Genomic DNA, 57,671 nt, shown 5'->3' with positions numbered 1-57,671 from the left:
CGCTGCGCGAAGATCTCGCGCCGGAGTTGCGGGCCGAATGGGTTCCGATCCGGCCGGGGACGGACACCGCCATGATGCTGGCGATGGCTCATCACCTGGCTTCGACGGGCCTGGAGGACCGCGACTTTCTCGACCGCTGCTGCGTCGGGTACGAGCGCTTCCGTTCGTATGTCCTCGGCGAGCAGGACGGAGTGCCGAAGAGCCCGGAATGGGCCGAAGACATCACCGGCGTTCCGGCCCGGACCGTCCGGGAACTCGCCGAGGCCAGTGCCGGCCGGCGCACGGTGATTTCGCTGACCTGGTCGATCCAGCGCGCGCACTACGGCGAGCAGCCCTATTGGGCCGGTGCCACCCTGGCGGCCATGACCGGCTCGATGGGCCGCCCCGGCGGCGGATTCGCGGCGGGCTTGAGTTTGAGCCACGGCATCGGCCTGCACCGGGGTTCGCTGGGGGCGGCGAGCCTGCCCCAGGGCCGCAACCCGGTCGACGACTTCATTCCGGTCGCGCGCGTCTCCGACATGCTCCTGAACCCGGGCGCGACGGTGCAGTACGACGGAGAAGCGCTCACGTATCCGGACATCCGCCTGGTGTATTGGGCCGGCGGAAACCCCTTCCACCACCAGCAGGACATCAACAAGCTGCTCCGCGCCTGGAACATGCCCGAGACCGTCGTGGTGCACGATTCCTGGTGGACTCCCGTCGCGCGGCACGCGGACATCGTCCTGCCGGTGGCGACGCCGCTCGAACGAGACGACATCGCGGCCGGAAACCGCGACAACCATCTCCTTCCCCTGCGGCGGATCCAGGATCCGCCGGACCGGATGCCCACGGATTTCCAGGCCTTCGCCGAGATCGCGAGTCGCCGCGGCTTCGGCGATTCCTTCACCGAGGGACTCGATGCCGACGGCTGGATCCGCCGGCTCTATGCCGAGACCTCGGCCCGATTGGCGCGGCGCGGTATCCAGCTCCCGGAGTACGACCGGTTCCGGGAGATGCAGGACGGGGTCGAACTGCCGCTCTCCGGCGGCGCCAACGTTTTCGCGCTGTTGCGCGAGAATCCCGAAGCAAACCCGCTGTCGACGCCGTCCGGCCGGATCGAGATCTACTCCGAGACGGTCGCCGATTTCGGCTACGACGACTGCCCCGGCCATGCGGTGTGGATGGCTCCATCGGAGTGGCTGGGGAGCGCCGAAGCCCAAGCGGATCAGGACGTCTTCCATCTGCTCAGCCACCAGCCGCGCGGACGGCTGCACAGCCAGGTCGACTTCACGCCCGCCAGCATGGCGACCAAGATCGACGGACGCGAAGCGATCGTGATCCATCATGAGGACGCGCGGCGGCTGGGCGTCGCCGACGGAGACGTCGTGAAGGTGAGCAACCGGCGCGGGGCGTGCGTGGCCGCCGTCCGGACGACAGACGGCGTCCGGCCCGGAGTCGTGGTGATGGCCACCGGAGGCTGGTACGACCCGGAAAATCCCGGCGAGCCGGGCTCACTAGACCTCCAGGGCAACCCGAACGTGCTCACCCCCGACCTCGGGACCTCACGCCTCGCCCAAGCCAGTTCCGCTCAGACTTGCCTCGTCCGCATCTCCGCGTTTCCGGAGGCGCCGAAGAGCCGCGCGTACGAGCCGCCCGTGACGCAGCGTCGGCCTGACCGTCCGGCTGGCCTGGTCTAAACGTCCGTGAGGGGAACCCTGAGGGACTCAGAGTCCCTCAGGGTTCCCCTCACGGACCGCCTGCAGCTGGACGGCGGGGGAGCCGCAAGTCGTCAGTCGGCTGTGCCGCCGGTTCCGATGACCACGCCTGCCTTGGCGGCACCGTCGGAATTGGGGAGCGCGACCGAATGCTCGGGGTCCCACGTCGCCAGCACCGGGTCGCCCGCGGCGACGGCGGACTGGTTGCCCGACTGTTCCTGCGCGATCATCGAGAACCCGGCGTCGAGCCGGAGATCGAGCCGGCGGATGCCGCCCATGTAGATCACCTGGGAGACACGTCCCGGGAGAACGTTCGTCCCGGAGACGGAGACCGCCGTACCCGAATCAGGCCGGACGAGCACGCGCTCCGGGCGGACGGTGACGACTCCGCACGATCCCGGCGGCAGGACCGAGCCGTTCGCGGGCAGCCGCAGGTCGTAACCGTCGCCGCGCAGCAGGCGCCCGGCGCCGGTGTCGGCCACCGTGCCGGGGAGAACGTTCGAGTCGCCGAGGAACTCCGCGACGAAAAGCGTCCGGGGCCGTTCGTAGAGATCTGTCGCGGTGCCGACCTGTTCGACGGAGCCGTTGTTGAAGACCGCGATGCGATCGGACATGACCAGCGCCTCGTCCTGGTCGTGGGTCACGTAGACGAAGGTGATGCCCAGCTCGCGGTGAATCCGCTTGAACTCCAGCTGGAGGCTGGCGCGAAGCCGGCGGTCCAGCGCGCCGAGGGGTTCGTCCATGAGGAGCACCCTCGGCTCGAACACCAGCGCGCGGGCGAGAGCCACGCGTTGCTGCTGGCCTCCGGAAAGCTCGCGCGGATACCGCGCGCTCAGGTCGCCCAGCCCGACCAGTTCGAGACTCCGGCCCACCCGCTCGCGAATCTCGGCCTTGGGGGTCTTGCGCCGCTTCAACGGGAAAGCGACGTTGTTGGCGACGGTCAGGTGGGGAAAGAGCGCATAGTTCTGGAAGACCATGCCGATGTTGCGTTTGTGGGGCGGCACTTGCTCGATCGGCTTGCCGTCCATCAGGACGTGACCGCTGTCGGGCTGCAGGAAGCCGGCGATCGTGTTGAGGGTGGTGGTCTTGCCGGAGCCGCTGGGCCCGAGCAGGGTGACGAACTCGCCTGCCGGAAGATCCAGGGAGATCTTGTCCAGCGCGGCGACCTCGCCGTAGCGCTTGCTCAGGTCACGGATTTCGATGGCGGCGCCGAGCACGCGTTCAGGCATTCTTGGCCTCTCTTCTGACGGCGATGATCCCGGCGACGACCAAAAGCGTTGTGCTCACCGCGATGATCACGGTCGACGCCGCGGCGATCGTCGGAGTGAGGGAGCTGGTCACGCTCTGGTAGAGCTGCACGGGGAGGGTGCGGGAGAACGGGCTGGCGAGGAAGAGCGAGACGATCGCTTCGTCCCAGGACACCAGGAAGGCGAACAGCGCGCCGGTCAGGATGCCCGGCGCGAGCAGGGGCACGGTGACGTGGAAGAAAGTCGCGACGGGCCCCGCCCCTAGGGAGGCGGCCGCTCGTTCGAGCCGGCGGTCGAAGCCCTGCAGCGAAGCGCGCACGGGGATCACGACCATCGGGATCGCGAGGGCGGTGTGGGCGACGACGAAGCCGGTGAACGATCCCGCCAGATGCCATTTCAGGAAAACGTAGTAGACGCCGATCGCGGTGATCACGCCCGGCACGATCATCGGGGCCATCAGGAACGCGGACACCGGTGTCGTCCACCGTCCCCGGCCCCGTACGAGCGCGAAGGCGCCCAGCGTGCCCAGCGAGGTGGCCAGGACCACGACGACGCCGGCCACCTTCAGCGAGAGCACGAACGAATCGGTCCATGCCGGATCGGAGAAGAGTTCGCTGAACCACTGGGTCGAGAACCCGGGCGGAGGGAACTGGAAGGTGCGCGAGCTGGTGAAGGCCATCGGAACGACCACCAGCACGGGTGCGACGAGAAGCAGCGCGATCAGGGTGCAGAACGCCTTGAGCGCGATGCGGCGTGGTTGCTTCATCAGTGCGCCTCGCTTTTCGTGCCCAGCGCTCGCGTGAAGGGCCGTCCGAGCAGGGAGCCTCCGGCGAGGATCAGGAGGGTGATGAGGAGCAGTGCGAGCGCCATGGCTCCACCGCGCCCGAAGGCCAGCTGGGAGTTCACCTGGCTCACGATCTGCTGGGACAGAAGGCTGTTCTGGGGTGAACCGAGAAGGGCGGGCGTGAAGTAGAAGCCCAGCGTGAGCACGAACACGATGGTGCTGCTGGCGGTGATTCCGGGAACCGACAGCGGCAGGTACACCGTCCGCAAGGCGGTCCGCGGCGTCGAGCCGTGGATCTCGGCGGCCCGCAGCAGCGTCCGGTCGATCTGGGTCAGCTGGGAGTACAGCGGCAGAACCAGGAACGGCAGCATGATCTGCGCCATGCCGATGGTCACGGCCGTCGTCGTGCCCAGCAGGCGGACGTTGCCGAATCCCAAGGCGCGCAACGCTTTGGCGATCGGGCCGCTGTCCCCGAGCAGGATGATCCAGGAGTAGGTGCGCACGATCAGGCTGGTCCAGAATGGCATCAGCACGGCGGCCAGCAACACCATCCGCCACCGGGTGGACACCACGGTCATCAGATACGCGTACGGATACCCGACGGCCAAGCAGAGCACGGTGACGAAGACGGACGTCAGGAAGGTCCGGCGCAGGATGGTCAACTGCACGTCGCTGGTGAAGAACCAGTGGTAGTTCGCGAATCCGGAGTCGCCGCGGGACACGAAGTCGGTGAAGCTCCGCACTGTCATCGTGCCCAGCGGGTAGACGAAGAACAGGGCGAGGAAAGCCATCGCCGCCGCCGCGGCGAGGACCCATCTCGACCGGTACAGCGCTGCTGTCAGCACATTCATCGCTGGATATCTCCTTGGCCTTGCTCGGCGCCGGTCGCGGTCGTCGTGCGACGACCGCGACCGGACGCGTCGTGGGGGAGCGGGCTCAGCCCGCGGTCATCGCCGTCCAGGCGGCGAAAGTCTTGTCCGCGTTCGCCACCCACCACTTCATGTCGGCGACCACTTCGCCCTGCGGGCCCATCTTGTCGATGTTGTTCTGGGGCAACCACTTCTTCAGGTCGGCCGGAACGTCGGGCTTGGCCGAGGGCGTCGTCGGGCCGTAGGGCAGTTGCTCGGTGAACGCACTCTGGGCGGCCGGCGTCGCGATGAAGTTCATGAGCGCGGCCTGGGCCTGCGGGGATTTCGAGCCCTTGACGGCGTAGACGGCGTCCCAGCCTTCCCACGCTTTGTCCCACACGACGTCGACCGGGGCGCCCTTCTGGGCCGACAAGGCGGCGCGGCCGAGGTAGCACAGGCACATCGAGAAGTCTCCCGACTCGAGCCCTTGGGCCTCCTGCGCCAGTGTGGAGTCGAGCGTCAGGTTGCCGCCCAGCTTCTTGATCGCCGCGGCGGCTCGGGTCGTGTCCAGCGGGTAGAGCTTGTCCGGAGCCACGCCGTCCGCCAGCAGCAGCGGGTCGATGCTGCCGGGCGCGTAGTTGAAGACGAGCCGCTTGCCCGGGTACTTCTGGACGTCCATGAAGTCGGTGATCTTCGTCGGCGGGTTGCCGCCGAACTTCTTGGTGTTGTAGACGAGCCCCACGGCCTGCACCATGATCGGCACGCCGCACTCGTCGGTCACGTACTGGGGAGCGACATCCTTGACGTCCACGCCGAGTTCGGAACGTTTCGCGTACAGCGACCCGCATCCTTCCGCGCCGGACACGGAATCGATGTCGATGGCGTCCCACGTGGTGTTTCCGGCTTGCACCATGGCCTTGACCTTCGCCGGATCCGACGGCGAATCGGTCGCGATCCGGACGCCGGTCTTCTTCGCGAAGGGGTCCAGCCAGGCCGCCTGGGCGGCCTTCAGGGTGTCGCCGCCGTAATTCACGTAAACCAGCTGCTGCCCGGAGAGGCTGTCGCCTGCGTTGGCGTCTTGGCTTGTCGGCGAACCGCACGCGGCGACCGACACGAAACTCAGCGCGCACAGCACAGCGAGCGCGGACTTGGGTTTGATAGTCACGGTCCACCCTTTGCTTCGGGATACACGGTGAAGGAAGACAGACGATGCGCCCGGCCGGCGGTCCGTTCTCGGCGGTGCGAATATTGTTAGCCCACGTGGGGGAGGAGGACGGGGCTCCGGGCGGCCGTCAGTCCACAGAGGACGCGGCCGGGGAAGCGGGCCCGAAGCCCCGGCTGATCAGTGGTTCGGGCGCCCGGCGGCCGGGGCCCGGGTCAGGCGCCCGCGCGGTGGCGGGTCACCCAGGCGGCGATCTGGGTCCGGGTCTTGAAGCCCTGCTTGGCAAGGATCTTCTCCACGTGCCCCTCCGCCGTCCGGAGCGAGATCACCAGTTGTGCGGCGATTTCCTTGTTGGACAGCCCGTCCGCGATGAGGTCGGCGACCTCGCGCTCGCGCCGGGTCAGGGGATTGGCGGACGTATCGGAAGCGCCGCTCGAAGGCGTCTCGCGCAGTGCGTACGCGACCGTCTCCTCGACACTCAGCCGGCTGCCGCGCGCCCGGGCGGCGCCGAACGCGGTGTCTCCGATCCGGGCGCGCGCTTCCGCCTCGAAACGGCGGCGCAGGCCGACGAACTGGCGGGCGCCCACGGTTCGCCAGATCTGGTCGGTGCTCCCGATGATCACGGCGGCGCGTTCGGCTTCCCCGGTCCGCGCCGCCGTCCAGGACACGACCTCGAGAGTGAGCGCGAAGCCGAGGGTGTCGCGGAAGACGCGCTTGATCCGGAGGGCTTCGAGGAGGTTGCTCTCGGCGGAGGCGGCGTCATCGTCGCGCAGGAGCACGATCAGGGCGCGCAGCCACAGAGAGTAGGACAGATTCCACCGCTCGCCGGCGGCGGTGCAGCGCAGGAACATGTCCTCGGTCAGTTCCTCGGCGCGGTCGTACTCCTGGAGGGCGATGTGGGTCACGGCGAGTTCGACGACGACGCTGTCGTGGAACTGGCCGCGTATCCCGGATTCGTCGTACTGGCGGAGCGCCTCGGTGAACAACGGGATCGCGGCACGGATGTCGCCGTGTTCGATCGACGTGCGAAATCCCATGACGTGGTTGGAGAGCGCCAGCGCGGCGAGGTCGTCGAGGCTCACTGCCATGGCGCGTGCTCGCTCGGGCAGTTCGGCGAGCTTCTCCTCGTCGCCTTGGAAGGCGGCGATGTAGCCGCGCGTCGCCAGTGCCCACGCATGCTCGTGAGAAGGGGACGACAGCATGTTCAACGCACGGTCGAGCCAGAGCTGGGCTTCGTTGAGATGGTCCATCGCTGCCCAGAACCACGGCTGGGCGACGATCCGGACACCGGTCTCGGCCTCTTCCGGCCGGGCCATGCAGTACTCGAGGGCGAGGCGGATGTTGGCGTGGTCGAGCTGGAGCCGACGGGCCCATCGCTCTTGCTCGGAACCGGCCCACGCGGCGGTCGCGGTCTCCACCAGGTTCGCGATCCAGTCGCGGTGGCGGCGGGCGAGGACCTCGGCCTCCGCGGATTCCAGCACCAGCGCCGTGGCGTACTCGCGGATCGTGTCGAGCATGCGGAAGCGCGCGTGGCTCCCGTGGTCTTCGCGAAGGACGATCGACTTCTCGACCAGACCAGTCAGCGTGTCGAGGAGCGCGGCGGCCGGGAGGGCGTCGTCGGCGCAGACCTCTTCCAGCGCGGCGAGGGAGAAGCCGCCGGCGAAGACGGAGGCGCGAGCCCACAGCAGCCGCTCTGCCGGAGTGCAGAGGTCGTGGCTCCAGTCGACGAGTGCGCGAAGAGTCTGGTGGCGCTGGGGCACATTGCGGTATCCGGAGCGCAGCAGCTGGAACCGGTCGTCGAGGCGGTCCGCGAGTTCCTCGACGGTGAGGACGCGAAGCTGCACCGCGGCCAGTTCGATCGCGAGCGGGATGCCTTCGAGGCGGTGGCACAGCCGGATGACCGCGGTCTCGATTTCTTCGGTGACGGCGAACCCCGGAACGACCGCCGCGGCGCGATCGGCGAAGAGCGCGACGGACGGGTAGTGGCTCGCGCTGCCCGGATCGAGGCGAGCCGAGGGATCCGGCGCCAGGAAGGGTGTCACCGGGTAGACAGTCTCGCCGTCGATGCGCAGCGCTTGGCGGCTCGTCGCCAGGATCCGCACGCCGGGCGCCGCCTTCAGGATCTGGTCGATCAGGTTCGCGGTGGCGTCCACGAGGTGCTCGCAGTTGTCCAGGACGAGGAGCATCTGCCGGGGGCCGAGATGCTCGGCCAGCGCCGCCGCGACCCCGAACTTGGGCTGCTCCCGGATCCGCAACGCGTCGGCGACGGTCTGGGGGACCAGGGCGGGCTCCGAGAGAGCCGCCAGCGAGACGAGACAGACGCCGTCGGCGAGGGCGCGTTTCATCTCGTCGGCGGCGCGCAGGGCCAGCCGGGTCTTGCCGACGCCGCCGATCCCGGTGAGCGTGACCAGCCGGGTCGTCGAGAAGATCTGCCGGATCGCGGCGAGGTCGTTGCGCCGGCCGACGAAGCTCGTGATCTCCGCGGGCAAGTTCGGGGCCGATCCACGGGTCGGCCCGGAAGCTGGCGGAGCGTCCACGTCACATCCTTCACGAGCGGCTGGGAGATCGTGGCGAGCCTATCCCGGCGACTTGGCGTGCGCCGCGATCGCGGCCGTGGACCGCCGCGACAGGACCTGGTCGGCGGCCCTCTTGCCGGACCGCAGCGCGCCGTCCATGCCGGTCGCCCACATGTCCGCGGTGTGCTCGCCGGCGAAGTGGACGGGACCGACGCTCTGGGCCAGCAGGCTTGGGAGACGCGGGAAGTCGCCGAGCAGCGAAGAAACCACTCCGCCGGCGAAGGGTTCCAGGGACCAGTCCTTCACGATCCCCGCGAGCCGGCGCGCGGGCCGGCCGAGCACGGCTGACACGATGACGTCCAGGGCAGCGAGCGCCGACTCTTCGCCGCGGAGGAAACCGTCGCCGCGATCGGCCGCGAGACCGAGCAGGACGACCGAATCCTCCGGGCCGACCGGCCGGGCCCAGACGAGAGAGATCGGGCCGTCGCTCATGATGCCGGTGCCGACCTTCTCGAACAGCTCGGCGCCGTCGGCGTACTGCCCGATCACCTTGCCGCCCTGGGCCATCGGGGTGGCGAGCAGCGCCTCGGTCTTCCACGCGGGCAGGACCGGAGCGAAGCCGATGCGCAGCGTCGGCGTCACCGGAACGGCGACGATCACATCGCGCGCGGGGAAATCGCCGCGGTCGGTCTCCACGGTGATTTCGCGGCCGGTGCGCCGGACTGCGCGCACGACGTGGCGAAGGCGGACGTCGAGCCCTTCGCTCATCGCCCTTGCCATGGCGTCGGTGCCGTCGGCCATCATCCAGCACACCTTGCCGACGTGGGGCGGCTCGACCATGCTCATCTGGATCTGCGAATCGTCGTGGACCGGGTTGAATCCGGTCAGGGCGCGGAAGAGCCGACGCGCCAGTGGGCTCAGCCCGGCCCGGGCCGCCCAGGCGGGGACGAGTTCGCTCGGGTCCGGCGGGCAGGCGTCGAGGGCTGCCCTGACCTCGTCGGCGACCTGGTCGCGATCAGCGTCGGGCAAGCGCCGTCCGTCGACGACAGTGGTGTTGCGCAAGGACGAGGCGGCGGAGAAGCGTCCGTCCGGGTCCGCACGCAGCAGCGCGAGCTGCGGGGTCAGGGCGACGCCGAGTTCGGCGCAGGTGCGCAGCAGTTCGTCCTGCCCGAGGTCGATGAACGAGCCGCCGAGGTCGGCGGGCTGGCCGTGCAGCAGTCGCTCGCGATCCGACCGGGTACGGCCGCCGACGTACGGCTGTGCTTCGAGGACGACGACCTCCTCGCCCCGGCCGGCCAGCGAACGTGCGGCGGCGAGTCCGGCCGGTCCGGCGCCGATGACTATGGTCCTCATGCGCGCACCAGCTTCCGGTCGATGTAGTCGAGGGACACGCGTGCTGGCGCCCGCAGTACCTCGCCGGCGGCGCGGAGACCCGAACGGACCGCACCTTCCATCGTCGCGCAGAGCGAGACGTCGGTGAAGTCGCCGGCGAGGTGCACGCGCCGTTCAGGGGTGGCCAGGACGGCGATCTGCGGGCGGCGGGCGGCGAAGCTGGGCATCCCGCCGATGCCGAGCGCATAGCGATCCGCCGTCCAGTTCTTGACGTGCTGAGCCAAGCGGTTCACCGGGCCGCCGATCGCGGTGGCGACGACGGCGTCGAGTTCGGCCAGCGCCAGGTCCTCGTCCTCGAGGACGTATCGGTTCTCGCCGCACACGAAGCCGCTCACGACGGCAGGACCCGTTGTGACATAAGGATTGCTGACCCACGCCGTGTTGACCGGACCGTCCGTGAAGACCGCGCGGGACAACGCGGCACGGACCGAATCGCCTTCGGAGTACTGAGCGATCACCTTCCCGCCTGACGCTCGCTGGAGGGCGGTCAGCGCCCCGGTGAGATCCGCGGGCAACGGCGGGTCGAAGCCGAGTGTCGGCAGCACGAAGGGCGAGACCGCGACGACCACGTGGCCTGCCGCGAAGCGTTCGCCGGATTCCAGTTCCACCGCAACGGTTCCTCCGGACTGGCGGATCGCGCGAACCGGCGCTTCCAGCCGCACGTTCACCGTCGCGGCGAGGGCGTCGGCGAGGCGCTGGCTGCCTCCGACGACGCGCCGGATCTCGCCGATGTGAGCGTGAGTGAGGTAGTGGCTGTCGACCTGGAAGGCGTCGTACTGGGTGGGCATGCGGCCGAATCCGGAAAGCGCGGCTCGCGCCAGGTCGCTCAGCCCGGCGCGGCGCGTCCACTGTTCGAGGACCTCGTGCGGTGCCGGCGGAAAGGACGCCAGTGCGGTGTGGATCTCGGTTTCCGCTTGCCTGAAACGATTTCCGGTGAGAATTTCCCCGTCGACGATCAAGCGTCCCTCGGCCAGGTAGCCGGCAGCCGGGCTCGCTCCTTCGGGGAGGTCGGGCCGTTCGATCCGGACCGGAGCCGACAGTTCGACGCCGAGGTCGCCGCAGAGTGCCGTGAGAGCGCGGTAATCCTCGGTGATCAACTCGCCGCCGAGGTCGCCGTGCTGGCCGTCCGCGAAACCGTCGGTGACGGTGAACGTGCGCCCGCCGACCCGGTCGCGCGCCTCGAGCACGGTCACGTCGATACCGGCGTCGGCCAGCGTCTTGGCCGCGGTCAGTCCGGCGAGCCCGGCTCCGACGACGACGACCGGTGGCGGAACCTCTTGTGAGTTCTGCATCTTCCGATGATCTGAGAGGCCTCGCCGCCGTGCGCGCACGAGGAATCAACGGCGCCCAGCTGGGGGATGAATCCGGCGTGCCCGGCCAGCATGCTGGCGTGATGAGAACTCTCCCGCGCGTTGGCATCTACGGCACCGGGCGCACCGCCGCCGAACTGGTCGCCGCGCTGCCGCACATCCCGTTCCGGTTGACGACCGCCGTGGTGCATTCGCCTGACAAGGCGGGCAAGGACATCGGGGAACTGACCGGACAAGCGCCCGTCGGCGTACTGGCGACCGCGGATCTGGAGGCCGCTCTGCGCAGTGGCGAGATCGATGTCCTCCTGTACGCCGGTCTCACCGGCGAGCGCCACGAACAGGTTCTGGCCTCCTGCACCGCCGCCGGTGTCGACCAGGTGCACGCGTGCTTCGTCGATCCGCGTTCGGCGCTGGCGCCGGAGGTCCGCGACCGGATCGAGAAGGCGGCACGCGAATCGGGATCGCGGATGGTGGGAACCGGCATGATCCCCGGGCTGTGGCTCGACGTGCTGCCCGCGCTTCTCACGAGCGGTCTGCCCGCACCGGTCTCCGTCCGCGGCGAACGCGTCTCGAACATCTCCTCGTGGGGCCGCGACGTCCTCGCACAGGAACTCGGCATCGGCACGACGGCCGCGGGTGCGTCGGCACGTGTGGATGCCTTGCTGCGCGAATCGGCCCGCCTCATCGCCGACTCCCTCGGCCTCGGCGATCGGGAACCGGTCTCCACGGGCGGCCTGGTCGCCGCCGACGCGGACACGACCGTCGGCGGCATCGAGGTGCGCCGAGGCGAGGTCGAGGGTTTCGACCAGAGCGTCGTCGTGTCGGACGGCGAGACCGAGCGGCTTCGGCTCAGCTGGGCCGGTTTCGCGGATCCGGCGGCGAGGCAGGGCACCGGGGAGACCGACGTGATCCTGACCCTGACCGGCGGAGACGCCAGCGAGCTGCTGGTGCGGGTTAGTGCTCCGGTCGATCCTTATCCCGGTACTGCCGCGCGGATGCTGCACGCCGTGCAAGGGCTGCGGGCGTTGCCGCCGGGACTGCATCCGCCCACCGCACTCGCCGCCGGCTGACCATCGCGGCGCTGCGGGTGCGTTTTGCTGTCCGTGAGGGGAACCCTGAAGGAAGCAGAGTCAATGCCAGGGACTTAAGCGGCGTGGCCTCACGCCTACCTACCGTCCACAAAGGACGTCACTTCCGCCGAAATGCCCGACCTATGCCCACTTAGCCGCTTCCGCGCGTCCGTGAGGGGAACCCTGAGGGACTCAGAGTCCCTCAGGGTTCCCCTCACGGACAGCAAACCCCGTGCCGGCCTCGCCAACCCCCACGACCAGGACAGGCACACTTCGAACCGCACCCACAGCGCCGCCTTAAGTCCCTGGCATGGGGAATCAGAGTCCCTCACGGACCTGGGTCAGCCGAGCACCTTGCGCAGGACAGCGGGGTCCAGCGGGGCAAGGGCCGGAGCGCGGTGCTCCCGGAGCGCGGCGATCGCCTCGTCGAAGTCGCCTTGTGCCGAGACGCGCTGGACCAGCTCTTCGCCGCGCACGACGGTCTCGTGCAGGTCGCCGGTGCACTCGTTGTTGAGCTGATGCTTGATCACGCCGAGGGAGAGCGGCGAAAGCCGTCCCGCCATCCGCGCGGCCAGGGCCATCGCCTCGTCGAGCGCGGTGCCTTCCTCGGCGAGGTACTGCACGATCCCGAGCTGGCGAGCCTCGGCCCCGTCGATCCGGCGATCGGTGAACAGCAAATCGGCGGCGACCCCGTGGCCGCAGATGCGTTGCAGCAGCCAGGGAACCCCGTGTTCGGCGACAAGGCCGACCGAAGCGAACCCGGTCGACATCCGGGTGGTTCCGGAAGCCACCCGGAGATCGCACATCAGGGCGAGGGAGAGACCGATGCCGTGGCAGCCCCCGTCGACGGCGGCGATGATCGGCTTCGCGATCATCCGGGGGAAGTCGTCGCCTCGCGGATCGCGGACCGCGTGCGAGGTGAGCGAGTCCAGCTCCGGACCGGCGCAGAAGTCCGCGCTGGCGCCGGTGAGGACGATGACCCGTACCGTCGGATCCGCCTCAAGGCTGACCAGAGTGTCGAGGTAGTCGGTCTCCGCGCGGTGGCTCCACCGCGAGCGGTCGTCCGGATTGCCGAACCGGAGAAGAGCGACCTGGTCGTGTCGTTCGATGTGCACGTTCGACTCCTTCAGCCGATCACTGCGGTGCCGTTGACCTCGATGAGCAAGTCACCGCGCATGAGGCCGGTGATCCCGATCATCGTCGCGGGCACTGGCTGCATGCCGTGCCTGCGGACCGCGCGCCCGATCCCGCGATTGACCTGTCCGGCAGTGGTTTCGTCCAGTCCGACGACGTAGTAGGTGAGGTGCGCGATGTGCTCGGGGCGTGCTCCGCCGGCCGCGAAGGCGAGCAGAGCATTGTCGACGGCGCGTTCTGCCTGCGCGGCGTAGTCGCCGGGTTCGCCGATCCGGGTGCCCTCGGCATCGACGCCGACCTGTCCGGCGATGCGGACCACACTGGTGCCGGACGTCCGCGACGCCTGGCGGTAGCCGACGGGCTCGGGCAGGCCGTCTCCGTCGAAATACTCGACCATGAGGTGACTCTCTTCCTTGTTGCGGGCTCAGCGCCCGTGGAACTGCGGCGTGCGGCGCGCCATGAAGGCGGCTCCGGCCTCCGCGGCGTCATCGCTGAACGCGCACTCGATGTGCCGCAACGACTCGCTGGCGACGCAGTCGGCGAAGGACGCTGTTGACGCTTCGCGCAGGTTCTGTTTCATCCGCCGCAGGGCGAGTGGTGCCGACCCGGCGAGCCGCTGCGCCAATCGGTCGGTCTCGTCGGCGAACTTGTCGGCTGCCACCACCGCGCTGACGAGGCCGATGTCCAAGGCACGCGCGGCGTTCACCTTTTCGTTGAGCAGCATCAGTTCGCGGGCACGAGCCTCGCCGAGCAACCGGGTCAGCGACCACGCCGTGCCGAAATCGCCCGACAGTCCGGCGGTGAGGAAGGCAGAACGGAAGACAGCGGCCTCGGAGGCGATCCGGAGGTCGGCAGCGAGCGCCAGCCCGAGGCCGGCCCCGGCGCAGGCTCCGTGCACGGCGGCGATTGTGGCGGCCGGCATTGTCCGCAGCAGCTCCGCCGCGCGTGCGTGGCGCCGGAGCTTGGCCACCTCGCGCGGGGCGGACATCGCGTCGCGTCCGGCCGCCATGGCGTTGAGGTCGCCGCCCGCGCAGAAGGCTTTTCCCGCGCCGGTCACGACGACGACGCGCAGATCCTCGTCGTGGGCACAGTTTTCGAGTGCCTCGACCAGGCCGTCGGCCAGCGCGTCGTTCATCGCGTTGAGCTGCTCGGGCCGGTTGAGGACGACGTGCCGCACCGGTCCTCGGTCCTCGACCTCGACCACGTCGGTCATGGTGATTCCTCTCCTGGAGATGGGGGTCAGGCGGGGCGCGGTTCGCGGGGCATGCCGAGGATCGACTCGGCGAGCAGAGTGCGCTGGATCTGGTTCGTGCCGGCGTAGATGCGGCTCGACCGGGAGGTCAGGAAGGTCGTGATCCACCCGGCGCTGTCGGTCGGCGCGCCCGGCGCGTCCGGGCCGTCGGCCAGCGCGGGCCGGCGGCCGCGGAGCACGAGTGCCTCGTCGCCGAGGATGTCCATCGCGAGATCCGTCAGGACGACGTGGTACTCGGACCAGTAGAGCTTGGTCATCGCCGCCTCCGCACCGATCGGCTGGCCGCGCAGAGACCGGGTCAAAGCCTTGTAGCCGAGCAGTTTCATGGCGAGCACGCGCGCGCGGCACCAGGCGATCCGCTGCCGGATGTCGCTGTCCTGGTCGCGGCGGTGTTCGCGGGCCAGCTCGCAGAGCCGGTCGAGTTCCTCCTCGAAGCGCACTGCCAGGACCGCCGCCGCGCCCCCGCGTTCGTGTTCGAGCAGGGCCGTCGCCACCCGCCAGCCGTTGTTGACGCCGCCGATGACGTTGTCGTCGGCGGTCACGGCATCGGTGAAGAAGACCTCGTTGAACTCGGCCTCTCCCCACATCTGCCGGATCTGCCGTATCTCGATGCCCGGTTGCCGCAACGGGCAGGCCAGCAGCGTCAGCCCGCGGTGCTTGGGCGCCTCCGGGTCGGTCCGCACCAGCGCAAAGATCCAGTCGGCGAGGTGCGCGGTGCCGGTCCAGATCTTCTGCCCGTCGATGTGCCACCCGTCCGCGCCGCGCACGGCCGCCGTCGACACGCTGGCCAGGTCGGAGCCGGACTGCGGCTCCGAATAGCCCTGGCACCACTTGACCTCGCCGCTGAGGATGCCCGGCAGGAACCGGTGCTTCTGTTCCTCGGTGCCGAACGCGAGCACGGTCGAGCCGAACATCTGCATGCCGAAGACGTCGCTGAGGGAGGTTTGGGGGAGCTTCATCCGGGTCAGCTGCTCGGCGACGGCCACCTGGTGTTCCGGGGTCAGGCCCCGGCCGCCGTACTCGGTCGGCCAGTCGACGCCGAGGTAACCGCCCTCGTAGAGGGCTCGGCGAAGGTCTGCCGCGAAAGCGGGGAACTCGTCGTGCGGCAGGGCGCCGGACCCGGCCCAGCCTGCCGGTAGGACCTGCCGGAGGAACTCGGCGAATTCTCGCTGGAATTCCTGTACGGGAGTCGAAAAAACGGGGTTCATGACTGTCCTGACGTGACGGGGAAGGACTAGGCCGAAAGCAGGTCGGAGATCCGGGCGCGGTGCTGGCGCGGACTCCCGAAGAGCGCGCCGGAGGCCTTGGCCCGGCGCAGCCAGAGATGGGCTTCGTGCTCCCAAGTGGCGCCGATGCCGCCGTGGATCTGGATGTTGTTCCCCGCGGCCTGTGCAGCGGCATCCGCGGCCGCTTGCTTGGCCATGGAAGCGAGCACCGGCGCTTCCGCCTGGCCGGCCGCGATTGCCCACGCCGCGTAATGGGTGAGCACTCGCGCCGCCTCGACCTCGACAAGAGCGTCGGCGCACAGGTGTTTGAGGGCTTGGAAGGAGCCGATGGGGCGGCCGAACTGATGCCGGCTCTTGCTCCATTCGACGGACTGGTCGAGAGCCGCCTGGGCGGTGCCGACCAGTTCTGCGGCCAGCGCGACGCAGGCGCGGGTGTCGACGGATTCCCTTACGGCGGCAGCCTGTCCGGGTCCGACGATGAGCGTCGCGGGCGTGTCCGTGAGCCGCAGGGTGCCGATCGGCCGGGCGAGGTCGAGACTCTCCTCGGCGATCGCCTCGACTCCGTCCGCACCGGCCGGGGCCAGGAACCAAGACGGTCCTTCGGCTGTCTGCGCCCACACGACGAAGGCGTCGGCGACCGGGAGATCGGTGACCCGTGCCTTCGCCCCGGTGACGCGATGACCGTCGGGAGTCGCGACCGCCCGGGTCGCCGTGCCGGGCGCCGACCAGGTCCCCGACTCGTCGGCGATGGCCGCGGTCAGGACCAGGTCTCCGTCGGCGACCTGCTGGAGAGCAGTGTTCGCTGCGTCGGAAGCGGAGGCATCGAGGACCCAGGTCGCCAGGACCGTCGAGAAGAAGGGGCCGGAGAACAGTTCGCGCCCCATCTCTTCGAAGACGATCATCGACTCGAGGAAGCCGGCACCGCTGCCGCCGCGTTCCTCGGGCACTGTCAGAGTCTGGAGCCCGAGGTCACGGGCCATGCTTCGCCAGACCTCGCGGTCGAAGGCGTAGCCGGTGTGGAGGAGTTCTCGCCGGGCGTCCGCGCCGGCTCGTTTGCGCAGGAAGGACCGGACGGCGTCACGCAGGTCTTCCTGCTCCTGCGCGAAGGTGAAATCCATGGAGGACGCCTTCCTGTCATAGCGGGTGAGATCGTTGACCCGAGACCTATCGCCGATTGGCGGACGGTGGTCGACGGCGGCGTCATTTCCCGCCCAACTGGGCGGGTATGCCGAAAGCCGCGCAGCTCTGGCTCGCGCCGGTATTCCCCCATGCGGGTGTCGGGGAAGCCGTGCGCCGGAGCGCTTTCGGGGACTGCGCGCACGATCGGAGAATGAGCATCCAGGACAGCCTTCTTCTCGCACTCCGGACGGCCGCCGCCGAGGATCCCGACCGAGAGTGCATCCGCATCGTCGGTGAGAGCTTCACCCGCCGCGAGACTCTCGATCAGGTCGAGCGCACCGGACGGGGCCTGCGTGCGCTGGGGATCGAGCCCGGCGACCGAGTGGGCATCATGTGCGACAACCGGCCGGAGACCCTGTGGGCATGGCTCGGCACGAACGCGGCCCGCGGGATCGACGTGCCGTTCAACGTCGAGGCGCGCGGGCGGCTCCTGGAGTATTTCGTGCACGACGCGGCGCCGCGGGTCCTCATGGGAACCGAGGACTACCTCCAGATCCTCGCGGAAACGATCACCGATCGGCCCGAGTTCGTCGTGTGCATCGGGGAACACTCGACGAAGCCGTTCGGGGATGCCGTACGGCAGCTCAGCTTCGACGAACTGCTCGCGCTGGGCTCGGCTTCGGAGGAGGAGCTGGCGGCTCCGCTGCCGGGCGACATCGCGACGATCATGTACACCTCCGGCACGACCGGCCCCTCGAAGGGCGTCATGCTGCCGCAGCGCTACTACCCCGCGAAGGCGGCTCATGCGGCTCAGCTGATGGAGGTTCGCTCGGACGACGTGGTGCTGTGCGTGCAGCCGCTCTTCCACATCGACGCGCGCGCCTTCCTCACGACTGCCTGGTCCGTGGGCGGCAAGGGCGTGCTGGGACGGAGGTTCAGCGTCAGCCGCTTCTGGGACGAGGTGCGCGAGAGCGGCGCGACGATTTTCGCCACGATCGGCACGATGCTGTGGATGCTCCACAAACAGGAGCCGCGGCCCGGCGACGCCGACCAACCCGCCCGGACTGCGATCTGCTCATCCACACCCGGCGAGATCCTGCGCGACTTCGAGGCTCGCTTCGGAGTGCAGATCATCGAGGCGTACGGCATGACCGAGTGCGTTCTGCTGACGTCGGCACCTCCCGGTCAGACGGTTCCGGGCCGCATCGGCCGGGCCATCCCCGAGGTGGAGATCCAGCTGGTCGACGACAACGACGCACCCGTGGACGAGGGTCAGGCCGGCGAGCTGGTCTACCGGCCGCGCGAGCCCTTCGCGATAATGCAGGGCTACTGGGCGAAACCGGTGGAGACAGCCGAGGTCTGGCGCAATCTGTGGTTCCACACCGGCGACCTCGTCCGTGAACATCCCGACGGGATGCTGGAATACATCGGCCGCAAGAAGGACTCGATCCGCCACCGCGGCGAGAACGTCTCGGCTTGGGAGGTCGAGCAGGCTGTCGCCGCTCACCCGCAGGTGCTCGAGGTCGCGGCGATCGGGGTGCCTTCGGAAGTGGGCGAGGAGGACGTCGCGGTGCTCGTCGTCCCGGCTGCCGGAGCCGCCCTCGACCCGGCCGAACTGGTCGAGTTCGTCACCCGGGATCTTCCGCGGTTCGCCGTTCCGCGCTACGTCGAGGTCGTCGACCGCCTGCCGAAAACCCCGTCGGAGCGGGTCGAGAAGGGCAAGGTCCGCGAGCGCGGGATCACCGCCGCGGCGTGGGACGCGAACGTGGCCCTCGGCCGACGCTGAGGCCTGGACGGAAGTGCCGCCGCCGGATTCCCGCGGCGGCATTTCCGTGCGGGGCTGGACGGACTCTTGCGCCGGACCGCCGCGTCAGTTGGCCGCGGGCACCATGTGCGGGCTCGGTTGAGCAGTTCTTCCGCGAACGTGCGCAGGTGAATTCGATGGCCCTGGCATGAAGTGCCAGGTCGGCGACCTGTTTAGCCATCTGGCCGGATCCCGCGGGAGGGTCGTCGCGATGTCGGTCGTGTTCGCGCAGACGCAATGCGGGTGTTCAAACACGTAGTTCCCCCCGCGTGTCCCCGCTCACAGTCGCGCAGGCTGGCTGTCGCCGCGCGAACGTCGGGTGAGGATTCGCTGAACGCAAGGGAACGTGCCATGACAGTGCTTGCCGAACGCCCGCTTGAGACGACCGATACAACCGATTTCTGCCAGTTGCAGCGCATCCTGGTCGTCGACGAGAACGAACTGATGCAGGCGGGTCTCTGTGCCGTCCTCGAAGCCGCTCCCTGGGTGTCGGCCTGCTACATGGCGAGCACGGCGAAGGACGCGGTCCAGGCGATCCGTCGCCACCAGCCGCAGGTCGTGGTCGTCAGCGCCTCTCTTCGCGGACGTTCGAGCGCCGAACTCTGCTGTTGGATCCAGGACTGGATGCCGCACGTCAAGATGGTTCTCATGGCTGGACTCGGCCGGGTGCCGACGGCGTTGGCGACCTCGCTGGGCGCCGCGGGCGCTCTTTCGAAGCACCTTCCCCGAGGTGCGATCGTGTCCGCCATCAAGCGGGTCGCGGAGGGCGTCCGGGTATTCCCGAAAACCGACGCGACTCCCGAGAATCGACTGTCCCGCCGCGAACTCGACGTGCTTCAGCACCTCGCTGCCGGCCTGAGCAACCCGGAGACGGCGGCCAGCCTCAACCTCTCGCGCCACACCGTCAAACAGCACACGAGCGCGGTGTACCGCAAGCTCGGCGTACGGAACCGTGCCGAGGCCGCGAGCCGAGCCCAGGAGCTTGGCCTTCTCGTCAAGGTCGAACTGTCCGGGAGTGAGCGCCTTGCCAGCTGAACCGGAACTCGGTCGCCTCAACCACATCGGCATCGTGGTTCCCGGCGCCGAATACGACACGGTGGTCGATTCGCTGGTCAGGTTGTTCGCGGGGGAGATCAACCAGAGCGGCGACGACGCGGAACTCAACGGACGCTGGTCGTGGGTCCGGGCCTCCTCCGGTTTGATGCTGGAGGTGTGCTCGCCGTTCGAGAATGCCGCCAGTGCGCTGACTCGCTTCCTGGAACGAACCGGCGGCGGACTGCACCACGTCTCCTTCGACTCCGACGACATCACCGCGTGCCGGACAGCTGCCCGCCGGCGGGGCGCGACGCTAGTGGGGGAGAGTGACGACCACGCCGGGTGGGCCGAGTTTTTCGTCCGGCCGCAGGAGACCGGAAACGCGCTGTTCCACTGGATGCAGCCCGTCGCGGAGAACGCGTTCGAAGCGCTTGAACTTGGTCGATCTCAGCGCTGAGGTGTGGGACCGGCGACTGCCGCATTCCCTTCCCTGGGGAAGCGGGCAGTCGCCAGCGGTCTCACTCCATCTCGAACCCGTGGTAATGCCCCGCCTCGACGCCGTCGGTCACCTGCTTGTACAGCCCGACGCCCGCGACGAAGGGCATGAAGATGCGTTCCTTGCCCGGCACGTTCGCGCCCATGTACCACGACGCGGCCATCGGGAAGATCGTCATGTTCGCGAGGTCGTTGGTCGTGGCGACCCAGTTGTCCTCGTTCTCGGGTTCCGCCTCGATGCGCTCGTACCCCGCGGCTCGCGCGTATTCCAGTGCCCGGGCGATGAACCCGACATGGTGCTCGATCGAGGTGACCATGTTCGAGAGGACCGACGGGCTCTGCGGCCCGGTGACCGTGAAGAGGTTCGGGAACCCGGACGACATGAGACCCAGGTAGGTGCGGGGTCCGTGCGTCCACTTCTCCTTCAGCGTCGCCTCGCCGTTCCGGATGTCGATGGCGTTGAGCGCGCCGGTCATGGCGTCGAATCCGGTGGCCAGGATGATCACGTCGAACTCGTGCTCGCGTTCGCCGGCCAGGATTCCGCGCGGGGTCACGCGGACGAGCGGCTCCTCGCGCAAGTCGACCAGTTCGACATTCGGCCGGTTGTAGACCTGGTAGTACCCGGTGTCGACGCACATCCGCTTGGTGAAGATCGGGTACGTGGTCGGGCAGAGCTTCTCGGCGACGACCGGGTCGGCGACGATGCTCCGGATCCGGTCGCGGAAGTACTCCGCGACGACCTCGTTGGCACGGAGATCGAGGACCAGGTCCGTGAAAGCCCAGCCGAAGCAGAGGCCGCCGTCGGCCCACCGGCGCTCCAGTTCCTTCTCGACGTCTATCCGGTCCGACTCGAGCAGCGCCTTCGTGCCGGGACGGCACTCGTAGCCGTCGGGCGCGTTCCGCGCGTTTTCCCGGATCTCGGAGTAGCGGCTCTTCGCGTCGGCCAGGTCTTCGGCGATCGGCCGGTTGTGCGCAGGCGCCGAAAAGCAGGGCGTGCGCTGGAAAACCGTCAGGCTCCCCACCGCCGGCGCGATCGTGGTGATGGTCTGCAGCCCGGACGAGCCGGTGCCGATGACGGCGACCCGCTTGCCGCTGAGGTCGACACCGCCCTCGGGCCAGCGTGCCGTGGAGTAAGTCTCGCCCTCGAAATCGTCGAGCCCGGGGAAGTCGGGTTGGGTCGGCACGGAAAGGTTTCCCGTCGCGGCGATCACGAACCGCGCGCTCAGCGTCGTTCCGTCCGTCGTGGTCGCGGTCCATCGACGCGCTGCTTCGCTCCACTCCAATGCCTGCACGCGAGTATTGAAGGTAATGTCCTTGCGCAGGCCGAACCGGTCGGCGACGTGGCGCAAATAGCGATGGATCTCTGGCTGTGCCGCGAATCGCTCGGTCCACTCCCATTCCTGCTGAAGGTCGTCGTCGAAGGAATAGGAGTACTCGATCGAGTCGATGTCGCAACGGGCGCCGGGATAGCGATTCCAGTACCAGGTTCCGCCCACGTCCTCGCCCGCCTCGACGACGTGCGCGTCGAACCCGGCTTCGCGCAACCGGTACAGCTGATAGAGACCGGCGAAGCCGGAGCCGATGATCAGTACCTCGTGTTCGTGCATTGCCATGACCTCAGGCCTGCCTTCCGAAGCTGTCGGCGAAGGTGCTGATATAGCGCGACACCAGTTCGATCCCGTCGTCATAACCCGGGAAAATGTTGGCCATCTGGAAGAACCCGTGCATTTCTCCGGCAGCCTCTTCGGAGGTGACGTCGACGCCCGCCGCGCGCAGGGCCGCGGCGTACGCAACGCCTTCGTCGTGCAACGGGTCGTACTCGGCCGTGTAAACCAGAGCGGACGGCAGTCCGGCGAGATTCGCGGCGCGCAGCGGCGAGGCATCCGGAGCGCTGCGGCTGGCTTCGTCGGGGAGGTAATGATCCCAGAACCACCGCATCGCCTCGCGCCCGATGAGGAGCTGGTTCGCCGGGTCGAGGCAGGAAGGGCGATCCAGGTCGCAGTCGGTGACCGGGTAGACGAGGACCTGGCCGTCGATCTTCGGCCCGCCGTTGTCCCGCGCCCACCGGGTCAGCACCGCGGCGATGTTGCCGCCGGCGCTGTCGCCGGCGACGATCAGCGGGCCTTGCTTGTGCAGGCTCTCCGAAACCCAGGTCAGCGCCGCGTAGCTGTCTTCGAGAGCGGTCGGGAAAGGGTGTTCGGGGGCCTTCCGGTAATTGACGAGGACGACCGTGCATCGGGTGCGGTTCACCAGGTCGCGGCCGACGAAGTCGTACTGCAGGTCGATGTCGCCCAGCACCCAGCCTCCGCCGTGGAAGTACACGACCACTCCCCGGGAAGGTCCGGCGGGAGCCAGGACCCGCACCCGGAAGCGGCCGTTTTTGCCGTCCAGCTTCAGGTTGCGCACCGACCCGACCTCGGGTCCGCGGCCGGTCAGGCCGGCGGCGACCATGTCTCCCATCCGGGCGATGGCGGGGGTGCTCTCGTGCAGCGGCGGATCGCCCGCGGCCGCGAGCGCCTCCACGAACTGGGCCGATTTCGGCTCAAGGGGCATCGTGTTCCTCCTGGCGTCGGTCTCGCCGCAGTTTCGGTCGGCTTGAAGGCCAAGCGGCCGATAGCGGGGAAATGGGGACCTAATCGGGGGATGTAGCCCAAGTGGGCGCCCTCGCCGCGGCGAATCGCTCGCGACGGACGGCCGAGTACGACCCTCGAGCGCTATGAGAGCCAACGGAACGGTGGCAGTGGTCACGGGCGGCGGCAGGGGCATCGGGTTCGCGATCGGCAGCCTGCTTGCGAAGCAGGGCCATCGCGTCCTGCTCACCGATATCGACGAGTCGCTGGTTCGCGAGGCAGCCCGTCGCATCGGTGCGGAGTGCGCGTGGGCGGTTCAAGACGTCCGAGACGCCGCGAGCCATGAGCGGGTGGCGCAACGCGCGAACGAGATGGGACAGCTGGGCGTCTGGGTGAACAACGCCGGCATCCTGATCTCCGGCGACGGCTGGACCAACAGCCCGGACGACATCGCGGCGAGCTTCGACGTCAACGTCCGCGGCGTGATCGCGGGCTCGACCGCAGCCGTGCAAGCGATGACGCCTGGGGGACGCATCCTCAACATCGCCTCGAACGCGGCGCTCGGGCCAGTGCCGGGGCTCGCCGTCTACGCGGCGACGAAGGCCGCGGTGCTTTCGTATTCGACCTCGCTGCAGGGCGACCTCGACCACGCCGGCCTGCCGATTCGGGTCCACGCGCTGTGCCCCGACGTGGTGGCCACCGACATGGTCACGTCCCGGTCGGACGACGCGGGAGCGGCCATCTTGTTCGCGGGAGGCCGTCATCTCGATGCCGAGGACGTCGCGACTGCGGCGGTGAAACTTCTTGACAGCACCGGATTGGTCCGCTCGGTCCCGCGGATGAGTGGACTGCTCACGCGGTGTACGGGCCTGGTGCCAACTGTCGGACTCCGGTTCAGCGTCCTCGCTCGCCGGTCAGGGGAGGAGCGTCAGCGAAAGGTGGGGTCGAAGTGAGAGCCATGGCGCGATTCGATGGCAAGGTCGTGCTCATCACGGGTGCCGCATCGGGAATCGGGCTGGCTGCCGCGTGGCGGTTCACAACCGAAGGTGCCCGGGTCATGCTGGTCGACGTGAACGAGGAAGCCGGCACGCGGGCGGAGTCGGCGTTGCGCGCCGCCGGCCACGACGCTGTCTTCCACCTCGCCTCGGTCACCGAGGAGCCCGCAGTCGCCGGTGCCGTCGCCTCCGTTCGGAAGGAATACGGCCGCCTCGATGTCCTGTTCAACAACGCTGGGATCGTGCTGGAGAGCTTCGGGGCCTCCACGCCGTTCCCGGAATGGCGCCAGGTCCTCGACGTCAATCTCCACGGTGCCTTCCTCATGGCCAAGGCGGCCATCCCCCTGATGATCGAGGCGGGTGGCGGCGCACTGGTCAACACGGCGTCGATCTACGGCCGAGTGGCCTCGCCCGGTGCGGCGTCGTACATCGCGAGCAAGCACGCGATCGAAGGACTGACCAAATCCCTGGCCCTGGAGCACGCCGCGGACCGGATCCGGGTCAATGCCGTGTGCCCCGGCTACGTCAACACCCCGATGGTCGAACTCGACATCAAAGAGGACCCCACGCTGCTGGAGCGGCATCCGCTGGGCCGGCTGGCGGAACCGGAGGAGGTGGCAGCCGTCGTGGCGTTCCTGGCCAGTGAGGAGGCCAGCTTCGTGACCGGCGCGTCGTACCTCGTCGACGGCGGGTACACCGCGCAGTAACGGTTGCTGGACGGCTCCGTGCAGTGAGGCAGCAGGCCGGGCCCGAGAGCCCGGCCTGCTGTGCCGGCCCTCGCCGCTTTTGCCAGCACGTAGATGCCGAGGCTGAAAAACCGCCCCTCCGGGAAGCTCTGGAGGGGCGGCTCTTCGCGGCGATGCGCTCAGTCGACGACCGCCGTGAGGTCGATCTCGATGAGCGCGTCCGGGTTCGCGAGACCGGTGATGCCGACCAACGTCATGGCAGTGGACTTGCCGCCGGCCTCGCCGACGCCCTTGCCGAGGCCCTCGTAGACCTTCTCGAGGTTTTCCTGGGTCGCGTCGACCACGTAGACCATCATGCGAGTGACGTCCGTGGCGGCCGCGCCGGTCGCGGTGAGCGCCTTGAACGCGTTGAGGGTCGCGAGGTACGACTGCGTGCGGTGGTCGCCTTGACCGACGATCTGCCCGTCGAGGTCGGCTGAGATCTGCCCGGTCGTGGTGATGATCTTGCTGCCGGAGGCGACCATCGCGTGCGCGAAACCGTGGGGCTTGGCGAGCGTGTCGGTGTTGACCTTCTTGACGGCCATGGGGTTCCTCTGCTTTCGGGTTGCCAGGGTTTCAGATGGTTTCGGTGACGACTTCGACCGGCTCGACGCCAGCGGGCCGGTCCTCGGCGAAGTCGGCGAGGACGTCGAAGTAGATGTGCGGGTCGACAGCTCCCTCCGGGCCGTGGACGCCCAGTTCGGACACCTGGCCGCGGCAGAGCATCACGGTGGCGACGGCCAGGGGATAACCGGTGAACTCGCCCATGTTGGCGTTCGGCAGGACGACCGGGGTCGCGCCCACACGCGTGGCGACGCCGTTCTTGACCCCTTCGGCGACTGCGAACAGTCCGGCGAACGGAGGACGTTCGCCTGCCGCCGGACCGTTGATGCCCGGGGTTTCGGTGAGCGCCACACCAGCGGCCGGGACATCGAGTTCGCCGGCCTTCACCCGGCCCTGGATCGCCTTGAGCGCCTCCATCAGGCCGCGTCGCGCGACCATGACGTTGTAGGACTCCTGGATCTCCGGGCGGACCTTCGGGAGCGTCATCGGCTCCGGATGGCCGCACACCCAGACCGAGTGCTCGCCGACGCCCGGGTAGGCGAGCTTGATCTCGTCGAGCGCGTACGTGTCCGCCAGGGCGCCGCCGCGACGGACCTTGATCGGCTCCGTGCAGTTGTGGATCCAGTGGTCGCGCGCTGCGTTGGGCTTGCCCTTGCGCTCCGGCGGGTCCGGCTTGATGCCGCCGATCGACCATGCCGTGTAGACCTTGTCGACCTGATCGAGTTCGGTCATGCAGAGCATCGCGAGCAGGTTGCTGGTGCCCGGACTGGAACCCATGCCGATGATCGCGGTGATGCCCGCGGCCCGTGCGGCGTCGTCCAGTTCGAGCATGTCGATGGTCGGCTCCCAGTCATCGCAGATGTCCAGGTAATGGGTCTGCGCCGCGATCGCCGCGCTGAGCACCTCTCGGCCGAACCGGTAGAACGGGCCCGCGCAGTTCAGCACGACGTCGACGTCGGCCAGGGCCTTGCCCAACGCCTCGCTGTCGGAGATGTCGAGCGCGAGCGCTTCGGCCTTGGGACCGAGTTCCGCGGCGACGGCCTTCGCGCGGTCGAAGTCGCGGTCGGAGACCAGGACCAGACCGACCTCGTCCGAATCGGCGAGCGCCCGGCAGGCGTACTTCGCCATTTCGCCGGCGCCGCCTGTCACCAGAATTCTCTTGCCTGCGCCGAGGCCGGGGTTGTTCGTCATGGAGGGATTTTCGAAGTTCCGGCGACGGTGCCGGGCCGTGGACGGGGTCAGTGTGCCCGGGTGGGGGAGTGCCGCCGCACTATCTCGGGCTCGGCCCAGCGGGCCGCCGGGACCTTGTGCCGGATGCAGGCGGCGAAGTCGTTCACTGTTCCGTTCTCGTCCAGCAGCGCCGGCAGCTATCACGTGCGAACGTCTCTGTCTCGGTTCTCTATGTGGTATTCGCAGCTCGGCCGTCCCGGAGTGCCGGACCGGACTTGTGCATCCTGGTCCGGCACTCCGGTGTCCACGGTTGAAACGGCGCACAACAGAGCGCGCCCGATGCGGCGATCAGCCGTCGATGCCCCATTTTTTCGCGGCGGCGAGCAGAGCCGCGGTGTGGAACACGATCATCTCGCGGTATCCACCGCTCATTTCCCACGTGCCAGACCAGCCCTTGGGCGCGACGAACCAGTCGCCGGGGCCGTAGGTGTCCACCCGGCCGTCCGCCGACGTCAGGACTGCGGTGCCGTTGAGGATGTGCACGTGCTCGTCGTAGGGCAGGTCGGCGAAGGCCACTGTGCCGTCGTCGGCCTCGTAGACGCACGTGGTGATGTCCTCGCCGGAGTACCAGACGGCGTTGCGGTTGGCCGGGATCGGACGCGGCATCATCTCGGCCGGCCACAGCGGCATCGGCCGGAGGTTCTTGCCCTCGAGGTGGCCGCGCTTGGCCGCGACGGGGTGGACCGGGGTCACGAGTAAAGCTCCTTGCGGGCGGTGATGTAGTCGTGCAGGGTTTCTGGTGGGCGGCCCAGCATTCGCGTGAGGGTGTCAACGTGGCGGACTGCGGCGTACGAGCCGGTCTCGTGGCTCAGGTAGGTCATCAGCTGGTCGAAAGCCGGTCCCATCGCGTCGCGCAGCGGCTGGTCGTCGTCCGCGTAGGCCACGGGTTCGCCGAGCACCTCGGTGAAGACCCGCGCCAGATCGGCGTAGGAGTGCCGGTCCGGCGAGGTCAGCAAGTACTCCTGCCCGGCGTGCTCCGCGGCGTCGCCGGACAGAATCCGGGCGAAGACCTCGGCGACGTCCCCCTCCGAGACCCACATCCGGGGGCAGTCGGTGGTCGCGGGCATGGCGATCCGGCGATGGGCCTTAACGTCCGCGGCCACGAAGGACTGCAGGTTGAACATCAGCCAGGCCGGGACGTTGACATAGCAGACCGGCAGGCCGCTCGCGTCGAGGAGCGGCTTGGCGACGACGTGCAGCCCGGCACCGCAACGGGCGCCGACGTACGCCGGGTCGGCCTGTTCGAGGGTGAAGCCGGGCGGCATCCCGAGCAGCCGGACGACGAGTTCGACGGCACCGGTCTTCTGCGCGGCGCGGATGATGTTCAGGGTGACGACCGACTCGTCGGTGACGAGGTCCGGGGTCACCACGAGGATCTTGCTGACGCCCCGCATCGCCTCGATCAGGCTGGCCTCGTCGTTCCAATCGCAGAGCACGGCCTCGGCGCCGGGGAACTTCCGGTCCAGGCGGCGGATCCCGGCATCGCGGCTTGTCGCGGCCCGGAGCGTCTGCGGAGCGCTGCGGTACAGGCGGGCGGCGGTGAGGCCGCCCAGATTTCCGGTCGCTCCGAGGATGAGTGTTTTTCCCATCAGGCCAGTAGAGCGCTCGTCCGGCCCTGGACCGTGCGAGAGCGCGCACAACAACCCCCGGTCGGGCGGGTGCCGAACTCGTTCGGAGACGGTCCGGATCGTCGGTACAGCCGACTCGGTCGGAGGCAGATCCGGGACAAGGCCGCCGGTTGCGCGGCCGTCTTGTTCGCAACTGCCGAACCCTGTTGGCGGGCAAGAGTTCCGGGCGGCCGCATCCCACCCGATCGATCGGTGGTGTGAAGACGTGCGGAGGGGTGAGTACGTCGACGACCCGCCAATTTCCGCATTGCACTCACCGGCGCGACGCGGGCTGAGATCACCCGTCCGCATTGCGTCGCGGCGACGTCAGGCAGGCAGTTCAGCGCGACGTCCTTGCCGAACCAGCCGCTCAGCCGGCGTTCGGTCATGGCACTCGCCTGGTGGGATCGGCTCCCGGCATCGGAGCGAGGATTGGGCGGCGCAAGCGCTGCCGATGCTCGTTCCGCGATAGGACGCGGCCGTGACAGTCGAGCTGTTCTGGGGCGAGAAACCGAGTGTCGGGTCGGAGATCCGGTTCCTTGAGCTGCTCAAGGGCGAACTGAAGGGGGCCGGAACGTCGGCGATCGTTCTCGCCAACTTCTTCACTGAGCTGCCGACTGGACGATCAAGTTGTTCGACAGAGAAGGCATCCTCGATGTGGCCAGCTCTCTTCTGCGCCAATGGATTCACCAGTTTGCGGAAGCAGGCAGTGTGCATCACATTGTTCGCGGTCTGTGCTCGACAGATTCCAGCGCGCCCGAACTTCGGCGTCAGCCGACGGACTTTACCGTCCTCGCACAAGGTTGTCATGGAGTTCTTGTGCTCGGGCCAAACCAATCGGGTGCGAACCTCCAGGCCTCGCGCATCGCAAACGCCCCATCGCAGTGCCTCAACGTCGGCTCTTCGCCTGTGCTGCAGGCTGATGTCGTCGATGCCTCCGATGCCTGAACGGAGGACCTCGACCGCGTGGAGGCGCGAGGGCGTCAGGGCTGCCTGCCATCCTCGGGTGCGGTGTCGAGGGCAGGCGTCGCCGACAGTTCGCGGTCCGAGGGCGGCGGGTCAGCCGGCTGCGAGGCGGCCAGGGTGACAGGTCGGCCGCGACGGGCGTGCCAGGAGGAGGCCAGCACGGCGAGCGCGCCGGCCAGCGGGATGAGCCAGGGCAGCAGGACGGCTGCCGGGCCGGTGAGCCCGGTGAGGACGTCGAAGTTGGCGACGGCCAGCGCGATGATCAGGAGCAGGCCCAGCCCGCCGAGCAGGGGAGCGGCCAGGGTCTGCCATCGGGAGCGGTGTTCCTGGCGGCGGAAGAAGACGATGACGGCCGCCGAAGTGGTGGCCTGCAAGAGAAGGACGGCCAGGGTTCCGAGCCCGACGAGCCAGGGGTAGAGCTGGGCGAAGGGCTGGACGCCCGCGATCATGAAAGCGGACAGCACGAGCAGGGTGAAGACACTCTGGGCGAGGCTTGCCTTGTGAGGGCTGCGGAACCGGCGATGGGTTCGTCCCAGTGCCGCGGGCAGCAGGCCTCCTCTGCCCAGGGAGAACAGGTACCTCGTGAGGGTGTTGTGCACGGCCAGCAGCACGGCGAACAGGCTGGTGACGACAAGAACCTGCATCAGCTCGGTGGCCGGCCGTCCGACGAAGGCGGTGTTGACAGCGGTGACGAAGCCGACCGGGTCGGCGGCGGCGTCCGCGGCCGCCGAGTCCGATCCGTGAGCCAGACCGATGGCCCAGATCGTTACCGCGTAGAAGGCGCCCATGAGCAGCACGGCGACGTAGGTGGCGCGAGGAACGGTACGGCGGGGGTCGCGGGCTTCTTCGCCGTAGACGGTTGCCGCCTCGAAACCGATGTAGCAGGTGAAGGCGAGCAGCAGGGCTACGCCGGGTGCCTTGGCGAAGACGGCGGTGGGGTCGACGGCGTCGAAGTCGATTCCTTGCGCTCCGCCGCTTCCGATGACGGCGATGTCGAAAACGAGGAGGATGAGCACCTCGGCGATCATCAGAACGCCCAGCACCTTGCTGGACAGGTCCACCTCGAGGTAGCCCAGCACGGCCACCATGGCCAGCACCGCGAGCACGAGGACCTGCCAGGGCAGCCGGAGGTCCCACCGGGCCAGCAGGTCGTGCGCGAACTCGCCGAACTGGCCGGAGACGCCGGCGAGCATGCAGTTGTAGGCCAGCAGGCCGATCCCCGCGGCGGCCTGGCCCGCACGTCGCCCCAAGCCGAGGGACACGTAGGCGGTGAAACCGCCCGCGTTGGTGACGTAGCGGGCCATCGTGGCATAGCCGACGGCGAACAGAAGCAGGATGGCGGTGGCGATCAGGTACATCCCCGGCACCCCCGCGCCGGACGAAGCGAAGGCGACCGGCGCCGTCCCCAACGTGGCTCCCAGCGGTGCTGCCGACGACACCACCAAGAAGACGATGCCCGGCGTCCCCAGCGCCGATTTCTTGAGCTGGCTCGCGGACTCGGCGCTCATCGACGCGCCCTCCTTCCCGGGATCCGGCTTCGTCACGGACGCAGGACTGGCTTGACGCACCCGCGGGAGTTCATCAACTGAAAGGCCTTCGGCGCGTCGGGGAGGGAGAACTCGGCGTCGAACACCGCGCTCGGGTTCAAGGCGCCGTCCAGCACATCCGCCAGCAGTTCGGGCAGGTGCGCCCGCACGCTGGTGCCGCCACCGGACAGCGTGATGTTCTTGCCGAACAATTCCCACAGCGGCAAGGTCACGTCCCAGGGCAGACCCGCGTACCCGATCCGCCCGCCCGGCCGCGCGCACCCGATCGCCTGCCGTATCGACTGGAGCGTGCCCACGGCTTCCACGACGTGGCCGCTGCCTCCGCCGAGCAAGTCGGCCACTTCGGCGACGCCCGCATCGCCCCGGCCGGGAACCACGTCGGTCGCCCCGTGGTGCCGGGCCAGCGCCTGCCGGCCGGGATCGCGCGACATCACCACGATCCGCTCGGCGCCCAGCCTGCGGCTTGCCAGCACCGCGCACTGGCCGACCGCGCCGTCTCCCACGACCACCACGGCGGATCCGGGACCGACCCCGGCGCACATCGCGGCTTCGTGCCCGGTCGGCATCACGTCGGCCAGCGACAGCAACGGCGACAGCAGGTCGTCCGGAGGCGAATCGGGCACAGCTGCCAAGGTGGTGTCGGCCAGTGGCACCCGGACCAGCTCGGCGTGCCCGCCGTCGAGGACGGAGCCGTCCGGGCTGATCTCGCCGAACAGTTGCGCGCTGTCGCAAGCGATGGTCACGCCGCGCCGGCAGTGGGCGCAGCCGCCGCAGGAGGTGCTGAACGGAGCGATGACGAACTGCCCCGGACGCAGCCGGCCGATGTCGCCGCCTACCTCCTCGACGACCCCGACGAACTCGTGGCCGCTGCGAATCGGGCGGGGAAGCGGCGACCGGCCCCGCAGCACGGCGAGGTCGGAGCCGCACACCGCGGCCGCGACCACCCGCACCACCGCGTCGGCGGGATGTTCGACGCGGGGTTCGGGGACCGGTTCGACCCGGACGTCGCCGGGACCGTGGACGACAACGGCACGCACTGCGCCTCTCCTTTCTCCAGCGGGGACGTCCTCATCGGGACCGCGCCACCGCGGTGCTGCGCATCAGGAATTCCGCCAGGAACCCGTCGTGCGGCACGCCGGGCGGCAGCCACCACGTGGGACGGTCCAGGCCGTAGATGTTGCGGACGGACGGATCGGCGACCAAGTCGTCCACCAGGGCGTCGCTCTCCGCTGCCAGACCGACAACCAGCGAGTTCCGCAGCGGCGCGACGCCCAGCGACGCGGACCAAGGTGCCACCCACGCGCACGGGAACGGCAATTCGATGTCCAGGTGTCCGGACCCGGTGTCGGCCAGCAAATGGACCGCGGGGCGCAGCGCGGCACTGCCGTCGCCGAGGTCGTGCGCTATCCCTTCGCCGCCGAGGACCGGTGTGGCTCCCGTCGCGCTTGCGCGCAGGAATGCGTCCAGCGCGCGTGCTTCGGCCAGCGACGTGCAGGGCAGCTCCGCGGCCTCGTCTTCGGGCGGCAGCGGCTTTGCCTGCGCCAGCCGCTCGGCCAGTGCACGGGCGAATCCCGGGGCATCGTGCTCGACCAGTACCGCGGTGGTGTTGAGGCAGGACACTCCGCCCAGCCCGGCGACCGACTCCGCGACGACCTCCAGGTGCGGTTCCCAGTCCCCGGTGATCAGCACCTTCACCCGTCCTGGCCCCTGCGGAAGGATCGGAGTGCGGTTGCCGCTCGCGCCGTAGCGTGCGAGCACCTCGTCGCCGCCGAAGACCATGGCCAGATCGCCGCCGTGGACCAGTTCGCCCGCTGTGGCGTGGTCGCAGGGCAGCAGCAGCACGTCGTCGTCGGGGAATCCGGCCGCGCGCAGCGCCAGCACCAGCCGGTACGCGGTGAACGGGTCGCGTCGTGACGGCCGCACCGCCACCCGGTAGCCCAGGGCCAGCGATTCCAGCCAGAGCGAATGGACGGCCGGGTGGTTGCCGGAGGCCTGAACGCTGAACACCCGGCCCCGGCGGCGCCAGACCACGACGGGACCGGCAGGTCCCTTTTCCCCGGCTCGAGCGCCGGACGGGACCGCACCGGCGGGCCGAGCGAGTTCGACGCAGTCCTGAGCGTGGGCCGCGACGTCGGCGATCGTCGCGGCCGCGGCCCTGGCCACGGCCACCGGCACGCCCGTGGTCCGGGCCACCAGCCGGTGGTGCTCGTCGGGAGCGATCCCGTCGAGCACACCACCGGCGAAGCGGCGGGCAGCGGATCTCAGCCGCTCGGCGCGCAGCTCCGCCGGCCACGCCGCGGCCGTGGCCGGCGCCGACCTGAGCTTGTCCATGGTGCGCGCGATGTAAAGGGCCGGTGCCAGGGTCAGCTCGGCCACCGGCGTGCCCGTGACGTCCCGGACGACCTCTCGCCGGTTGGTCCGGTAGCGTCCGGCGCCGTCCAGCGCGTCGATCAGGTGAAGATCGGCGCCCGCGGCGGAACTCATCAGTACGCCCCCACGATCACCGGCACTCCGGAGAACTCCTCCACGGGGCGCACGTCGGCCACCGAGTGGCTGACCTGGCCGTCGGGCTCGGCCGCCCGCCGGGCCACGTCGCGTTCCAGGTTGTTGGGCAGCAGCGCCGATTTGCTGACGTGATGCATCACCACGCGCCCCGTTTCGCCGACGGCGACCGGCTTGCCGTCGGCCGGGTCGACGACCTCGTAGGTCACGTGCGCCGACGGCGGATCGAACACGGAATCCCCGCCGTCGGTCGCCGGCCGTTCGAACGCCGCGCCCAGCGCCATGGTGCTGCCGTAGAGGCCGTACACCAGGATCCCGGGGAACACGTCCTCGCGCAGCAGGTCCCGGGTGTCGCTGTCCATGCTGGTGCCGCACCAGGTGATCGCCTTGACCTGGCGGCGGACCAGGTCGACCAGGCGTTCGTCGCGCGCCAGCCTGGACAGCAGCGGGGGCGGGGCCTGGACGGCTCCGACCCGCTGCGTAGACAGGACGTCGGCCGCCTGCGCGAGCACGTGGTCCAGGTACCGCTCGATCTCCTCGGCGCGGCCTTGGCGCAGGCCCAGCCGCACCCAGCGCGGGTCGAAGTCCACCGCGAAGCGGACTCCGCCCCTGCGGCGGGCGTGCTGCGCCGTCAGCTCGGCGTAGTCGTGCGGCCCGCTGGGACCCATCGACAGCCAGTTGACGTTCCGGGGATAGCCCCGCTCGTCCATGGCGCGCATGGCGCCGGCCATTTCGCGTTCCATCCAGTCGGCGAAGTAGAGCACCCGCTTGGGCGAGCCGGTGGTGCCGCCGCTTTCGAACACGCCGATGATCTCGGCGGATCCGCCGTAGCCGCGGGGGATCAGATCCTCGATCGGGACGTGCCGGAGTTCGTCGACCAGCTGAGGAAACATCCTCAGGTCGTCCATCGTGCGCACCTCGGTGCGCGGGTCGAAGCCCAGCCGCGGCAACCGGTCGAGCCAGAAGGGCGTGCCGGTCTCCGGCGAGAAGTGCCACTGCATGGCCGCGCGGACCAGTTCGTCCGGGTCCACCCGCGCGTCGAACGCGGCGTCCAAGACCGCTGGTGCTTGCCGTGGTGTCATATCGATCCTCCGTCCGCTGAGTCGCGTGGGCCGTCCGCTGCCGCTTCCCGGCCTCAGCGCAGCGGGATGTCCAGCGCTTTGATCGCGTCGAGGAACACGCCCTTGGAGACGGCTTCGGCCACCAGCTCCAGTTCGTCGGACATGTAGCGGTCTTTTTCGAGCATCGGAGCCAGGGAGCGAACCGTCTGATAGGTGGTCTTGCCCGCCGGGCTCAGACCTTCGTAGCGGCCGGTCAGATCCACCGCCTGCGCGGCGGCGAGGTATTCGAGGGCCAGGATGCGGGTGTTGTTCTGCAGCACCCGGCGGGCGTTGCGCGCGGCGATCAGGCCCATGCTGACGACGTCCTGGTTGTCGCCGTTGGAGGGGACGCTCTGCGTGCTGGCGGGGCCGATGGTCCGGTTCTCGGCGACCAGTGCGGTCGCGGGGTACTGGGCGCCGGCGAAACCGCTGTTGAGACCGGGGTCGCCGGCCACCAGGAATTCCGGCAGGCCGTAGCTCAGGTGCCGGTTGAGCAGGCGGTTGCTGCGGCGTTCGGACAGCACGCCGAGCTGGGTCAGCGCGATGGCGGTGTAGTCCATGACGAACGCGACCGGCTGGCCGTGGTAGTTGCCGCCGTGGAAGACCTCTTTGCCTTCGAAGAACAAGGGATTGTCGGTGGCGGAGTTCAGCTCGGTGTGCAGCGTGCCGGCGGCGTGGCGCAGAGAGTCGCGGACCGCGCCGAGGACTTGGGGGATCGCCCGCAGCGAATAGGCCTTCTGCAAGTAGACGTCCGTGCGGGTGACCTCTTCGCCCACGCGCCGCTGTTCCGCCTCCTTGCGCAAGTCGGAGTGGGCTACGGCGAGTTCGCTGCCGGCCAGCAGAGCGCGCAGGTTGGCGGCCGAGTCGATCTGGCCGCGGTGCGGGCGGGCGAGTTCGTGGCCTTCGGGCAGGAACGGGCTGGTGGAGCACTTGAGCGTCTCCAGCACGAGCGCCGAGACGATTTCGGCCTGGTGCAACTGGTCCAGCGCCCGGCCCACTACCAGCGAGCCGAGTCCCGTCATGCCGGAGGTGCCGTTGATCAGCGCGAGTCCCTCTTTGAACCGCACCTCCAGCGGAGTGATCCCGTGCTCGCGCAACACTTCGGCGGTCGGCACCCGCTGGCCGCCGCGAAGCACGTACCCCTCGCCGATGAGGGTGATCGCGATGTGCGACAGCGTCGCCAGGTCTCCGCTGGCGCCGAGGGAGCCGATTTCCGGGATCGCGGGGACGATGTTGCGGTTCAGGTAGAGCGCGAGGCGCTCCAGGATCTCCGGCCGCACAGCGGAGTAGCCGCGGGAGAGGGCGTTGAGCCGGGCGGCCAGGATGGCTCGTGCCTCGTCCTCGCGAAACAGCGCGCCGACCCCGGCGCTGTGGCTGCGGATGAGGTTGGTCTGCAGCTCCACTTCTTTGGACGGCTCGACCTGCATGTAGATCATCTCGCCGTAGCCCGTGGTGACGCCGTAGACGGCGGCGCCGGTCTTGACGATTTCTTCGAACTGGCGCCGGCTCTTCGCGGCTTTGACCAGCACCTCGGAGCGCACAGTGCACGGTGCGTGGTTCTCCGCGACGTTGCGGACGTCGCCGATGCTGAGGGTTTCGCCGTCGAACGACACAGTGCTCTGCTCAGTGTCGACCAAGGTCACGGTCTTGCCTCCATACGGTTAGCCGATGAGTTCAGGAAAGCCGCAGCCGCTGTCGTGCGAACGCATTTTCTTGCAGCAGCGACTGGCGCCGCCGGGCAAGTATTCGACTAATAGAACCTGCAGCGCGGGAGTCGGAGCTCGGCCGATTCTGCTGATTCCGCTCTCAATGCCAGGCGGATGGCAGCGACTTCGAGGCTGCTCTTGACGTCGTCCTCAAGTATCGACACCCGCTGCGGAATCGTCAACCTCCGAAAGCGTGCCAGGCCGGTGCTGCATGCTCTTTGCGCAAAAGGGAAATCGTCGCTGCCTCTTTGTGCACGTCCGCGGAGAACCGTTGACTCCGGCAAGGCCGGGAGTAGGCTCTCGCGCCTGAGAAGAATTCCGTCGAAATGCGCAGATCGGCCATCTTTGCGCTATGGCGTGGATCACACCTGAATGTATCTACGTGCCTGGCGCTTTTTCTGGAAGCATTCGCATCGGGCGGCGAGCCGTTCCGGGGTATTTCTCAAGCGGCTCCAGGCCGACAATGCGAGCTGATGTGAAATTATCGGACAACTGCGACGTCGGCACTGGCAGCGGTCAGCTGCCCGGACTGGTGACGAATAATGTGATCAGGCAATACCTGAGACGGGAGGATGACGATGAAGAATGCTCTCGCCGACCGATTCGCCAACACCGCGAGCACCGAAGACGTACTGGCAAGCGTTCGCACGAACGGCTACGCCATCGTCGAGGACGTGCTGCCGGCCGAAACGGTCGACGCGCTGATCGAGGAGATGGCGCCGTACATCGAGGCCACCCCCTTCGGGCCGGACGCCTTCGCGGGCCAGCGCACCAAGCGCACCGGCAGCCTGGTGGCGAGGTCGGAAGCCGGCCGCAACCTCGTAGTGCACCCGCTGAGCCTTGCCGTGGCGCGGGGACTTCTCGACAGCTCCACCGAGATCCAGTTGTCGCAAACCCAGCTGATCAGCGCGTATCCGGGCTCGGTGGCACAGAAACCGCACAAGGACGAGCTGATTTGGGACTTCTTCCCGTTCGCGGCGGACCACCACGTGATGTGCCAGTTCTTCTTCGCACTGACCGATTTCACCGCCGAGAACGGAGCCACGCTCGTCGCCCCCGGCAGCGACCCGGTCGTTCCGGAGGAGGTCGATCCGGCGGACTTCAAGCCGGTGGAGATGCGGAAGGGCTCGGTGTTCGTCTTCTCCGGCAAGGTCGTCCACGGCGGCGGCCACAACACCACCGACGCGGTTCGCCAGGGCCTCATCGTCAGCTACTGCTCGGGCTGGGTGCGGCAGGAGGAGAACCAGTACCTGGTGTCGCCGCCGGATGTGGCCCGCAGCTACCCCGAAGACGTGCTGCGGATCATCGGGTACCAGCAGGGCTGCTTCGCGATGGGCTACGCGGGCGACATCGAGGAGCCGATGGACGTGCTGTTCGGCCGTAAGTCGACCCCGATCGTCCCGTCCGAAGCCGCGGCGCGCGGCGCGACCAAGACAGCCAAAGACTGGAGCGCCGACGTGGCCGGCCGCACCGTCTAGTCCGGGGATTCGCCGCGACGAGGCGCCGCCGGTGCGGGGGCGAACGAAGAGCCGGGTTCCGAAACGCGGAGTGGCGGCTCGCCGGAAGTCGCGGCGGTTGCTTTGCCCGGCTGTTTTCGCCCACCGGCTCCGCCGCGGCCACAGTCGGTCTCGAAGCTGCCCGCTCGTGGCGCGTGGGCAGCGGCGCCCTCGTCCAGCACGACGGATCGAAGAGGTGACAGCATGAGCGCGACGATCGGCAGATCGACCACGGCGAAGCCCGCCCCGGCGGCACAGCGGAGGGTCCGGTGGCAGGCGCGCTGGCCGGAGTGCGCACTGGCAGGCATCGTGGCGCTGTCGGCAGTGCTCTACGCCTGGCGTATCGGTGACGAGGGCTGGGCCAACGCCTACTACTCGGTCGCTGCGAAGTCGATGTCGCAGGGCCTGGCCAACTTCCTGTTCGGCGCGTACGACCCTCTCGGCACGGTCACGGTGGACAAGCCGCCGATGGCGTTGTGGCCGCAGGTGTTCTCGGTGTGGGTGTTCGGTTTCCACGGCTGGGCTGTGCTGCTGCCACAGGTGCTCGAGGGCGCGGCGGCCGTGTTCTTGTTGCATCGTGCCGTGCGTCGCTGGGCAGGAGAGAACGTGGCTTTGCTGGCGGCGCTGGTGCTGGCGTTGACTCCGGCGACTGTGTCGATCAACCGGGACAACAATCCGGACACCCTGCTGGTGCTGTGGTGCGTCGCTTCGGCCTACGCGGTGACGCGCGCCGTCGAACCGGGGATTCTCGATCGCCAGGCCACCCGGTGGCTGGCCTGGTCCGCGTTCTTCCTCGGGTGCGGTTTCCTCACCAAGATGCTGGCCGGCTGGATGCCGGTGCCCGCCGTGGCGCTGGCCTACGCCGCCGCGCGCGACACCGGCTGGGGGAGGAAAATCCGCGATCTGCTTGTCGCCGGGGCGGTGCTGCTGGTGTCCTCGGCATGGTGGGTGGTGCTCACCGGGTTGTGGCCGCGGCCCAAGCCCTACGTCGGGGGCAGCAGCGACGGCTCGGCGCTCGATCTGGTTCTCGGGTACAACGGGTTCAGCCGGATCGTCGGCCTGGGGAGCGGCGGCGGTCCCGCCGCGAGCCAGACGCCGGAACTGTCGGGCGGCGTGCCCTCGCCGTTCGGCGGCGAGCCGGGACCCGCCCGGTTGTTCAACGATTCGGTCGGCGGGCAGATCAGCTGGCTCATCCCGTGGTGCGCGCTGGTGCTGCTCGTCGTGGCGGTCGCCGGCGCGGTCCGGCTTCGCCGTCGGGAGCCTGCCGACCGTCGAGGACGGTTCGGCTGGTGGTTGTGGGGTTCCTGGCTGGTGATCTTGGGCGCGGTGTTCAGTTCGCAGGAAGGAATCTTCCATCCGTACTACACCACTCAGCTGGCCCCGGCCGTCGCGGTGCTGGCCGCTGCCGGTGCGGCCAGGCTGTGGGCGCTCTACCGGAAGCGTGGGCCGTTCTGGTTCCTGCTGCCCGCCGGGCTCGCGGCCACCGCGGTGTGGGCGTGGGTGCTGGTGAACCGTGAACCTGAGTGGCACGGTTGGGTGGGCTACGCGGTTGCGGCGCTCGCAGTGCCGGCGGTCTCGGGGTTGCTGCTCGGGCGATTCGGGGCGAGAGCGGCGCAACGCCCCGCGCTGGCCTTGGGCCTGATCGCCGCCTTGCTGGCACCGGCCGTGTGGTCGGCGGCCAAGGCCGGCGACACCGGCCGAGGGCTCGGCGGGGGCTCGCTGCCCAGCGCCGGTCCGCCCGGGTCGATCTTCGGCGACCTGCGGGAGTTCGCCGCGTCACCGGAACCTGCTCCCCAGCAAGGATTGCTCGACCGTCAGGGAGTGCTGTACGCATTGCGCACCGGCACCATGCCGAACGGGTTCCGGTTGGACGAGGCCGACCTGCCCGGGGAATGGCGCAAGATCGCCGACTACGCGCATGCCCACGCCAACGGCGCGCCGATAGAACTGGCCGTGGAAGGCGGGGCCGTGCTCACCGGTCCGTTCCTGCTCGACACCGCGGTCAAAGCGGTCGCGTTGGGCGGATACGTCGGTCTGGACCGGACGCCGACCGTGGCGCAGCTGTCCTCCTGGCAGGCGCAGGGCAAGCTGGCGTTCGTGCTGGGGCTCGACCCGAAGTCGGAACAGCTCCGCTCGCCCGGCAGCGGCATCGCCGGCGACGAAGACAACATCTCCGAGCGGGACAACTGGACGCGGCAGCACTGCACGACGGTGCCGGCGTCCGCATACGGCGGCGGCGCGAAGCCCTTGCCGATCGTAAGCGAATTCGGCGGCAACCGGATCCTGTATCGCTGCGCCAGGTAAGGCGAGCTGCTCATGACAGGGCTGGATCTCGCCGGGGCGGGCTGCCCGGGGAGCAACTCGTGCAGCTTGGTTCCCCTGCAGCAGGCACAGCACAACGATGGCCGCTCGGCTCGGTCCCGAGGATTATGCGGGGTACGTTTCCTCGAGTTCGATCAGGTAAGTCGCGAAGGAGCAGGACCTGAAACGGACCACCGCATCAAGTTAGCCGCTTCTCGATGCTTGGAAACTCCGGGATGCGACAACACTCCGCTGCCGAGGAGGGCGATGCAGCCATCGTCGCGCCTGCCGCCGTTGGCTGTTATCCGGGCAGAGTAAGGTGCTGTCGCGATTTTTGCCCATGGCTGAGGTACCGCCGGGCTGTCACCGTATCCGATCAGCCGAGGAAAAGCAGCGCCATTCGGGTAGGTCCGAACGAGCAACAGCGATCGGAGCGACCGGGACCTGGGCGGCGGGACACGTCGCGTCTAGGGCAGCTCCAGGGAGCCCCAAGGCGGGCTGACCACGCTGGGTGAGGACGCCCGGCTGGACGCCGTGCGAGCCGGGACTCGCCTGTTTCGAGAACCACGTCGCCTTGCAGGCCGCGGTGGCGACGCTGCCGCCGCGCGAGCGCGCCATTGTCAGGATGCGGTTCGTCGACGAACTTGCCCAAACCAGATCGCCCAGCGGATCGGCGTGTCCCAGATGCAGATTCCCGGCTGCTGGGCAAAACCCTGGAGCAGCTCCGCGCGCGCCTGGTCTCCGAGCGAGCCGAGGGGAGGATCGCACCGGTCAAGGTGACGGTGGTACCGGAGACATTCGGCTCGGCCGGGCCATTCCGGGAAACGGCCAGCAGCGCTGGACGTAGGCAGACCGGGTCGGAAAGCCCGCGCCGTCGTGTCCGGTTCGGCGGGCGCCTTCGAACCCGTTCATTCTTGTGCGGCGCCGCGGTTGTTACGAGGGGGCGCTCAAGTGCGAGGTGCGGGACCGATTTCGTCGCGAATCACTGCATAGCGCAACGTCTTCCCGACATTGCGCAGCGGAAACACTTGAGCTTCGCTGGCGGGCAACTGCGCGTGTTGTCCGGGTGCGTCCCGGCGTCGTTCGTCGGTTCTCTTCCGTTGCTTTGCCCGGTTCCTCGTCCGGGAACGCGGTTTCCTGCGGTGGTCCGCCACGTTATTCGACACGACATTGCGGTTCCCTCCTGGGGATTGCGGGGCGAGGCGCGACCGGCGCGCGTGCGCGGTGGTCCATGCCGGCGGCCTGCGGTGCGGCAGGGCATCGATCGCCCCGGAGGCGGTGCTGACCGCTGGCACTGCGTTGCCGGAAAAACGGGCCGAGGACATTCACGTCGTCGGCGGGCGGCAGCTTTGGTCCGGGGCCGACGGCCGCCGATCCGAGGTGCGCCGCATCGGGGCGCATCCGGAATACGCGAGCGAAAAACACGTGAATGACATCGCCGTGCTGAACCTTTCACGGTGATTGCCGTACGAGGTCCTGAAAACAGCGGGCCCAGGGGATCAGGATCGCTATGCGGCGGGGGCCTAGGCGACGGTCTTGGGCTGCGGGGCGTCTCAAGTACGACGGCCCGGATTCCGACAGCTTGAACGCGGTCACGGTTTCTGTTCTGAACGATCAGGTCTGCGGTGCGGCGGACGGGGATTGCGATCCCGCCGCTAAGATGTGCGCCGGGGATCCGAACGGCGGCAAGGACGCATGCCTGGGGGACTTTGGAGGACCGCTGGTGGTCGGCGGCGCGGTTGTCGGTGTCGTGTCTTACGGGCAGGGGTGCGGGGACCGGTCGCATCCGGGCGTTTACCCGAGGGCGTCTCGCTTCGTCGACGACGTGCGGCGCAACTTGTCGTAGCGGCGAGCGGACCGCGGAGGAGGGCATTGCGTCAGCCATCTGGCCACTTCCTTTCCGGCGTTCGAGCCATTCGTCGGCGGTGTGCGTCCTGGCCTGCGGAAGTCCGGCCGGTTGAGTCCGGCTTCGCGGCGATTCGTGTTGCGGAAGAGATCCTCGGCGACAGCCTCCTGCAGCACGGGCAGGGCAAGCCTCGACGGGAGGTTTCCCGGGCATTCCAGGGCGGCGCGCGGCCCTGGTCGCGCCGGACTCGCTGTGCGGGAAGGCGGTTCCGCTTGTGCTCCGACCGTAAGCACCCGAAAGTCGGGAGAGAAGCGGTGACTCGAGGACGGCTTGCGGAAACCGGCTGAGCGCTGCCGGTCCGCTCCCGCCGCGCAGCTGCGGAGACCGGCGTGGACTACGGTGCACGGGTGCGACAAGGCAGGCTGTGCTGATGCCGGGGCGGCGTGGGGCGACCGACCCGCGGCGGCGGGACAAGATCGTGGCCGCGGCGGAGGCCGTGGTGATCGCGTCGGGCGTGGCGGGGCTGACCCATCGGTCGGTCGCTCAGGAGGCCGATGTCCCGCTGGGGTCGACCACTTACTACTTCGCGACGCTCGGCGAGCTGCGGCAGGCCGCGTTGCGCGGTCTTCTCGGTACTTACCGGGAGTGGCTGCTCGAATGGGCGGACACGGTGCGGGGACTGGCCGGGACGGAGCTGGCGTCCGCGCTGGCCGACGAGATCTGCCGGACGGTCGAGCAGTACCGCGAGCACATCGCGGTCGAGTACGAATTGACCGTCCTCGCCTTGCGCGATGCGGCGATGGGGGAGGTGGCGGCGGAGTACGCCGAGTTCACCGCGGGCCTGCTCGCCGGTTTGGTCGGGGAGAAGAAGGCGTTCGCGCTGTCAGCGATGCTCGACGGCCTTTACCTGAGAGCGCTGACCGAACGCCGCGCTCCTTCCCGGACCGCGATCCTGGCGGCGCTGTCCACCGTTCTGGGCGAGTGACCCGGAACGGTGGACAGCGCCTGGAACACCCGGCGGGACAAGCGGGGACGATGCCGCGCCGGGGTTGGCCGGCGAAGCTGTCCTCGCCGTGAGCGCTCCCTCCGGTCCCCCTCCGGAGGAGGAAGCGCTGTGTTCTCAGTGTCGCCGGGGCGATCGCGGTCGCGCCAGTGTTGATCTCGGGACAACGCGAGGAACATCCGGCCGGGTCCCAGGGTCGCAGCGGGCGCTCATCGGCAGGCTGTGCCGAGCACCCGGGCGGCCGCGTCCGCGGCTCGGGGGTCCTCCAGCATTTCGTACAGGGCCCGCGCCGCTCGCCATTCGCTGCGGGCCTGGTCGTTCTGGCCGAGTTCGTCGAGGAGGTCGCCGCGGCGGAGGTGGATGTCCGCCTCGCCCCAGCGGTCCTGGAGGTTCCTGCGGACGTCGAGGGACAGTTCGAGGTAGCGAAGGGCTTCTCGCGGCTTTCCTTGCGCGTGGTAGACGTCGGCGATCTTGACGAGTTTGCGGCCTCTGCCGTGGTCGTTGTGGAGCTGTTCGCACAGCCGCAGCGCGTTCTTCGCCGTGTCGAGCGCAGTGGCGTTGTCGCCGGTCCGGCATTGCACGTCGCCGAGGACGGCCAGCGCGGCGGCCTGGCCGTCGGGTTCTCCGAGGCGCTGGAACAGGGCCAGTGCGTGCTCGGCGTGTTCCCTGGCGCAGCTGTGCTTTCCCGTTTCGCAGGCGACGCAGGCCAATCCGTATTCCGCCCACGCCTGCCCGTGCTCGTCCTTGACGAGCAACGCGAGGTCTAGCGCGCGCTCGTACAATTGGAAGCTCCGTTCGTGCTCTCGCAGCCACAGGTGGGCGAGTGCGAGATGGGCGCGCACCCATCCTTCTTCGCGGCGGCGCCCGTTCGACTGCGCGGCGAGCAGGGCGATGTCGTACGCGGAGCGCCAGACTGTCCACGGCTTGCGGAGCACGAAATAGTCGTAGAGCGCCACGGGAAGTTTCCAGGCGTGATCTGCCAGACCACAGTCGAGAGCGAGCCGGGACACCGGTGCGAAGTTCTGCAGTTCCGACTCGCACCACTGGAAAGCGGCGTGCGGGTCGGGAAATGCTGCTGTGCCGGCGTCGTCCGCGGCAAGTTCGACGGCGTGCGCCGCGGAGCGGTACGGCGCGATCCACTCCGCGGCGGCCACTGCGGTCCGCAGGTACCACGTGACCAGTCGGCGAACGGCTTCGGTCCGCTCGGCCGCGGTGTCGTCGGCTGTCGTGCATTCGTGCGCGTAGAGCTGCAGCAGGTCGTGCATGCGATAGCTGCCCGGGCCGGTGGCCTCCACGAGGTGCGCGCTGACCAGCGTGCCGATCAGCGCGTGCGCCTCGGGTTCTGGCCGGCCGGCGAGCGCGGCCGCCGCTGCCGTGCTGAGGCGCCGTCCCGGGTGGAGGCTGAGCAGCCGGAACATTCTCGCGGGTTCGTCGGGCAGGCCGCGGTAGGACCAGGAGAACACCGCGCGGATCGCGGTGGTTTCGTCGAGGTCCAGCAGGTCGAGACCGTCGGTGCGCAGGTGGGCGGCGACGGCGGAGACATCGTGGTCCAAGCCGGTGACGACCCGCTCCGCCGCGATGCGCAGCGCCAGCGGCAGGTACGCGCAGCACGACGCCAGCTGGCTCAGGCTTTCCGGCCGGTCCTTCTCGTTCGCGGCGCCGATGACGTTCCGCAAGAGCGCGCACGATTCCTGTTCCGACATCGGCCCGACCGTGATGTGCGGGGCTCCGGTGAGCACCCCGAGCCCGAGAAGACGATTCCGGCTGGTCACCAGCACCGCGCACGTGCCGGAGCCGGGCAGCAGAGGTTCGATCTGCTGGAGGTGCGCGGCGTTGTCCAGCAGCACGAGCACACGCGAACCGGACAGCAGCGACCGGTACAGGGCCGCGCGCTGATCCGCCGTCGCCGGGATCTGGTCGGCGGGAATGCCGAGCGCGAGAAGGAACTCTTCGAGCACGTCGAACGGCGTCGCGGGCGACCCGTCGCGCGAGTAGCCGCGCAGGTTCGCATACAGCTGACCGCCGGAGAACAGCGCTGTGTTGTCGTGCGCCCAGCGCAGCGCGAGCGTCGTCTTGCCCGCGCCGGGCGATCCGTCGACGGCGGCGACTCGCGGTGCGCCCGCCCGCCACGGCGCGGCGAGCGCGTCGTCCAGTTGCCGCAGCTGCGCCGTGCGGCCGGTGAAGAACGCGGTCACCGCGGGCAAGTGCGCCGGCCGTTCCGGTTTCGCCTGGGCGAGCGCGATCAGCCGGCCGGAGGCTTCCAGCACCTCGTCGCATCGCTGTGCCAGCTCGGCCGACGGCGGGGCGCCGTTCTTCACCTTGCTCAGCCAGCTCGGGGTGTAGCCCACCAGGTCGGCGAGCTTCCGCCAGGACAATCCACGCCGCACGAGCAATTTCGCGACCTCGCGGCTGAATGCGCTGCTTCCGCCGATGCTCAACTCCTTGATGCTCATCTGAGCAGGTCCCGGAAAGCAGGAGAGAACCGTTCCGGCCCAGCTCGGAGAACAGCGTCGGCAACGCCTGCGGGAATACGAAGACAGACCACGGAATCAACCAATTCTTTTCCACTCGCACTGGTGCACCGAACCGATCGCGGACCTGGGTGAATCGCGGCGCGGTCGCTCGCCGCTGACCAGGCCAGCGTACCTGTACTAGTGTACACAACTCGCGCACGAAGCCAGACCACTGGCGTTGCGGCAGCTCAAGGGCTTTCTTCGCGGTTTGCGGCAGGCCTCGCGCCGGTCCTGCCGGGTTCGGCGGACTCCCCTGGGGCAAGGCGGAGGGCTGCTTCGGGCGAGCGAAGGAGTTCGGGGTGCGTGCCACGGCGACGAATGCGGCGCCGACCGGGGCGATACCGGTGGGTAGCATTCATCTGCGCGCGCAGGACCGGGCCCTTCCTTCCTTTCCGGACCGCCGCGGCACGCACCGAACCCAGTTTCTCCAGTGCTGGACCGGCGGGCGAGCGTTGAGCGTTCGACGGTTTCGGGAAATGCCGGCGGACTCGCTTGAGATCCGGTATTTCCCCGGATGGTCGATTGATCAACACTGCTCCCGTGGAAGCGGCGCGCGTAACGTCCGGTTCCGGCTGCTTGCCCGAACTCGAAGCAGTTGGCCGATCTCCGCGGAAAACCGCGAAACCCCGAGACCGTCGCGATCAGAAACTCGACCCGACCCGGTCGAAGTTCGTCCGCGAATTCCTAGGAGGACCGCAGTTTCATGGCTGACAAGCGTTATTTGGTGATCGGTGCGGGAGGATTCCAGGGCGGTGCCGTGGCGCGTGCGCTGCTCCGCCGAGGTTGCGACGTGCTCGGGTTCGCGCGGCGCGGCGGGCCGTCCGCCTTCCGCGCGCCCGGGGTCCCGTTGATCACGGGAGATCTCGCCGACCCTGCGTCAGTCCGTGCGGCATTCGACGGAATCACGCACGCTTCCGTGGTGCTGCCGCTGGTCTACGACGCGGAACTCGTGAGCGCATTCGCCCGCAACGTGGTCGAGGCCGCGCGCGCCGCGGGTGTCGTCCGACTGGTGTACAACACGAACACGCCGATCCCGGCCGAGCCGACCGGGCTGCCCGCGTACGAAACCCGCCGGGCCGCCGAAGGTATTTTCCGGGAAAGCGGGCTGCCGGTCGTGGTCCTGCGCCCGCCGGTATACCTGGACAACTTGTTCAGCCCCTGGACCGGGCGCGCGCTGGTGAACGACGGTGTGCTGCTCTATCCGTTGTCCGCCAGCCGAAAGGTGGCGTGGCTGTCGCACACGGACCTGGCCGAAGCCACCGTGGCGGCGCTGGACGCCCCTGGCATCGAGGGAACCGTGCTGCGGCTGGCCGGTGCCGACGTCGTCGACGGGCCCGGCCTGGCCGCGGCGTTCGGCTCGGCGCTCGGGCGCGAGATCACCTACATCGCACTCGACGTCGGGCAGTTCCAGGCTGTGCTCGGCGAGGTGTTCGGCGAACGCGCGGCGGCCGGCGTCGCGGGCATCTACGAGTACGCCGAGGTCGCGGACCCTTGGTTCTTCGCGGCGAGTCCCGCCCCGGCCGAGCGAGCGCTCGGCATCCGGCCGGGCCGCATCCAGGACTGGGTCGCCGTCCAGCCCTGGGAAGTCTGGGCCAGAGCCTGAATGCTTGATCGCGATGGGGGTGCACGACCGTGAGGACCGTCAGGCGGACCGGGAAAGCCCGGTCGTGGGAAGTCGCTGTGCTCGGGCTCGGGGTCGATCTGCCGGGTGCGCCGGACGTCCGAGCGCTGTGGCGGCTGCTGATCAGCGGAACCGACGCGGTAGGGCCTGCTCGCCCGTGGACCGGGCTGGCCTGGGCGGGACACATCGCGCCGCCCGGTCTGTCGATCGCCGCCGACTGCGGCATTCCGTACGGCGACGCGGTCAGAATGGATCCGCAGCAGCTGGCGCTGCTCCGCGTTGTCAGAGCGGCTCTGGCTGACGCCGGTTTGCTCGCCAGCATCGCCGGCACCCGAACCGCCGTCTACATAGGACAGTCGGCGAACGACGCGTGGGACGCGCACGAGGGCAGGCACGCGCTCGACCTCCGCGACTACACGGGATGCCACCAGCGAGGCCTGACCGCGAGCCGGGTCAGCCACGCGCTCGATCTGCGCGGGCCTGCCGTGACCGTGGATTCCGCCCAGGCCTCGTCGCTGGTCGCCGTGCATCACGCGATGCGCGCGCTGCGCACGGGCGACGCCGATGTCGCCGTGGCCGGCGGAGTGAATCTCCTCTCCGCCGACCACGCGTCGAAAATGCTGGAGTCGGCGGGGGTTCTGTCCGCGAGCGGCCGCTGCAAATTCGGCGACTCCGCCGCGGACGGCTTCGTGCGTGCCGAAGGGGCGGGCGCGGTCGTGCTGCGTCCCCTCTCCGACGCGCTCGCCGAAGGGAACCTCGTCCAGGCGGTGCTGCTGGGCAGTGCGGTCAGCAACGACGGATCGGCGAAGGAGTCGTTGATCCATCCGTCGGCGGACGGCCAGGCGGCCGCTATGCGCTGGGCCTACGCCGACGCACGCGTCGATCCGGCCGCGGTGGACTACGTCGAGGCGCACGGCACCGGGACCCGCGTCGACGTGGCCGAACTGACCGCGCTGTCGGCCGTGCTCGGTCGGCGGAACCGCCGCTGCCTCGTCGGTTCGGTGAAGACCAACATCGGGCACGCGGAGGCCGCGGCCGGGATCGCCGGGCTGGCGAAAGCTGTCCTGTGCCTGCGCGAACGGATCGTGCCCGCGAGCTTGCACCACACCCGACCGCACGAGGACGTGGACTGGGACCGCGTCCCGCTCGTCGTGCCGCGCGAGCCCACGCCGCTGCCGCGACGTGCCGGGCCGCCGATCGTGGCGGTCAACGGCCAGAGCCTTTCGTCGACCAACGCGCACCTGGTGCTGACCGCGCTGCGCCGAAAACGCGTCTGAGCCTGAACTCGGCTCCACCTCTTCTCTTATTGGACTGGCCGACGTGCGTTTCGCCGCGGCACGCGAAGATCCGGAAAGGCGACCGACCTATGCCTTCGAGCTGTTCCTTGCTGTACGGAAACGAGATCCAGGTTGAACGAGTGTGCTCGCTCGATCCGCTGGGAGCCGACGCGCGGCTCGCGGGCCTGCCGGAGATCAACTCCTCCGGCGACGTCCGCGCACTGGCCGCTCTCCTGCGCGGGCTGCTGCCGGCGAGGGAAACGCTGTCCGGGTTCGACGCCGACGGCTGCCTCGCGGCGATGAGAGACCGGGGCATGGTCCTGGGCTCGCTCAAGCGGTTCGGCCGGGAACCGCTCGAGGCCGTGCCCGAGGCGACTCCGCTGCTCCTGGAACTGGGGGAGCGCACCGACATGGTCCCGCGCGACGTCGTGCACCACTACTGCGTCTGGAACCCGACGGGCCCGCGCGAGCGGATGTACACCGGCGACGTCCAGGAACGGTACCTGCAGGAGTCCGTGCGCATGGTCTTCCCGCGTCTGCGGGCCGCGCTGGAGCTGTGCCAGATCCTGCGCGAACACGAGCCGCACGACCCGAAGTTCTCGATCCTGCTCGATGCGCTCGACCACGAGATCTCGTCCATGGTCGATTCGATCGATCTGGTCATCGAGCACGTGAGCCCGCGGTTCTTCGCCCGCGTGCTGCGGCCCTACTTCGCGGAGATCACGGTCGACGGCGGGGTCCTGCTCGGCCCGGCCGCGGCCCAAGTTCCGCTGTGGCTGGTCGACGAAATCCTGTGGGCCAGCGATCGGGGCAGCGAGGACTACTCGGGCTTCATGCGCGACTCGGTGCGCTACAGCCTGCCGGGATGGCGGAATCTGCACGGCAGCTGGAAAGACTCGCCGTCGCTGGTGACCCGCCTGCTGGAGGCGTACGGCGCGGCGCCCGATGCGGAACGGACCGCGCCCGCGCTGCGCACCAGCGCCAAGTCGCTCGCCGCCGTCCTTCGCACTGTCGTCGTCTTCCGCGGCAGGCACCTGGGCATCGCCAAGCAGGCATACCGGGAGGAGCTGCGGCTCTACCCGGTCGGCAGCGGCGGGGCCAGCGTCCGGCTGCTGCAGGAGATCATCGACCTGACCCGGAAGAACGCCCAGCTGGCCAAGGCGGCGCGGCACCGCGCGAAGCAGGCAGAGACGGCGCAGGCATGAGGATCGCCATCGCCGGCGCGGGGATCGGCGGATTGACTGCCGCGCTGAGCCTGGCCGACGCGGGATTCACCGACGTCACCGTCTACGAAGCCGCGCCGAGGATCGACCCGCTCGGAGCGGGGCTTAACCTTCTGCCTAACGCGGTCCGCGAGCTGTTCGGCCTTGGCTTGGGCACAGCGCTGGACAAGGTGTCCGTGCGCACCGGGAACCTGGAGTACCGCAACCGGTTCGGCACGTTGATCTGGCGCGAACCGCGCGGGGTGTCCGCGGGATACCGGTGGCCGCAGCTGTCGGTGCACCGCGGCCTGCTGCAGGCCGTGCTGCTGGCCGCGGTGCGCGAGCGGCTGGGCGCGAACGCCGTCCGGGCAGGCACCCGCGTCACCGGATTCACCCGGCCCTCGTCCGGCACGGCCCGGGTCGAACTCTCACACGGCCCCGGTGTGCTGGCGGCCCGCGAGCACGATCTGCTGGTGGGAGCCGACGGCATCCGCTCCACGGTGCGGAAGGTCATGCATCGCGGCGACCCCGGGCCGCGCTGGAACGGCCTGATGGTGTGGCGCGGCAACGCCTGGGCACAGCCCTTTCTCGACGGTGCCACGATGGTCATCGTCGGCGACCGTGTCCGCCGCGTCGTCGTCTACCCGATGTCGAGACCGGTCCGCCCGGGCGAACCGGTGCTCATGAACTGGGCCGTGGCCAGAAAGCTTCCGGACGGCCAACCGGCCGACCCCGCCGACTGGAACCGGCCGGCGCCGGCCGACCGGTTCCTGCCGTACTTCGCCGACCTGGTCTTCGACTGGCTCGACGTGCCCGCGCTGGTCCGGTCCGGGAACCGCGCGCTCGAATACCCGATGGTCGACCACGATCCGCTGCCCAGCTGGACCAGCGGCCGGGTCACCCTGCTCGGCGACGCCGCCCACGCGATGTACCCGATGGGCTCCAACGGAGCTACTCAATCCATTGTGGACTCCCGAGTGCTCGCCCGCGCCTTGGCCGGGCACACCGGCACCGAGGACGCACTGCGCGCCTACGAGTCCGCACGACGTCCGGCCATGACCGCACTGCAGGCCGCGGGCCGCCGGCGCGGCCCGGAAGCGGTCATCGATCTCGCCGACGAGCGCGCCCCGGACGGGTTCGCCGACGCCGCCGAGGTGTTCGCACCGGGAGAGCTCGCGACGATCTCCCGCAGATACGCCACCCTCGGCGCCTTCGACCTGGAAACCGTTAATTCCCCGGCCCGCGCGGGCAACGATCGCCGCGGCGCGAACCGCCTGGCCGACAGAAGGGACATGCCATGACCGGCGTCCCCGGAACCACCAGCAGACGCAAGGTGCTCCTCGCAGGCACCGCCGCGGCCGGAGCCGCCGTGCTGCCCGGCACCGCCGCCGCGTCCTCGGCGGCCCGGCCGGCGGAGGCCATCCGGATCCATCCCGGCGCACCCCAATACGCCGACCTCGCGCGCGGGGTGAACCAGCGGTGGATCGGAAGTCCGGACGAAATCGTCGTCGCTCAATCCGCCGCTGACGTCGCCGCGGCCGTGGACACCGCGCTCCAGCGCCGGGCCCGGCTCGCGGTGCGCTCCGGCGGGCACTGTTTCGAGGACTTCACCACCGACGGCATCCGGTTGCTCGTCGACGTGGGAGCGCTGGACGAGGTGACCTACGACAAGGAGATGCGCGCTTTCAGCCTGGGAGCAGGAGCCCGTCTCGGCGATGTTTACGCGAAGCTGTTCAAGGGCTGGGGCGTGACCATCCCGGGAGGCACCTGCCCGACGGTCGGCGCAGGCGGCCACATCAGCGGCGGCGGGTACGGACCGCTCAATCGCCTGCACGGCTTGACGGTCGACCATCTCCACGCCATCGAGGTCGTCGTGGCCGACCGCGGCCGCGCCCGGACCGTCGTGGCGACCCGTGAGCCAGCCGACCCCCACCGGGACCTGTGGTGGGCCCACACCGGGGGCGGGGGCGGGAACTTCGGCGTGGTCACCCGCTACTGGTTCCGCGATCCCGCCGGGTCCCTGCCGACGCCGCCGGCCGAACTCGCGGTGGCCTCCTTCACCTGGCCGTGGACCCGGCTGGACGAGCGGTCCTTCGCCCGGCTGGTCGCCAACTTCGGCGATTATTTCGCCAGGAGCAACGCCGCGGGTTCGCCGTCAGCGGACGTGTACGCGCACCTGGCCACCTTTCATTCCTCCGGCGGCGCGGTCGTGGTCAACGTGCAACTGGACGCGGCGAGGGAACCGGAGCGGCGGCTGGACGAATTCGCCGCTGCCATCGGCACCGGCGTCGGGTTCGCGCCCGAGAACCCGACGCGCACCCGGCTGCCCTGGCTCCTGGCCACCCAATGGCCCGGTTTCGCCGACCGGCCGAACGGCAAGCGGATCAAAGGGAAGTCCGCCATGCACCGCCGGCCCCTCAGCGCCGCGGCGTGTTCCTCGCTGTACCGGCACCTGACCCGCGCCGACTACCGCCACCCGGGAAGCGGCGTGCTGCACGCGCCCTACGGCGGCCGAGTGAACGCCGTCCCTGCCGATGCCACGGCCTCGGTGCACCGGGACTGTGCGCTCACCCTGCTTTACGTCTCGGAATGGACGGATCCCGCCGAGGACGCGAAACACCTCAGCTTCCAGCGCGACCTGTACCGAGACGTCTACGCGGACACCGGCGGCGTGCCCGCACCCGGCGCCGACACCGCGGGCACGTACGTCAACTACCCGGACGCAGACCTGCTGGACCCGGCCTTCAACACCAGCGGGATCCCCTGGACGACGCTGTACTACGGCGACGCCTATCCGCGTCTGCAGCGGATCAAGCACCGCTGGGACCCCGACGGCGTCTTCGGGCACCGGTTGGGCGTGCGGGGCACGCCCTGACCTGCTTGCCCCGCTCACCCCGCCCTGCGACGGTGAACCCGACCCGCCGTTGCCGCGGCTGAGCCAAGGAGAGCATCGCCATGAGCCGGATCGAAGTCCCCGACGAGTTCTCCCCGCTGCGGGAGGCGTTCGTCGGCATTTTCGACCCTGACGCTCCGATCGCGCCGGTGTCTTATTCGCTGCGCAACTACCTCTCGCCCGACGCCGTCGTGATGACTCGAGGCAACGTCGGACGCTCGTTCCGGGCCATCGACCCGCCTGCCCGAATCGAGGCGACACAACGGCAACTGGACGACCTCGCGGCCCTCTACCGCGCGCACGGCGTCGTCGTGCATCGGCCCCGGCGATTGACCGGGCTGGAGACGGAGTTCGTCGTGTCCGGCGGCGACCCGATGTTCGCGCGAGACCCGATCGTGGTGATCGGCCACCGCGTGATCGAACTGTCGTTGATGATGCCTTCCCGCCGGAAGGAAATCTTCGCCTACCGCGACGGCCTGCGCACACGGATCGCCGACGATCCCGCCGCCGCGTACTTCGCGATCCCCGCCCCGGCGCCGAGCACGCTCGACCCGGCCGAGCCAGAAGGGTCCGGGCCGTTCCTCGAAGGGGGCGACGTGTTCGTCCTGGGGAAGGACGTTCTCGTCGGCCACTCGGGGATCGCCAGCAACCGCGACGGCATCGCCTGGCTCGCCCGGCTCCTTCGGCCCGAGGGATACCGGGTGCACGAGGTCCGCCTCGCCCGGCACTGGCTGCACCTGGACTGCGTGCTGGCGGTCATCCGGCCCGGGCTCGCCCTCTGCCACCGTCCGGCGTTCCCGGACGGGCTTCCCGCACTGCTGGCGGACTGGGACGTGATCGACGCCACCGAAGCCGAGGCGCACGCGATGGGATGCAACACCGTGTGCCTCGCCCCGAACAAAGTGGTCATCGCCCGGGAACACACCCGGCTGATCGACCGCCTCCGCGAGCACGACGCGGACGTCGTCGCCGATCTCGACTTCGGCCTCGTCTCGGAGTTCGGCGGAGGCATCCGCTGCGCCACACTGCCCTTGTCCCGAACAGAACAAGCAGCGGCGCCCATCTGATGAGCGGGGCATCCGCGACCGCGACCGGGCAACCGGGTCCGGTGCGTCCGGATCGCGCGGGGACAGACGACCGCACCGGTCGCTGCCGCTCCGCCGGCCTGCACGTGCGGCCCGAGGACCTCAGCGCTCGGAGGACTCCGTCGGGCGGGGCATCCGGGCTCGACGTTTCGCTTGAACACGCGCGATCACGAGAATCACGAGGGCGGCGGCCCCCAAACAGACTCCGACCGCCGTGTGGCCCTGGATGATGGTGCCCACGGTGCCGACGCACAGGGCGAAAACCATCGGTGCCCACATAAAAACTCCTTCGCTGTCAACGAATCTGCCGCCGAAACCGGAAGCACGGCCGATAGGTCAGGGAATCCGCTAGCGATCGGCCGCCGGTTCGCCGAGGTAGTACCGGTAGAGCTGAACGAGCACCGCGAGGTCGTCCAGGCCCCGCACGAGCCCGCGCCCGCCGGCGGTGAGCCGGTAGCGGGCTTGCCGCCGGAACGGCTCGTCCCACGAGCCGCCGCAGTCCTCTCGCCGGACGAGGCGGCAGGCGGCGAGTCGCCGCGTTGCTTCGATGACCGCCGACCGCCGAACTCGAAGCTGTTTGCACAGCATGGAAGCGGTGGCGGGCTGGTCGGCGAGAACGGTGAGCACGTCGAGCGCCAGCGGCTGATCAAGCAGGCATGCCAGATCGCGGCGGAGAGGGGGCGTCGGGGTCTCGTAGCCGTCATCGTGCCGTTCACTGTGTACGGTCACACAAGCAGATTAAGCTGCGACGAGCTGAAAAACTATGGAAACAAAGCAGTTTTAACACGATCACGACGCGGCCGAAGATTGACGGAAGATCTGAACGGCGACGGTTGGCGGTTTGACTCACGAATGTCCGGAGGCTTGCTCGTGTTTCCCGAATCTATCCACGAGTTACCATCGGCGGCCGCGGGTTCGGCCAGCACCGTCGCGTTCAGAGGCGACCGCGACCGTATGCCCGGAAACCGTCCACTGTCTGTTGCTGAGCGGCTCGGCTTCCGCGAGGTGATGGGTCTGTCCTGCGCGAGGTTTTGCGGTGTTCGCCGAGTGGCAGAACACCGATCTGCGCGGGATGGTCACGCCGCCGAAGAGGCTGCCGCCGCCCTGCGCATCAAATCCAGTCGCGGCCCGATGGGACGGGATGCTGATCGAGATAGTGTCCGGTGCGACGCCGCGGACGTTCTGGCAGCGCGATGAACTTTGCTGGATTGACCAGTTGACCCCTGAGCAGAGTTGCTGCCGAGACACACGGGCTGAAGCGAAATGGAGGTCGGGCGGTCGGCTCTTCGGCTGAGTGATTGCGTACGTGCTCCTGGCCGAGCCGCCGCCCGACACGACGTGTCGGGCGGCGGCCGAGGATGTGGTTTGCCACAGCGTCCTTTATTCCGGACTTGACGGAACGGCCGATCGGCAGCCGGGTACTGGAAAAGCTCTCAGGTCTCGTCGGCGTGAACCGCCGGGTGTCCGCGTCGGTTCATCGAGCAGCCCCACGACTGCCTCTCTTGCGTTTGCGCAGCCCGGGTTGCACTGCAGGCTAGTGGCACTTCAGGAAGTCATATCTAATATAGACTCCCTGGGGCCCGCCCCACAGGTTCCCTTTGCCCCAAGGCTTTATGCCGCCGTCTCGGGGAGCGACCCAATTGATTACGTCGAAACCCTGACCTCTGTTGACGTGCCCCAGTGCTCGGTAGTTAGTGCCGGGGCCGGTTCGGTACCGTACGCCGTCAGCGTTCAAAAAACAGGTCTCCCCATACGTCTTGTACGCGATATGCGACGATGTCTTGGCCGCCGACGGGGTTGTTGCGCTCGCTCCCGGGCCTCCGCTTATGGCTATCGGAATGGCGAACGCTGCCATCGTCAATGCTGAGACTGCCGCCTTTCGCGGTGTTGCATTAGCGGCCTTCTTCGTGACCGGCTCAGATTTATTTTTCACACTCTGTTCCTGTTCGGGGTAGAAGCGCGATGTATCTCCGGTGTCAGCCTGTGCGAACGAGTCGGGGCAGTGCAAGCGTTGATCAGCGGATTATCTGGAGAAAACCTTTTGCTCTTCTGTTCAAGCGGGGGCGGTCGGTCTGCCCGGAGGCCTGCTGAAAGTCAATTGTTGAGCGGTTGAGAATGTCCGGAAACATGGTCGGCAAGGCTGGCCTGCGGGGGCATAGGTGTGAAAGAACCGATTTTTCTTCTCGTTGAGCAATGCTCGCGTGCTGATTTTTGTATAGTTTTGTGTCATGCGTATCAGGCGCGGGGTGTTGATGCTGGTTTGGCTTTGCTCGCTGGCGGGAGTTATTGTTGCTGGAGCGTTGTTCCCGGTCGTGGGCGCGGTGGGTTTGGTGTCGGTGCGCGCGGACGAGTCGGTAGACCGGGTATCGGCGCGGCTGGCGGAAGCGCCGCCGCCGTTGGTCACCACGGTGACCGACTCGACGGGCGGCCAGATCGCGACCCTGTACGCCCAGTACCGGCTTCCCCTCGCGGTGAGCGACGTTTCCGATGCGATGAGGTGGGCGCTGGTGTCGGTGGAGGACAAGCGTTTCTACCAGCACCGCGGTGTGGACCTGAAGGGCATCCTGCGCGCTGCGGTCAGCACCGGCAGCGGCGGCGCCACTCAGGGCGCGTCGACGCTGACCCAGCAGTACGTGAAGAACTACCTGATCAATGTCGTCTACCGCAACGACAAGGCCGGTCAGGCGAAGGCGCGGGAAGCGTCGATCGCGCGGAAGCTGAAAGAAGCCCGTGTCGCCGTGCAGATCGAGACGAAGATGAGCAAGGAGCAGATCCTCGCCGCCTACCTGAACGTCGTCGAGTTTCCCCGCCAGGTCTACGGGGTGGCGGCCGCGGCGAGGGCATTCTTCGACACCGACCCGAAGAACCTCTCCGTCGCGCAGGCTGCCTTGCTGGCCGGCCTGGTGAACAACCCGAGCGTGTTCGATCCGTGGAACCATCCGCGCAAAGCGACCGAGCGGCGGAATCTGGTGCTGGACCGGATGGTCGAGAACCGCAAACTCGGCGCTGCCGATGCCGCGCGGATCAAGACCGAGCCGCTGGGCGTGGTGCCTGGCGGTCCGGTGAAGCCGGCGGCGAACTGCATCGGCGCCGGACGGGAGAACGGGTTCTTCTGCCAGTATGTCGAGGACTACCTGCTCACCAAGGCAGGTATGAACAAGGACGACCTCTACACCGGCGGCTACACGGTCAGGACCACGATGGACCAGCGAGCGAACTACCTCGCGAAGGCCGCCGCCGAGCAGCAGGTCAAGAAGACCCAGAAGAACGTAGCCAATACCTTGTCGCTGGTGAAACCCGGCAAAGACCGGCATGAAGTCGTGGCACTGGCAGCGAACCGCGACTACGGAAACGACGCCCCCGCTGGCCAGACCGTCTACGCCCTGCCCTCGGGGATCTGGAACACCGGCGGCGCGGGCTCCAGCTACAAGATCTTCACCGCGGCCGCGGCGCTGCGGCAAGGCGTGGCCGGGATCTACAGCACGATCGACACTCCCGGCTTCTACACTTCACCGGTCTTCGGCTCGAACAACCCTCGCTGCGCCAAAATCGGGCGCGGTACCTATGCCTACTGCCTCGGCAACGCCGGAGACCATTACCCCGGTTCGATGACCCTGCAGACCGCGCTCGCTACCTCGCCGAACACCGGGTTCGTCATCCTGGAGGAAAAGACCGGCATGGGGCCGGTGGTGGAGATGGCCGGCAAACTCGGCATGCGCGAGACCATGGCAGCCAACCTCGCCGGACGCGCACCGGACCCGGCGGCCAAGAACCCTCGCGTGAGCATGCCGCAAAGCCGGTTCTTCGGCCCCAAGGACGGCTCGCCCGGCGAAGGCTCGTTCACCCTCGGGGTGAGCCCGCTCAGCGGACTCGAACTCGCCAACGTCGCCGCGACCATCCTCAGCGGCGGACGCTGGTGCCCGCCGACTCCGATCGGCCGGATCAGCAACCGCGACGGCGCGCCCAGGCAACTCCGCGAGCAAGCGTGCGAGCAGGTCCTCGAGCCCGGCCTTGCCAACACGCTCGCCGTGGGCATGAGCAAGGACGACCAGGCAGGCGGCACCTCCGCGGCAGCCGCAGCCGCCTCCGGATGGACCCGGCCGATGATCGGCAAGACCGGAACGACCCAGAACAACGCGTCCGCGACGTTCGTCGGCGGCACGCCCCAACTCGCCGGCGCTGCCATGGTGTTCCGCCCGCAAGGCGGCAACGGCGGCCTCTGCGACGGCGGGCCCGGCAACGTCTACGCCTGTGACAAGGGCACCATGTTCGGCGGCAAAACACCCGCCCGCACCTTCTACACCGCCATGAACGCCATCCTCGACGGCCAACCGTCGCTAGCCCTGCCACCAGCTGATCCCCGGTACGAACACGCACGCTGACCACCATGTCCGCCCGGAACCGGCCGAACAACGCCCGGACGCAGCGCTGCGGCGTACCGGCGACACTGTTAGCGGGCTACCTAAAGCGAGCTGATGAGCCCCGTCCGAAGCACCGTCGACGACGCGTTCCTCGGCGAGATGCAGCTCCGTGCCGACGGCGACCGCGGGCTCGTCGAGGTGGCCGGGACCGATATTCCCGCCGTCGACTGCGGCGATCGTTCCCGGCCAGGCAAATGGACCCGGGGTTCCTGCCGGGGCCAGGCCACCAGGGCGGACGCGGGTACCTGTTCAAGCCGAACTCGATCGCCACCGCCGGCCTCCTGCGGGGGGGTGTCCCTATGTGGTTTGTCAAGCCGCTGCGGGGGCGGAGGCGGGTTCGGGGTGGCGGTAGTGGGTGTGGTTGCGGAGCATGGCGTAGAGGACGTCGCAGCGTCGGCGGGCGAGGCATATGA

The 57,671-nt window shown here is 68.9% G+C and carries 44 protein-coding genes (1 of these 44 running past the window's edge); 19 read left to right on the top strand and 25 right to left on the bottom strand.

Annotated elements, in window-relative coordinates; translation table 11 throughout:
- A protein-coding gene (locus tag D0D37_RS01215; RefSeq protein WP_208719740.1) for a molybdopterin-dependent oxidoreductase crosses the window boundary here: on the top strand, window positions 1-1,676 show its 3' portion. It extends 667 nt beyond the left edge of the window; only the last 1,676 of its 2,343 coding nucleotides appear in the window; its start codon lies off the left edge, out of view; the stop codon is at window positions 1,674-1,676.
- 92 nt (window positions 1,677-1,768) lie between these two features.
- Here D0D37_RS01215 and D0D37_RS01210 read toward each other — a convergent pair whose 3' ends face one another.
- The 7 genes from D0D37_RS01210 to D0D37_RS01180 form a co-directional block, all read right to left on the bottom strand.
- Window positions 1,769-2,923, bottom strand: coding sequence for an ABC transporter ATP-binding protein (locus tag D0D37_RS01210; RefSeq protein ID WP_116198609.1), 1,155 nt, complete (start codon window positions 2,921-2,923; stop codon window positions 1,769-1,771).
- Window positions 2,916-3,707 (bottom strand): ABC transporter permease, encoded by a 792-nt coding sequence (locus D0D37_RS01205; protein ID WP_116198608.1) that lies wholly within the window; start codon window positions 3,705-3,707, stop codon window positions 2,916-2,918. The genes D0D37_RS01210 and D0D37_RS01205 overlap by 8 nt, the downstream gene beginning before the upstream one ends.
- Window positions 3,707-4,576 carry an ABC transporter permease gene (locus D0D37_RS01200; protein WP_208719739.1) on the bottom strand — a complete coding sequence of 290 codons (870 nt, stop codon included), beginning with the start codon at window positions 4,574-4,576 and terminating at the stop codon, window positions 3,707-3,709. Before D0D37_RS01200 ends, D0D37_RS01205 begins: the two co-directional genes overlap by 1 nt.
- An 85-nt stretch (window positions 4,577-4,661) precedes the next feature.
- Complete coding sequence (locus D0D37_RS01195) at window positions 4,662-5,738, bottom strand: extracellular solute-binding protein (protein WP_116198607.1); 1,077 nt, start codon at window positions 5,736-5,738, stop codon at window positions 4,662-4,664.
- A 212-nt stretch (window positions 5,739-5,950) separates the two neighbouring features.
- On the bottom strand, window positions 5,951-8,272 hold the full coding sequence (locus D0D37_RS01190; protein WP_116198606.1) for an ATP-binding protein: 2,322 nt from the start codon (window positions 8,270-8,272) through the stop codon (window positions 5,951-5,953).
- A 39-nt stretch (window positions 8,273-8,311) separates the two neighbouring features.
- Complete coding sequence (locus D0D37_RS01185) at window positions 8,312-9,604, bottom strand: flavin monoamine oxidase family protein (protein WP_116198605.1); 1,293 nt, start codon at window positions 9,602-9,604, stop codon at window positions 8,312-8,314.
- A complete protein-coding gene (locus tag D0D37_RS01180; protein WP_116198604.1) occupies window positions 9,601-10,935 on the bottom strand; it encodes a flavin monoamine oxidase family protein in 1,335 nt (444 codons plus the stop codon). Before D0D37_RS01180 ends, D0D37_RS01185 begins: the two co-directional genes overlap by 4 nt.
- Window positions 10,936-11,036: 101 nt before the next feature.
- Here D0D37_RS01180 and D0D37_RS01175 point away from each other — a divergent pair, with 101 nt between their 5' ends.
- Window positions 11,037-12,023 (top strand): hypothetical protein, encoded by a 987-nt coding sequence (locus tag D0D37_RS01175; RefSeq protein WP_116198603.1) that lies wholly within the window; start codon window positions 11,037-11,039, stop codon window positions 12,021-12,023.
- A gap of 341 nt (window positions 12,024-12,364) precedes the next feature.
- Here the strand turns inward: D0D37_RS01175 and D0D37_RS01170 are convergent, their stop codons facing one another.
- From D0D37_RS01170 to D0D37_RS01150, 5 genes are read right to left on the bottom strand one after another with little or no spacing between them, the layout of a single operon-like run.
- Window positions 12,365-13,138, bottom strand: a complete 774-nt coding sequence (locus D0D37_RS01170) for an enoyl-CoA hydratase-related protein (RefSeq protein ID WP_162834032.1) — start codon at window positions 13,136-13,138, stop codon at window positions 12,365-12,367.
- 11 nt (window positions 13,139-13,149) lie between these two features.
- Window positions 13,150-13,554 (bottom strand): RidA family protein, encoded by a 405-nt coding sequence (locus D0D37_RS01165; RefSeq protein WP_116198601.1) that lies wholly within the window; start codon window positions 13,552-13,554, stop codon window positions 13,150-13,152.
- Between the two features lie 27 nt (window positions 13,555-13,581).
- Window positions 13,582-14,370: an enoyl-CoA hydratase/isomerase family protein gene (locus D0D37_RS01160; protein ID WP_116198600.1), complete on the bottom strand. Its 789-nt coding sequence runs from the start codon at window positions 14,368-14,370 to the stop codon at window positions 13,582-13,584.
- A gap of 26 nt (window positions 14,371-14,396) precedes the next feature.
- Window positions 14,397-15,617, bottom strand: coding sequence for an acyl-CoA dehydrogenase family protein (locus tag D0D37_RS01155; protein ID WP_116198599.1), 1,221 nt, complete (start codon window positions 15,615-15,617; stop codon window positions 14,397-14,399).
- A gap of 26 nt (window positions 15,618-15,643) precedes the next feature.
- Window positions 15,644-16,753 carry an acyl-CoA dehydrogenase family protein gene (locus tag D0D37_RS01150; RefSeq protein ID WP_116198598.1) on the bottom strand — a complete coding sequence of 370 codons (1,110 nt, stop codon included), beginning with the start codon at window positions 16,751-16,753 and terminating at the stop codon, window positions 15,644-15,646.
- Window positions 16,754-16,965: 212 nt separating this feature from the next.
- Here D0D37_RS01150 and D0D37_RS01145 point away from each other — a divergent pair, with 212 nt between their 5' ends.
- The 3 genes from D0D37_RS01145 to D0D37_RS01135 all read left to right on the top strand — a co-directional run bounded on the left by D0D37_RS01145 (window position 16,966) and on the right by D0D37_RS01135 (window position 20,050).
- Window positions 16,966-18,540, top strand: coding sequence for an AMP-binding protein (locus D0D37_RS01145; protein ID WP_162834031.1), 1,575 nt, complete (start codon window positions 16,966-16,968; stop codon window positions 18,538-18,540).
- Between the two features lie 369 nt (window positions 18,541-18,909).
- On the top strand, window positions 18,910-19,593 hold the full coding sequence (locus tag D0D37_RS01140; protein WP_162834030.1) for a response regulator transcription factor: 684 nt from the start codon (window positions 18,910-18,912) through the stop codon (window positions 19,591-19,593).
- Window positions 19,574-20,050, top strand: a complete 477-nt coding sequence (locus tag D0D37_RS01135; protein WP_162834029.1) for a VOC family protein — start codon at window positions 19,574-19,576, stop codon at window positions 20,048-20,050. The genes D0D37_RS01140 and D0D37_RS01135 overlap by 20 nt, the downstream gene beginning before the upstream one ends.
- Window positions 20,051-20,111: 61 nt before the next feature.
- Here the strand turns inward: D0D37_RS01135 and D0D37_RS01130 are convergent, their stop codons facing one another.
- Window positions 20,112-21,695, bottom strand: a complete 1,584-nt coding sequence (locus D0D37_RS01130; RefSeq protein ID WP_116198594.1) for a flavin-containing monooxygenase — start codon at window positions 21,693-21,695, stop codon at window positions 20,112-20,114.
- A gap of 10 nt (window positions 21,696-21,705) precedes the next feature.
- Entirely contained in the window at window positions 21,706-22,641 is a 936-nt protein-coding gene (locus tag D0D37_RS01125) for an alpha/beta hydrolase (protein ID WP_116198593.1), read from the bottom strand.
- Between the two features lie 163 nt (window positions 22,642-22,804).
- Between D0D37_RS01125 and D0D37_RS01120 the strand changes: the two genes are divergently transcribed.
- Together D0D37_RS01120 and D0D37_RS01115 are read left to right on the top strand one after the other, a co-directional pair.
- The gene (locus tag D0D37_RS01120; RefSeq protein WP_116198592.1) at window positions 22,805-23,611 is read left to right on the top strand and encodes an SDR family NAD(P)-dependent oxidoreductase; all 807 of its coding nucleotides are present in this window, start codon (window positions 22,805-22,807) and stop codon (window positions 23,609-23,611) included.
- Between the two features lie 5 nt (window positions 23,612-23,616).
- On the top strand, window positions 23,617-24,360 hold the full coding sequence (locus tag D0D37_RS01115; protein ID WP_116198591.1) for an SDR family NAD(P)-dependent oxidoreductase: 744 nt from the start codon (window positions 23,617-23,619) through the stop codon (window positions 24,358-24,360).
- 158 nt (window positions 24,361-24,518) lie between these two features.
- Here the strand turns inward: D0D37_RS01115 and D0D37_RS01110 are convergent, their stop codons facing one another.
- The 9 genes from D0D37_RS01110 to cmdF all read right to left on the bottom strand — a co-directional run bounded on the left by D0D37_RS01110 (window position 24,519) and on the right by cmdF (window position 35,537).
- The gene (locus D0D37_RS01110; RefSeq protein ID WP_116198590.1) at window positions 24,519-24,923 is read right to left on the bottom strand and encodes a RidA family protein; all 405 of its coding nucleotides are present in this window, start codon (window positions 24,921-24,923) and stop codon (window positions 24,519-24,521) included.
- A gap of 31 nt (window positions 24,924-24,954) precedes the next feature.
- The gene (locus D0D37_RS01105; protein ID WP_116198589.1) at window positions 24,955-26,133 is read right to left on the bottom strand and encodes a saccharopine dehydrogenase family protein; all 1,179 of its coding nucleotides are present in this window, start codon (window positions 26,131-26,133) and stop codon (window positions 24,955-24,957) included.
- 327 nt (window positions 26,134-26,460) lie between these two features.
- A complete protein-coding gene (locus tag D0D37_RS01100; RefSeq protein WP_208719737.1) occupies window positions 26,461-26,865 on the bottom strand; it encodes a cupin domain-containing protein in 405 nt (134 codons plus the stop codon).
- Window positions 26,862-27,761: an NmrA family NAD(P)-binding protein gene (locus D0D37_RS01095; protein WP_162834028.1), complete on the bottom strand. Its 900-nt coding sequence runs from the start codon at window positions 27,759-27,761 to the stop codon at window positions 26,862-26,864. The genes D0D37_RS01100 and D0D37_RS01095 overlap by 4 nt, the downstream gene beginning before the upstream one ends.
- 1,001 nt (window positions 27,762-28,762) lie before the next feature.
- Complete coding sequence (locus D0D37_RS01090) at window positions 28,763-30,253, bottom strand: APC family permease (RefSeq protein ID WP_208719736.1); 1,491 nt, start codon at window positions 30,251-30,253, stop codon at window positions 28,763-28,765.
- A gap of 32 nt (window positions 30,254-30,285) precedes the next feature.
- Window positions 30,286-31,329, bottom strand: coding sequence for an alcohol dehydrogenase catalytic domain-containing protein (locus D0D37_RS01085; RefSeq protein WP_116198587.1), 1,044 nt, complete (start codon window positions 31,327-31,329; stop codon window positions 30,286-30,288).
- A 31-nt stretch (window positions 31,330-31,360) separates the two neighbouring features.
- The gene (locus tag D0D37_RS01080; RefSeq protein ID WP_116198586.1) at window positions 31,361-32,776 is read right to left on the bottom strand and encodes an aldehyde dehydrogenase family protein; all 1,416 of its coding nucleotides are present in this window, start codon (window positions 32,774-32,776) and stop codon (window positions 31,361-31,363) included.
- Window positions 32,776-33,876, bottom strand: a complete 1,101-nt coding sequence (locus D0D37_RS01075; RefSeq protein ID WP_116198585.1) for an AMP-binding protein — start codon at window positions 33,874-33,876, stop codon at window positions 32,776-32,778. Before D0D37_RS01075 ends, D0D37_RS01080 begins: the two co-directional genes overlap by 1 nt.
- A 53-nt stretch (window positions 33,877-33,929) precedes the next feature.
- Window positions 33,930-35,537 (bottom strand): tyrosine 2,3-aminomutase, encoded by a 1,608-nt coding sequence (gene cmdF / locus D0D37_RS01070; RefSeq protein ID WP_116198584.1) that lies wholly within the window; start codon window positions 35,535-35,537, stop codon window positions 33,930-33,932.
- Between the two features lie 641 nt (window positions 35,538-36,178).
- Here cmdF and D0D37_RS01065 point away from each other — a divergent pair.
- From D0D37_RS01065 to D0D37_RS01040, 5 genes are all read left to right on the top strand, one after another.
- Complete coding sequence (locus tag D0D37_RS01065) at window positions 36,179-37,078, top strand: phytanoyl-CoA dioxygenase family protein (protein WP_116198650.1); 900 nt, start codon at window positions 36,179-36,181, stop codon at window positions 37,076-37,078.
- 222 nt (window positions 37,079-37,300) lie between these two features.
- A complete protein-coding gene (locus D0D37_RS01060; RefSeq protein WP_116198583.1) occupies window positions 37,301-39,400 on the top strand; it encodes an ArnT family glycosyltransferase in 2,100 nt (699 codons plus the stop codon).
- A 1,221-nt stretch (window positions 39,401-40,621) separates the two neighbouring features.
- Window positions 40,622-40,858: a trypsin-like serine protease gene (locus D0D37_RS48400; protein WP_162834027.1), complete on the top strand. Its 237-nt coding sequence runs from the start codon at window positions 40,622-40,624 to the stop codon at window positions 40,856-40,858.
- A gap of 49 nt (window positions 40,859-40,907) precedes the next feature.
- A complete protein-coding gene (locus D0D37_RS48705; RefSeq protein WP_116198581.1) occupies window positions 40,908-41,243 on the top strand; it encodes a trypsin-like serine protease in 336 nt (111 codons plus the stop codon).
- A gap of 430 nt (window positions 41,244-41,673) precedes the next feature.
- A complete protein-coding gene (locus tag D0D37_RS01040; protein ID WP_162834025.1) occupies window positions 41,674-42,228 on the top strand; it encodes a TetR/AcrR family transcriptional regulator in 555 nt (184 codons plus the stop codon).
- 227 nt (window positions 42,229-42,455) lie between these two features.
- Here D0D37_RS01040 and D0D37_RS01035 read toward each other — a convergent pair whose 3' ends face one another.
- The gene (locus D0D37_RS01035) at window positions 42,456-44,699 is read right to left on the bottom strand and encodes a tetratricopeptide repeat protein (protein WP_116198579.1); all 2,244 of its coding nucleotides are present in this window, start codon (window positions 44,697-44,699) and stop codon (window positions 42,456-42,458) included.
- Between the two features lie 763 nt (window positions 44,700-45,462).
- On the opposite strand from D0D37_RS01035, the gene D0D37_RS01030 reads away from it, so the two are divergent.
- The 6 genes from D0D37_RS01030 (at window position 45,463) to D0D37_RS01005 (ending at window position 52,819) form a co-directional block, all read left to right on the top strand.
- Complete coding sequence (locus D0D37_RS01030) at window positions 45,463-46,362, top strand: SDR family oxidoreductase (protein WP_116198578.1); 900 nt, start codon at window positions 45,463-45,465, stop codon at window positions 46,360-46,362.
- 29 nt (window positions 46,363-46,391) lie between these two features.
- Window positions 46,392-47,657 (top strand): beta-ketoacyl [acyl carrier protein] synthase domain-containing protein, encoded by a 1,266-nt coding sequence (locus tag D0D37_RS01025; RefSeq protein ID WP_116198577.1) that lies wholly within the window; start codon window positions 46,392-46,394, stop codon window positions 47,655-47,657.
- Between the two features lie 89 nt (window positions 47,658-47,746).
- Entirely contained in the window at window positions 47,747-48,862 is a 1,116-nt protein-coding gene (locus tag D0D37_RS01020) for a monodechloroaminopyrrolnitrin synthase PrnB family protein (RefSeq protein ID WP_116198576.1), read from the top strand.
- Window positions 48,859-50,160 carry a flavin-dependent oxidoreductase gene (locus D0D37_RS01015; RefSeq protein ID WP_116198575.1) on the top strand — a complete coding sequence of 434 codons (1,302 nt, stop codon included), beginning with the start codon at window positions 48,859-48,861 and terminating at the stop codon, window positions 50,158-50,160. Before D0D37_RS01020 ends, D0D37_RS01015 begins: the two co-directional genes overlap by 4 nt.
- Window positions 50,157-51,734: an FAD-binding oxidoreductase gene (locus tag D0D37_RS01010; protein ID WP_116198574.1), complete on the top strand. Its 1,578-nt coding sequence runs from the start codon at window positions 50,157-50,159 to the stop codon at window positions 51,732-51,734. Before D0D37_RS01015 ends, D0D37_RS01010 begins: the two co-directional genes overlap by 4 nt.
- Before the next feature lie 80 nt (window positions 51,735-51,814).
- Window positions 51,815-52,819, top strand: coding sequence for a dimethylarginine dimethylaminohydrolase family protein (locus D0D37_RS01005; RefSeq protein WP_116198573.1), 1,005 nt, complete (start codon window positions 51,815-51,817; stop codon window positions 52,817-52,819).
- A 366-nt stretch (window positions 52,820-53,185) separates the two neighbouring features.
- Here D0D37_RS01005 and D0D37_RS01000 read toward each other — a convergent pair whose 3' ends face one another.
- Window positions 53,186-53,566 (bottom strand): MarR family transcriptional regulator, encoded by a 381-nt coding sequence (locus tag D0D37_RS01000; protein WP_116198572.1) that lies wholly within the window; start codon window positions 53,564-53,566, stop codon window positions 53,186-53,188.
- Between the two features lie 1,499 nt (window positions 53,567-55,065).
- Here D0D37_RS01000 and D0D37_RS00995 point away from each other — a divergent pair.
- Window positions 55,066-57,219, top strand: a complete 2,154-nt coding sequence (locus D0D37_RS00995) for a transglycosylase domain-containing protein (protein WP_116198571.1) — start codon at window positions 55,066-55,068, stop codon at window positions 57,217-57,219.
- Window positions 57,220-57,671: the final 452 nt, after the last annotated feature.

It is taken from the genome of Amycolatopsis circi, assembly GCF_003385235.1.
In the GTDB taxonomy this organism is placed as follows: Bacteria; Actinomycetota; Actinomycetes; order Mycobacteriales; family Pseudonocardiaceae; genus Amycolatopsis; species Amycolatopsis circi.
The sequence above is the reverse complement of the archived record's forward strand: the minus strand, read 5'-3'. Positions and strand labels throughout refer to the sequence as shown.

Bases quoted from the DNA above. Each gene is read 5' to 3' on its own strand.
- D0D37_RS01210 (WP_116198609.1), bottom strand. From the start codon at position 2,923: ATGCCTGAACGCGTGCTCGGCGCCGCCATCGAAATCCGTGACCTGAGC.
- D0D37_RS01205 (WP_116198608.1), bottom strand. From the start codon at position 3,707: ATGAAGCAACCACGCCGCATCGCGCTCAAGGCGTTCTGCACCCTGATC.
- D0D37_RS01200 (WP_208719739.1), bottom strand. From the start codon at position 4,576: ATGAATGTGCTGACAGCAGCGCTGTACCGGTCGAGATGGGTCCTCGCC.
- D0D37_RS01185 (WP_116198605.1), bottom strand. From the start codon at position 9,604: ATGAGGACCATAGTCATCGGCGCCGGACCGGCCGGACTCGCCGCCGCA.
- D0D37_RS01180 (WP_116198604.1), bottom strand. From the start codon at position 10,935: ATGCAGAACTCACAAGAGGTTCCGCCACCGGTCGTCGTCGTCGGAGCC.
- D0D37_RS01175 (WP_116198603.1), top strand. From the start codon at position 11,037: ATGAGAACTCTCCCGCGCGTTGGCATCTACGGCACCGGGCGCACCGCC.
- D0D37_RS01165 (WP_116198601.1), bottom strand. From the start codon at position 13,554: ATGGTCGAGTATTTCGACGGAGACGGCCTGCCCGAGCCCGTCGGCTAC.
- D0D37_RS01160 (WP_116198600.1), bottom strand. From the start codon at position 14,370: ATGACCGACGTGGTCGAGGTCGAGGACCGAGGACCGGTGCGGCACGTC.
- D0D37_RS01155 (WP_116198599.1), bottom strand. From the start codon at position 15,617: ATGAACCCCGTTTTTTCGACTCCCGTACAGGAATTCCAGCGAGAATTC.
- D0D37_RS01150 (WP_116198598.1), bottom strand. From the start codon at position 16,753: ATGGATTTCACCTTCGCGCAGGAGCAGGAAGACCTGCGTGACGCCGTC.
- D0D37_RS01145 (WP_162834031.1), top strand. From the start codon at position 16,966: ATGAGCATCCAGGACAGCCTTCTTCTCGCACTCCGGACGGCCGCCGCC.
- D0D37_RS01140 (WP_162834030.1), top strand. From the start codon at position 18,910: ATGACAGTGCTTGCCGAACGCCCGCTTGAGACGACCGATACAACCGAT.
- D0D37_RS01130 (WP_116198594.1), bottom strand. From the start codon at position 21,695: ATGCACGAACACGAGGTACTGATCATCGGCTCCGGCTTCGCCGGTCTC.
- D0D37_RS01125 (WP_116198593.1), bottom strand. From the start codon at position 22,641: ATGCCCCTTGAGCCGAAATCGGCCCAGTTCGTGGAGGCGCTCGCGGCC.
- D0D37_RS01120 (WP_116198592.1), top strand. From the start codon at position 22,805: ATGAGAGCCAACGGAACGGTGGCAGTGGTCACGGGCGGCGGCAGGGGC.
- D0D37_RS01115 (WP_116198591.1), top strand. From the start codon at position 23,617: ATGGCGCGATTCGATGGCAAGGTCGTGCTCATCACGGGTGCCGCATCG.
- D0D37_RS01110 (WP_116198590.1), bottom strand. From the start codon at position 24,923: ATGGCCGTCAAGAAGGTCAACACCGACACGCTCGCCAAGCCCCACGGT.
- D0D37_RS01105 (WP_116198589.1), bottom strand. From the start codon at position 26,133: ATGACGAACAACCCCGGCCTCGGCGCAGGCAAGAGAATTCTGGTGACA.
- D0D37_RS01095 (WP_162834028.1), bottom strand. From the start codon at position 27,761: ATGGGAAAAACACTCATCCTCGGAGCGACCGGAAATCTGGGCGGCCTC.
- D0D37_RS01090 (WP_208719736.1), bottom strand. From the start codon at position 30,253: ATGAGCGCCGAGTCCGCGAGCCAGCTCAAGAAATCGGCGCTGGGGACG.
- D0D37_RS01080 (WP_116198586.1), bottom strand. From the start codon at position 32,776: ATGAGTTCCGCCGCGGGCGCCGATCTTCACCTGATCGACGCGCTGGAC.
- D0D37_RS01075 (WP_116198585.1), bottom strand. From the start codon at position 33,876: ATGACACCACGGCAAGCACCAGCGGTCTTGGACGCCGCGTTCGACGCG.
- D0D37_RS01065 (WP_116198650.1), top strand. From the start codon at position 36,179: ATGAAGAATGCTCTCGCCGACCGATTCGCCAACACCGCGAGCACCGAA.
- D0D37_RS01060 (WP_116198583.1), top strand. From the start codon at position 37,301: ATGAGCGCGACGATCGGCAGATCGACCACGGCGAAGCCCGCCCCGGCG.
- D0D37_RS48705 (WP_116198581.1), top strand. From the start codon at position 40,908: ATGCGGCGGGGGCCTAGGCGACGGTCTTGGGCTGCGGGGCGTCTCAAG.
- D0D37_RS01040 (WP_162834025.1), top strand. From the start codon at position 41,674: ATGCCGGGGCGGCGTGGGGCGACCGACCCGCGGCGGCGGGACAAGATC.
- D0D37_RS01035 (WP_116198579.1), bottom strand. From the start codon at position 44,699: ATGAGCATCAAGGAGTTGAGCATCGGCGGAAGCAGCGCATTCAGCCGC.
- D0D37_RS01030 (WP_116198578.1), top strand. From the start codon at position 45,463: ATGGCTGACAAGCGTTATTTGGTGATCGGTGCGGGAGGATTCCAGGGC.
- D0D37_RS01020 (WP_116198576.1), top strand. From the start codon at position 47,747: ATGCCTTCGAGCTGTTCCTTGCTGTACGGAAACGAGATCCAGGTTGAA.
- D0D37_RS01015 (WP_116198575.1), top strand. From the start codon at position 48,859: ATGAGGATCGCCATCGCCGGCGCGGGGATCGGCGGATTGACTGCCGCG.
- D0D37_RS01010 (WP_116198574.1), top strand. From the start codon at position 50,157: ATGACCGGCGTCCCCGGAACCACCAGCAGACGCAAGGTGCTCCTCGCA.
- D0D37_RS01005 (WP_116198573.1), top strand. From the start codon at position 51,815: ATGAGCCGGATCGAAGTCCCCGACGAGTTCTCCCCGCTGCGGGAGGCG.
- D0D37_RS00995 (WP_116198571.1), top strand. From the start codon at position 55,066: ATGCGTATCAGGCGCGGGGTGTTGATGCTGGTTTGGCTTTGCTCGCTG.